Origin of the sequence: Streptomyces sp. NPDC059852 (assembly GCF_042731455.1) — a bacterium.
In the GTDB taxonomy this organism is placed as follows: domain Bacteria; phylum Actinomycetota; class Actinomycetes; order Streptomycetales; family Streptomycetaceae; genus Streptomyces.
The window spans coordinates 1-54802 of the sequence record NZ_JBHWJK010000034.1 but is presented as its reverse complement, the minus strand read 5'-3'; the positions used below and the strand labels follow the sequence as shown (position 1 = coordinate 54802).

Below are 54802 nucleotides of genomic sequence, written 5' to 3'. Positions count from 1 at the left end.
GGTCAACAACCCCCAGATGACCGAGCTGCAGAAGCTCGCGCCGCGCTTCACCCGGGAGACCGGCATCAAGGTCAACTTCACCGTGCTCCCCGAGAACGACGTCCGAGACAAGATCAGCCAGGACTTCGCCAACCAGGCCGGCCAGTACGACGTCGCCACGCTCTCCAACTACGAGATACCCATCTACGCCCGCAACGGCTGGCTGAAGGAGATGGACTCCTATGTCGCCGACGACCCCGGCTACGACGAGCAGGACGTCCTCAAGCCGATGCGCGAGTCCCTCACCGGCGACGACGGCAAGCTCTACGGCCAGCCCTTCTACGGCGAGTCGTCCTTCCTGATGTACCGCAAGGACGTCTTCGAGAAGGCCGGCCTGACGATGCCCGCGCACCCCACCTGGCAGCAGGTGGCCGAGTTCGCGGAGAGGACGGACGGCGCCGAACCGGGCATGAAGGGCATCTGCCTGCGCGGACTGCCGGGCTGGGGCGAGGTCATGGCCCCGCTCACGACCGTCGTCAACACCTTCGGCGGCACCTGGTTCGACAAGGACTGGAAGGCGCGGCTGGACTCCCCCGAGTGGAAGAAGGCGACGAAGTTCTATGTCGACCTGGTGCGTGAGCACGGCGAGTCCGGCGCCGCCCAGTCCGGCTTCGCCGAGTGCCTGAACAACATGACCCAGGGCAAGGTCGCCATGTGGTACGACGCCACCTCGGCGGCCGGATCCCTGGAGGCGGCGAAGTCCCCGGTCAAGGGCAAGGTCGGCTACGCCCCGGCGCCCGTCGAGAAGACCGAGTCCGCCGGCTGGCTCTACACCTGGGCGTGGGGCATCCAGGACGCCTCCCGCAACCCCGACAAAGCCTGGAAGTTCGTCTCCTGGGCGTCGGGCAAGCGCTACGAGCAGCTCGTCGGCGACGAGTTCGGCTGGTCCAACATCCCGGCCGGCAAGCGGGCCTCCACCTACGCCAACCCGGACTACCGCGCGGAGGCGGCCGCCTTCCAGGAGATGACCAAGGAGTCCATCGAGGGCGCCCGGCCGAAGGACCCCGGGGTGCAGCCGCGGCCCGCGCCCGGCATCCAGTTCGTCGGCATCCCCGAGTTCACCGACCTCGGCACCAAGGTCTCCCAGGAGATCAGCGCGGCCATCGCCGGACGCCAGTCCGTCGAGTCGGCCCTGAGGAAGTCCCAGCAGCTCGCCGAGAAGATCTCCGAGGAGTACGAGGGGCGATGACAGCGACCACCACGGCCCCCGTGGCCACGCCATCCGTACGCACCACCCGTCCGCCCTCCGCCCGCTTGCGCAACTGGGCGACCAGGGCACCCCTGCTGCCCGCGCTGATCTTCATGATCGTGGTGACCCAGCTGCCGTTCGTGGCGACGCTGGTCATCTCGTTCTTCGACTGGAACCCCCTCTACCCGGACGCCCGGCACTTCGCCGGCCTGGAGAACTACCAGGAGGTCCTCACCGACGCCGACCTGCGGCACTCGGTGTGGACGACCGTGCTGCTCACCGTCGCGGTGGTGCTGGCCAGCCTCGTCCTCGGCCTGCTGCTCGCCCTGCTGCTCGACCGCAGGTTCAAGGGCCGCGGCGTGGTCCGCACCCTGCTGATCGCCCCGTTCCTCGTGGTGCCCGTCGCCGCCGCGCTGCTCTGGAAGCATGTGCTCTACAACCCTGAATACGGTCTGTTCAATGGGCTGTTGCACTATGTGGGCGGCCCACAGCCGGACTGGATCTCCCACACGCCGCTGCTCGCGGTGGAGGCCTCGCTGGTCTGGCAGTGGACCCCGTTCATGATGCTGATCCTGCTGGCCGGCCTGCAGAGCCGCGACCACGAGCAGATCGAGGCGGCCCGCGTCGACGGGGCGAGCGACTGGCAGATCTTCCGCCACCTCACGCTGCCGCATCTGCGCCGCTACCTCGAACTCGGCGCCCTGCTCGGCTCGATCTACATCGTCCAGAACTTCGACGCGGTCTTCACGATCACGTCCGGCGGCCTGGGCACCGCCAACCTGCCCTACACCGTCTACCAGAGCTTCTACCAGGCCCACGAGAACGGCCTCGCCTCGGCCGCCGGCGTCCTGGTGGTCATCGGCTCGATCATCATCGCCACCTTCGCGCTGCGCGTGGTGTCGTCCCTGTTCCGCGAGGAGGTGTCGCGCGCATGAGCGCCGTGGCCGTACGACGTCGCAGCCGCAGCAAGGGAACGGGCCTCGGCCTGGTGGCCTGGCTGCTCGGGATCGCGTTCTTCCTGCCCATCGCCTGGATGGCGCTGACGTCCTTCCACTCCGAGCAGGACGCGGCGACCAACCCGCCGTCCTTCGCGGCGTCCCTGACCCTGGACGGCTACCGCGAGTTCTTCGGCGCGGGCGGCGGCGCCAGCCCCTGGCCGGCGCTGATCAACTCGGCGGTGGCGTCGCTCGTCTCGACCCTGTTCGTCCTCGCGCTCGCCCTCCCGGCGGCCTACGCCCTGTCGATCCGGCGGGTGCGGAAGTGGACGGACGTCCTGTTCTTCTTCCTGTCGACGAAGATGCTGCCGGCCGTGGCGGGCCTGCTGCCGCTGTACCTGTTCGCGAAGAACACCGGCATGCTCGACAACATCTGGCTGCTGGTCGTCCTCTACACCTCCATGAACCTGCCGATCGCGGTGTGGATGATGCAGTCCTTCCTCGCCGAGATCCCCGTCGCGGTGATCGAGGCGGCCCGCGTGGACGGGGCGCGACTGCCGACGGTCCTCACCCGCGTGGTGGCGCCGATCGCGCTGCCGGGCATCGCCGCGACGGCTCTGATCTGCTTCATCTTCAGCTGGAACGAGCTGCTGTTCGCCCGGGTGCTGACCGGCGTCGTCGCCGAGACCGCGCCCGTCTTCCTGACCGGCTTCATCACCAGCCAGGGCCTGTTCCTGGCCAAGGTGTGCGCCGCGTCGCTCGTCATCTCCCTGCCGGTGCTCGCCGCGGGGTTCGCCGCCCAGGACAAGCTGGTCCAGGGCCTGTCGTTGGGAGCCGTGAAATGAAGGCCGCCGTCATCGAGTCCGTGGGCAAGGCCGTCGTCGCCGAGGTCCCCGACCCGACGCCCGGCCCGCGCGAGGTCGTCGTCGAGGTCGCCGCGTGCGGCCTGTGCGGCACCGACCTGCACATCCTGCAGGGCGAGTTCGCGCCCAGGCTGCCGATCGTGCCGGGGCACGAGTTCGCGGGCGAGGTCGTCGGCGTCGGCACCGGGGTCACGGAGCTGTCCGTGGGCGACCGGGTGGCCGTCGACCCGTCCCTGTACTGCCACGAGTGCCGCTACTGCCGTACCGGGCACAACAACCTGTGCGAGCGGTGGGCGGCGATCGGCGTCACCACGGCCGGCGGGGCCGCGCAGTTCGCGGTGGCCCCGGTGGCGAACTGCGTGAAGCTGCCCGAGCACGTGCGCACGCAGGACGCGGCCCTCATCGAGCCGCTGTCCTGCGCGGTACGCGGCTACGACGTCCTGCAGTCCCGCCTCGGCGCCCATGTCCTGATCTACGGCTCCGGCACGATGGGCCTGATGATGCTGGAGCTGGCCAAGCGGACCGGTGCGGCGAGCGTCGACATGGTGGACCTCAACCCGACGCGCCTGGAGACCGCCCGCCGCCTCGGCGTCTCCGCGTCCGCGGCCACCCCCGACGAGCTGGACCGCCCGCAGGGCTGGGACCTGGTCATCGACGCGACGGGCAACGCGGCGGCGATCCAGGACGGCCTCGGCCGGGTCGCCAAGGCCGGCACCTTCCTCCAGTTCGGGGTCGCCGACTACGCGACCCGGGTGGAGATCGACCCGTACCGGATCTACAACCAGGAGATCACCATCACGGGCTCCATGGCGGTCCTGCACAGCTACGAACGCGCGGCGGAACTCTTCGCCAACGGTGTCCTGGACCCGGACGTCTTCATCAGCGACCGCCTCCCGCTGGACCGGTACCCGCAGGCGCTGGACCAGTTCGCCGCGGGGGTGGGCCGCAAGATCGTGGTGGTGCCGTAGCGGTTCTCGCCCCCGCCGCCCCTACCCGTCCCATCCTCCTGGGGCTCCGCCCCAGACCCCGCTCCTCGAACGCCGGAGGGGCTGATTTCAGCCCGTCCGGCGTTTGAGGACGAGGCCCGTCCAGGGCCGAAGCGGGGGGCCGGGGGCGGCAGTCCCCGGGGATGGGACGGGTAGGGGCGGCGGGGGCGAGAAAAATCAGCGGAGCCCACCGTTCGGCCCTGGGTAAGGGAACGGTAAAAGAGCTTCGCTCGTTGTCCCGGCATGACAGCTATGACCCCCGGCTCGAACATCCCTCTCCCCACCGCGCGCGTGACGGTGGACGTCGCCGCCCCGGTGCGGCTCGACGTATCGGGCCTGCTGCTCACCGCCGACGGCAAGGTGCGCTCCGACGACGACTTCATCTTCTACAACCAGCCGGCCGGCCCCGGCGTGACCTACCGCTCCGGCGGCGGCACGGCCCCGGACTCGATCACGGTCGACACCGCGGCCGTACCCCCCGGCATCGAGAAGATCGTCGTCACGGCCAGCCCGGACGCGGCCGGCCAGACCTTCCGGGGCATCGAGCCCACGGCCACCCTCCGCGGCGCCGACGACCAGGCCGTCCTCGCCACCTTCACTCCGCCGCAGCTCGGCGACGAGACCGCGCTGGTGGTCATGGAGATCTACCTGCGCAACGGGCAGTGGAAGGCCCGCGCGGTCGGCCAGGGCTACGCGAACGGCCTGGCGGGCATCGCCACCGACTTCGGCGTCACCGTGGAGGAACCGGCCCCGGCCGCCACCCCCGCCGCCCCGCCGCAGCCGGCCGCCCCGCAGCCCCCCGTCGCGCCGCCGGCCCCGCCCATGGCCGCCCCGTCCGCTCCCCCCGTCCCCCCGGCGCCGCCCGCCCCGCCCGCGCCCGGCAGTGGGAAGATCAACCTCGACAAGGGCCGCGTCAGCCTCCAGAAGAACCAGACCGTCTCCCTGATGAAGGGCGGTCAGCCCCTCCTGAGCCAGGTCAAGATGGGCCTCGGCTGGGAGCCGGCGTACCGCGGCAAGGACATCGACCTCGACGCCTCGGTGATCGCCTACGGCCCCCAGCGCAACCACGTCGACAGCTGCTACTTCGGCAAGCTCCAGATCGTGAACGGCGCGATCCGCCACTCCGGCGACAACCTCACGGGTGAGGGCGCCGGGGACGACGAGGTCATCACCGTCGACCTGGGGCGCCTCCCCATGGACGTCACCGGCCTGGTCTTCACGGTCAACTCCTTCTCCGGCCAGAAGTTCACCGAGGTCGCCAAGGCCTACTGCCGGCTGATCGACGCCCAGACCGGCGAGGAACTCGTCCGCTTCGACCTCACCTCCGCCGAGCCGCAGACCGGCGTGATGATGGCCAAGCTCATCCGCCAGTTCTCCGGCGAGTGGGAGATGACGGCCATGGGCGACTTCGTGAAGTCCCGCACGGTCCGCGGCATGGTCAAGCCCGCCGCCCAGGCGCTGTAGCGGGAGGCACGCCGGTGGGGCGCCCCCCGCGTCCGGGAGCGCCCCACCACCCAAACCCGTCTAGAACAGCGCGCTGTACGCGTTCAGCGCCGGCTGCCCGCCCAGGTGGGCGTACAGGACCGTGGAGTCCGGGCCGATCTCCCCGCGCCGGACGAGGTCGATCATGCCCGCCATCGACTTCCCCTCGTAGACCGGGTCGGTGACCATGCCCTCGGTGCGCGCGGCCAGCCGCATCGCGTCCAGGGTGGCGTCGTCCGGTACGCCGTACGTGCCCGCGTGGTACCGCTCGTCCAGCTCGACGTCCGCCTCGGTCAGTTCCCGTCCGACGCCGATGAGCCGCCCGGTGCGGTCCGCGATCCGGGCGATCTGCTCACGGGTCTCGGCGGGCTTCGCGGAGGCGTCGATGCCGATGACCCGGCGCGGACGGCCACCCGCCTCCTCCAGCGCCGCGAACCCGGCGACCATCCCGGCCTGCGTGGACCCGGTCACCGAGCAGACGACGACCGTGTCGAAGAAGACGCCCGCCTCCCGCTCCTGCTCGGCGACCTCGTACGCCCACCCGGCGAAGCCCAGCCCGCCGAGCGGATGGTCGGAGGCGCCGGCCGGGATGGCGTACGGCGTGCCGCCGGACTCCTCGACCTCCCGCAGGGCCTGCTCCCAGCTCTCCTTGAAACCGATGCCGAACCCGGCGCGCACCAGGCGTACGTCGGCCCCGGCGAGCCGGCTGAGGAGGATGTTGCCGACCTTGTCGTAGACGGCGTCGGGCCAGTCGACCCAGCTTTCCTGGACCAGCACGCACTTGAGTCCGGCGCGGGCGGCGACGGCCGCGACCTGCCGGGTGTGGTTGGACTGCACACCACCGATCGAGACGAGCGTGTCGCAGCCCCGCGCGAGCGCGTCGGCGACCAGGTACTCCAGCTTGCGGGTCTTGTTGCCGCCGAAGGCGATCCCGGAGTTGCAGTCCTCGCGCTTGGCCCACAGCGAGGCGCCGCCGAGGTGGGCGGTCAGCCGCTCCAGCGGATGCACGGGGGACGGCCCGAAGAGGAGGGGGTACCGCTCGTAGGAGGAGAGGGACGGGGACATGGGGCGCCTCCAGGGGAAGGGGTCGGTCGTCCTCGGTGTCAGCCGGAGCCGGGACCGGCCGGGGTCTTTGGGTCGGCCAGGTCCGCGAGGGTGCGCCAGATCTCCGCGGTGACGTGGACGGCGGTGTCCACGTCACCCGCGGCGCACGCCTCGATCAGCCGGTCGTGCAGCCCGGCCGAGCGGCAGGTGCCGCCCTCCCCGAAGCGTCGTCGCTCCAGGCGCCGGATGAGCGGGGTGTAGCGGGCGACGGTCGCCGCGGCCGCGCGGTTGCCGCTCACCCGGACCAGGACGTCGTGCAGGGCGTCGTCGGCCCGCAGGGCAAGGTCCACCTCGCCGTCCGCGACGGCGGCGGCGAACCGGGCGTTGGCGGCGCGCATGGCGTCCAGGTCCGCGCCGGTCAGCCGGGGCACGGCGACCCGGGTGACCAGTTCGTGCATCGCGCCGACGACGGAGGCCGCGTCCCGGACGTCGGAGGCCACGAGCGGGGTGACCCGGGTGTAGCTCTGCGGCTTGCTCTCCAGCAGCCCCTCGTCCACGAGCCGGGAGAACGCCTCGCGCACCGGTGCCCGGGACAGCCCGAGCCGCTCGGCGAGGTCGGCGTCGCGCACCACCGTGCCGGGCTCGATCTCCCCGGCCACGATGGCGTCCCGGATCGCCTCGTACGCCCGGTCCCGCAGCAGGGTCCGGCCGACGGGCCGTATGGCCTCCATGAACTGAAATGTTAGATGTCAGTCGCCCGCCCGGACAAGGGTGCGGCCCGCACCCCGTCAGGAGTGCGGGCCGTACCTCGGTGCTCAGGCGGGAACCCCGGTGCTCAGGCCGCCCAGGGCCAGTCCGCGTCCCGGGCGCTCTCCAGCAGCGGCACCATCCGGAACGCGGCGTCCGACAGGCCGCCGAACGTGTGCCGGTTCCCCGTGCCCGACGGGCCGTGGCCCGCCCGGTAGCCGGCGAGGTTCCAGGTGTAGACGGGCACCTCGGCGGGGATCTGCTCGGTCGGACCGCCGTGGCGGCTGGGGGCGTACTGCTCGTCGGTGACGATCAGGACCCGGTCGTGGTCGCGGTAGTGGGTGCGCACGGCCGCCGTGGTGTCGGTGCCACCCAGGTCGCCGAAGCGGCCGAGGATCCTCAGCACCGACTCGCCCGTGCGGAACGGCACCGGCGCGCTGGTGGAGCCGAACTCCACCAGGTCGGCCTTCCGGGCGCGCAGGGCCAGCGCGGTGCCGAAGATCGCCGCCGCGTCGGCCCGGTTGAGCTCCGAGCGGTCCGACAGCCGCGACCAGAACATCGAGCCCGAGCGGTCGACGAGGATCAGCGTCCGGCCCGGCAGGGCGGGCACGTTGGCCAGCGAGTGACCGAGCGCCTGCTCCAGCGGGTACGCCCAGCGCAGCGAGGGCGCGTGCCGGTACGCGGCGAGGTACCGGAACGGGAACTGCCGCGACCGCGCGACCTCCGCCGGGTCGCTGATCCGGGCGGCGACCCGGGCCGCCACCTCGTCGCTGACCCCGGCCTCGTCGAAGTTGCGCAGGTTGCGTACGAGCGCCATCACGCCCATGGACGGGATCACGGCCTCCCAGGCCGCCTTGTCCATGGGGCCCTGAAGCCATCCCGCGAGAGCCTCCCAGGTCATCCCGGCCGCAGCCAGCCGCTCCGCGCCGCCCTCGGAGGTGAGGACCGCCCGCCGCTCGCCGACCGGTACCGCCATGAGCGCGCGGTGCGCGGTGAGCACGGCGGCCGACGCGGGCGGCACGGCCGTCTCCGGGTGGTGCCGGCGGTCGAGCGCGTACCGGAACAGCTCGCCCTGCCACGGCTTGGCCGGGTCGGGCGCCGCGTGGGTCAGGTTGAGGATGTCGCCGAAGCGGTAGCCCTTGGCCGCCGTGTCGTACTTGAGCAGCGACTTCCCGCTGTACAGACGGCGTACGGCGTCGGCGATGCCGCGCTTGACCGGCTTCGGCACGCTCCGGCCGTACGTCGCCGTCCAGTAGGCGAGCAGCTCGCCGGGCTCGTCGGGGCGGCGCAGCACCGAGTCGACGACCTGCCGGTTCGCCGGGCCCTCGGCGGCGCCCGCGTCGAGCCGCGCCTTCACGTACTCGGCGGCGCCCACGAGGGCGGCCGTACGGAGGTTGCCCTCGGTGCGCAGCCAGCCGAGCAGGCCGGCCGTCCACTCCGGGTCGCTGACGGCGAGCTCGCGCACGAGCGCGGCGAACCGGTCGTCGCGGTCGGCGCCGCTCTCGTAGAAGGTCCGCTGCGAGACGAAGTTGCCGACGGCGAGCAGGAACAGCTCGGAGCGGGCGTCACGCTCGTGTCCGCGGCCGCCCTCGTAGGTGCGCAGCACGCGGCCGGTCGACGTCACGCGCGAGGTGGGCCGCGCCTTGGCCGCACGGGTGTTGAATCGTGCCATGATGGAATTCCCCCTTTTTCTCTGCTGCCTTCGCGAAGGAAGGCGCGGCAGAAGGAGGGTGCCCGAGGACGAATTCGGCTGCGGTTCTTTTCAACTGGCGCGTCTTCCGTTCCGCCACACCGGCCCTGAGCCGATGACGGGATTCGAACCCGCACGGGGGAGATCCCCCACCAGTTCCCCGAAGTATCCGCCGCCTGCGCACCGGGCACCCACCATGAGCTGCGCCTCCCGAGATCAAGTCGGCCGCGGTCGGGATTCTTTTTAGAGAAGAAGTAACCGTGGCCCGCGCACCGGGAGGTGCGTGAAGTTGTGGTGTCCAGAGATCGAAGCCGGCGGAACCGACAAGGTGCTCTCACCCCTGAGCTACACCGGCGCGTAGTGCCGGCGGCGGGACTCGAACCCGCGACCGCCCCATTATCAGTGGAAGTAGGTCCTGCCTTCGCACCTGGACGTTCATCACTGTAGGGAGTGCTCGCGGGAAGGGGCGAGTGAATTAATTCCGGCGGTCAGCCCTCATGTTGGGAGCGCGCCTTGAAGGCCGCCTTACGGGCCTCCTTCGCCACCTTCTTGTCCGGGTGCAGCCGGCCCATGGCCTCCAGCACGTCCGCCGTGGCCGGGTGCCCGACCCGCCACACCTTGTCGAAGAACCCGCTGTGCTGGGCGGCCAGGCCCTCCACCAGCGCCCGCAGCTCCTCCGAGTTCCCCTCGGCCGCCAGCTGCGCGGCGAGGGTGTCGATGGTCAGCCAGAACACCAGCTCCTGGGTGGGCGGCGGGACGTCGGTGAAGCCCGCCTCGGACAGCCACACCCGGGCCAGCCCGCCCAGTTCGGCGTCGTCGAGGACCTCCCGCAGCGCGGGCTCCGCCTCGGCGCCCACCAGCGACAGCGCCTGCTGGCAGCGCAGCCGGCGCAGCGGCGCGCCCTCGTCGAGGCCCTTGGCGGCGGACAGCAACTCCCGGGCCGCCGCGAGCGGTTCACGGCGGACCAGCCACTGCTCGGTCTCGGCGCGCGCGGCGGTCTGCGGATAGCGGGCGGTGCCGTCGAGGAGCGCCTCGGCGCCCTTGTCGGCGAGGTCCCCGACCGCGGGCGCGTCGAAGCCGGCCTCCAGGAACCGTGCGCGCAGCCCGTACAGCCCGAGCGGGGTGAGCCGGACCATGCCGTAGCGCGAGACGTCGGTGTCGTCGACGCCCGCGGCCGGTTCCTCGGCGCTGTCGGCGTCCGCGAGCAGGGCCTCGTCGACCGGCTGGTAGACGACGAGTCCGGCGGGCTCCAGCAGCCGGAACTGGTCGTCCAGGCGCATCATCGCGTCGGACACCTGCTCCAGTACGTCGTTGGTGGGTTCGCTCATGTCGCTGGGGACGATCACGGACGCGGCGAGCGCGGGCAGCGGCACGGGGCCGCCCTGGGGGCCGTCCTCGCTGACGGTGAGCAGGTACAGGTTGCCGAGGACCCCGTCGAGGAACTCGGCCTCCGCCTCCGGGTTCCAGTCGAGGGAGGACAGGTTGATCTCCCCGCCGGCGTCCATGGCGTCGACCAGGTCGTCCAGGTCGGGCACGCTCGCGTCGGCGAGGGCCGTCTCCAGCGCGGCGAGCCACACCGCGAGGACGTCCTGCGGGGTGCCGCGGGTCAGCAGGTCGAGGTCGGCGCCGGCGGCGACCGTGCCGGCCTCCTCGTCGACGACGTCGACCAGTCCGGTGTCGACGGCCACCCGCCAGGCCTCGCTCGCGTGGGCGGCGGCGTCGTCGCCGCTGAGGCCGAGCACCTCGGCGGCGGCGGGCAGTTGCTCGTCGACGAGGCCGCCGCCCGCGTCGACCCGGGTGTCGGGGCCGGCCCAGCGGGCCAGCCGGGCGGCGCGGGAGAGCAACGGCGTGGACAGCGCGTCCCGCGCCAGCTCCGCTTCGGGGTGCAGCCGTACCGGCGGCAGGGGGGAGCTGTCTGACATCGGCTGGTTCTCCTAGGACGTGCGCGGCCGTACCCGTCACGGCTTCAGCCGCTCAGCCTAGACGGATTTCGACCCATGCCGCCCGGTTCATCTCCCCGCCGGGCGCCGTACATGGCCGAAACCTTGACAAGTGACATGACCAGCAACGAGATTACGCGCGTAGAAACTTGGCGGACATCTGTTCACTGGATTTCTACGCGCGTCGCCGCACCGCCGGCCGCGCCTCACGCGTTGCCAGCACCACCCTCGTCCCGGCGCCCACGCACGTCCCCGGAGGGATCCCTTGCCGAGCAAGAAGTCCGCGCGCCTCGCCGCGCTCACCGTCGCCGCCGTCTGTTCCGCGGCCTCCACCGTCGCCCTCACCGCCCCCGCGCACGCGGACACCGTCGCCATCCACGACATCCAGGGCTCCACGCGCATATCGCCGTACGCCGGCAAGCAGGTCGCCGATGTGGCCGGAATCGTCACCGGCGTACGCGGCTACGGCTCCTCCAAGGGCTTCTGGATGCAGGACCCGCACCCGGACGCCGACCCGGCCACCAGCGAGGGCGTCTTCGTCTTCACCAGCTCCGCCCCGAAGGTCGCCGTCGGCGACGCGGTCCTGGTCGCGGGCACCGTCAGCGAGTTCGTCCCCGGCGGCGCCTCCTCCGGCAACCAGGCGGTCACCGAGATCACCCGCCCCACGGTGACCGTCGTCTCCAGCGGCAACGCGGTCCCGGCCCCCCGGGTCATCGACGCGAAGTCCGTGCCGGCCGCCTACAGCCCCGTCGGCGACACCGCCGCGTCGGGCTCGATCAACGGCCTGCCGCTGCGCCCGGCCACGTACGCCCTGGACTTCTACGAGTCCCTGGAGGGCGAGAACGTCCAGGTCGCCGACACCCGGGTGGTCGGCGCCACCGACCCGTACACCGAGCTGTGGGTGACGGTGAAGCCGAAGGAGAACGCCTCCCGGCGCGGCGCCACGGTCTACGGCTCCTACGACGCGCAGAACAGCGGCCGGCTGCAGATCCAGTCCCTGGGCGCGACGGCCGACTTCCCCGTCGCGAACGTCGGTGACGTCCTCGAGGGCACGACGTCCGGCCCGCTGGACTACAACCAGTACGGCGGCTACACCCTGGTCGCCAACCAGCTCGGCACCCTCAAGAGCGGCGGCACGGCCAAGGAGAGCACGCGCCGGCAGGCGCGCACCGAGCTGGCGGTCGCCACGTACAACGTGGAGAACCTCGACCCGTCCGACTCCACGTTCGCCGCGCACGCCTCCGCGATCGTGAACAACCTGCGCTCGCCCGACATCGTGTCGCTGGAGGAGATCCAGGACGACAACGGCGCGACGAACGACGGCACGGTCACCGCCGGCCAGACGCTGGCGAAGCTGGCCGACGCGATCGTCGCCGCGGGCGGCCCCCGCTACGACTGGCGCTCGATCGACCCGGTGGACGGCGCCGACGGCGGCGAGCCGGGCGGCAACATCCGCCAGGCGTTCCTGTTCAACCCGGAGCGGGTCTCCTTCACCGACCGCGCGGGCGGCGACGCGACCACCCCCGTCGGTGTCACGAAGGTGCGCGGCAAGGCGGCCCTGACGGTCTCCCCCGGCCGGATCGACCCGGCGAACGCGGCCTTCGCCAACAGCCGCAAGCCGCTGGCCGGCGAGTTCGTCTTCCGGGGCAAGACCGTCTTCGTGATCGCCAACCACCTCAACTCCAAGGGCGGCGACCAGGGTCTGACCTCGCAGTACCAGCCGCCGGCCCGCAGCTCCGAGGTCCAGCGTCACGCCCAGGCGACGGCCGTCCACGGCTTCGTCGAGGACGTCCTGCACACGCAGAAGAACGCGGCCGTGATCGCGCTCGGCGACATCAACGACTTCGAGTTCTCCGGCACCGCGAAGATCCTCGAGGGCGACGGCGAGCTGTGGTCGGCGATCAAGTCGCTGCCCAAGAGCGAGCGTTACTCGTACGTCTACCAGGGCAACGCCCAGACGCTGGACCAGATCCTGGTCAGCCCCTCGATCCGGCGCGGCTGCGACTTCGAGTACGACAGCGTGCACATCAACGCCGAGTTCAACGACCAGATCAGCGACCACGACCCGCAGGTGCTGCGGTTCCGTCCGTAACCCCGCGGTGGGTTCAGGGCTGGCTGAACACGCCGTTCAGCCAGCCCTTCCACGTCTCCTCGTCCGCGGCGGCGTCGGCGCCCGGCGCGAAGTCGTGCACGGACATGCCGACGACGTGACCCCAGTGGTTGCGGCCGAAGAAGCGCAGGAGCGCGTCCTCCGTACGCAGCCCGAGGAAGTAGGGATCGCGGTAGTCGACGACGGCGTCGATCTCCCGCCCGCCCGGACCGGCGACCCGCACGCGGGCGCCCTCGGCCGTGTCGTCGGCGAGACCCAGCGCACGGCCCACGGTGACGAGGGCGTCCGGCGCCTTGGCCGCCTCGGGCCCGTCGAACGTGGCGAAGGCGGTGATCGGGCGGCCGCGGAAGACCGTGAGGTACTGGCGCAGGGTGTGCAGATAGAAGTCGGTGTGGCGGCTCGCGCCGTCGTACTGGTTGTCCCAGTCGTCGACGAAGATCCCGCTGTGCACGTAGCGCACCCAGGCGCGGCGGCCCTCGTCGCGCGGCTCGACGGTGTAGTCGAGCTGGTTGAGGGTCTGCTCGGAGATGCCGTCGACATCCTCGACGCGGTTGGTGTAACGGTGCGGCGGGTCCCAGACGGTCACCTCGGAGCCGAAGGGCCCCTTGCCGCCCTGGCGGGGCTCGGGCGCCTCCATCGGCCACAGCCAGCCGCCGGTGCCGGCGGTCACGGCCTCCCACACCTCCTCGGGTGTGGCGTCGACCTCGAACTCCCGGGCGATCTCGAATTCCTTGGGCATGACGGTCTCCTGGGTCCTACGGGTTCGGTTCCGGGGCGGGGACGGGCCGGGGCACGTCCCCGCCGGTGGGCTTGAGCGTGGGGTGGACGGCGACCACGATCCGGTGATCGCGGCCGCCCTCGGCGCCGGGGGCGTCGTACTTGCGGATCAGCGCGCCCACCCCGGCGGCCAGCTCCTCGACGAACGCGGCCCGGTCGGCCGCCGAGGCGAAGCGGACCTCGCCGTCCAGCGCGAAGGTCGCCAGCCGCTTGCGGGCCTTGGCGGCCCCGGTGATCAGCGAGCCGACGTCCCGGACCAGCCGGGCGCCGAGCGCCAGCAGCCAGCGGGCGGAGAGCTGGTCGCGGAAGCGGTCCGGGTCGGGCTGCACGGACGCCAGCGCGAGCGGGGAGATCACGTACGACGCGGCGGTCGCGCGCATCAGCCGCTCGGTGACATTGCCCTTGCGGCGCTCCCCGGCCAGCTCCACCAGGCCGTGCCGCTCCAGTGCCTTGAGGTGGTAGTTCACCTTCTGGCGGGGCAGGCCGACCTTCCCGGCGAGCATGGCGGCCGAGGCGGGCCCGGCCGCCAGCTCGGCGAGCAGCCCGGCCCGGACGGGGTCCAGGGACACGGCTGCCGCCTCGGGGTCCTCGATCACGGTGACGTCCAGCATGCGTCCACCGTCTCACCGAAAACTTTTTTTGTCCAGGCGATCAGATTTTTCGGTGAGTCGCGTGGTGAGCCGGAATCGCCGGCCCCCGGCGACCTCAGTCGAGGTCGGGCACGAGGCCGAGCGCGTGGTCGTACCGGCTGACGGTGCTGCCCTTGAGCCCCGGCCAGGTCTGCACGCGCCGCCACCGCTCCGTCGCCGAGCCGATCCCGTCACCGGGCGCGGCGAGCGCGTCGATGTGCGCCTGGGCGGTCTCCCACTCGGCGTAGTTGAGGACCCGGGTGCCGTCGGTGGAGAGGTGGAAGTGGGCGGAGATGCCTCCGGGATGCGGACGCGGCTCGCTCTCCAGGGCGTCGGCCACGGCGTCCACCCAGGCACGCTGCCGGTCCGGGTCGGGCCCCTCGAACTCGATGTCGACGATCACGACACAGCCGGGCACCCGCGTCTCGTCCGGCCGGACCAGGCTGCGGTAGTGCCGGAACCGCCCGAGCCCGAGACGCTCGACGCCGGGTACGGCGGTGTCGATCTCATCCACCCGCTCCTGACGGTGGGCCTTGACGAACCCGTCGTAGTCCTGCGGGCTCCGCCACTGCGAGTAGTGCAGGAGGGTGGAGGCGTCGTGCCCGGTGTAGACGTGATACCCGAGCAGCCCTCCGGCGGGCCAGGGCCGCCGCTCCCACGCCCCGGCGATCGCCTCGACGGCTTCCTTCTGCCGCAGGGGCGTCCCCACGCGCCAGGTACTGAAGAGCGCGGCGCCGAGGTCGGGGCGAGTGAGGTCCGGGTGGGCGTCGGTGCGGTGGGTCATGAGTCCCTCCGAATCGGTCGTGAAGGCGGGCGGTCACCCGCAGGACCCACCTTTCGGCCTCAAGCGAAGTTGAGGTCAAGGGAGACCGGTTGACGACATCAGCCGCCACCACTGCTCAGCACTGCTTACCAATACCTCGTAGAAGATTTAAGTGGAGCTACACGATCGAGCGTGCCAAGACTGTCTCCATGACGCCTCCCGACCCCTCCGCCGTCACGCCTCCCCTCGGCCGGGCGCTGTGTGCCATGGTCACCCCGTTCACCGGGGACGGCGGGCTCGACCTGGACGGCGCGCAGCGTCTCGCCGACCACCTGGTGGACGAGGGCTGCGACGGCCTGGTCCTGTCCGGGACGACCGGCGAGTCGCCCACCACCACCGACGCAGAGAAGGCGGACCTGATCCGGGCGGTACGGCAGGCCGTGGGCGACCGGGCCTCGATCGTCGCGGGCGTCGGCACCGCCGACACCCGCCACACGGTCGAACTGGCCCTGGCCGCCGAGAAGGCGGGCGCCGACGCCCTGCTGGTGGTCGCCCCGTACTACAGCAGGCCCCCGCAGGACGCCGTGGAGGCGCACTTCCGGGAGGTCGCCGACTCGGCGGGGTTGCCGGTCGTCCTCTACGACATCCCCGGCCGGACCGGCACCCGTATCGAACCGGAGACGATGCTCCGCCTGGCCGGGCACCCGCGGATCGTGGCGGTGAAGGACTGCTCGTACGACTTCCTGGCCGCGCAGAAGGTGATGGGGCGCACGGACCTGGCGTACTACGCGGGGTGCGACGAGCACATCCTCGCCCTGCAGGCCGTGGGCGGCGCCGGCTACGTCAGTACGGTCGCCAACGTGATCCCGCGTCATCTCCGCTCGGTGCTGGACGCGTTCGAGGCGGGCGACACCCCCGTGTCCGCCCGCCTCCAGCGACGCGCCATCCCGCTCATCGAGGCGATGATGAGCGCCGGGCTGCCCGGAGCGGTGACCGCCAAGGCGCTGCTCGGCGCGCTCGGTCTCCCCGGCGGCCCGGTCCGAGCGCCACTGCGGCCCGCCGGCCGGGAGGCGACCGACGGACTGCTGGCGGCGTACGAGGAGTCGGTGGGCGGCAGTTGACCGGTCCTCGGCTCAGCGGCGGGCGAAGACCGGCTCCCAGTTCCGCCGGAGCGTGTCCTCGTCCGGCTCGCGGACCCCGCTGAGGGGGACGACCTTGTCGCTGCCGAGGGTGACCAGGACCAGCCGGGGCCGGTACGACTCGTCCAGTCCGGTCACTCGCTCCCACGCGATGAGCCGCTTGTCGTCGGCCCAGGCGAGCAGTTCGGCACCGCGCACCTTGGTGATCTCCTTGCCGGTGCGGGGGTCGAGGATCGAGGAGTAGCTCCGGCCCGGGGCACCGTCGACCTCCTTGGACAGCCCGAGGGCGGCGAGCCGTCCGTCCGGGGACAGTCGCGCGGGGACGTCGGAGCGCAGGTGCTTCTCGTCGGCCGGGGCGGCGGTCCTGGCACCGTCGAGGGAGTAGAACCGCTGGAGTCCGTCACGGCCGCCGATGTACTGCGCGTACACACGGTCGCCGGCCCGGCTGAACGCGAAGTCCTGGCGGGCGTTGATGGTGCGCTCGGGTGGGACGGCGCTCCAGGAGCCCGTGCCCCGCGCCACGTCGAGGACGTAGAAGCCGGACCGGCTCGACCGGCCGTACGCGGAGTTCCACTGCCACACCGGCCCGTCGGGGCCCTGCATCTTCTCCTTGGTCCGCAGGTCGGGGTCCTCCCCGTACGTCGTCGCCACGAGCCTGCCGCCGTCGTCGCTGAACGCGAGCCCGCCGACGCCGTGCTGGACGGGGATCCAGCGCTCGACGCGGCCCGACGCGAGGTCGAGCAGGCCGATCCGGTGGGCGGGCAGCCCGCGCTCCAGCACGGCGGCCGTCTTCACACCGGGCGCGACGGCGACGAACGACCAGCGGGTGTCCTTCTTGTACGTTCCGGTCTTCGTGTCGAGCAGCCAGTAGGTGCGTTCGACGCTGCCGCGCTTCTCGGACCGGACGCGCAGCTCGGAGGTGTAGTGGGCGGCCAGGACGGTACGGCCGGCGCCGATGACGTCCCGCGGCGGGGACTGGTCGGGATGGGCCAGGACACCGTCGGTGCGCAGGCCGACGGCGGGTCGGGCGTCGCCCTCGCCTCCGTCGAGCAACGGCACGGCGACGGCGATGCCGACGACGGCCGCGGTGGCCGCCGCGACGGAGGCGACGCGCCGAGTACGGCGGCGCCGGCGGACGGCGAGCACCCGGTCGGCGAACCCGGTGCCCACGGGGGGCGCTTCCTCGGCCTGCTCCCGCAGGGACCGGCGCACGAGTTCCTCGACGTTCACTTAACGGACCTCCATCGGGGAGAAGTCGCGGTCCGGCGCCGGCCGGGCGGTGTTCGCGCCGGGGGCGAGGGCGGCGAGCTCGGGGGCGAGGGCCCGCAGCCGGGCCAGCGAGCGGTGGGTGGTGGACCGTACGGTGCCGACCGAGCAGCCGAGGACACGGGCCACGTCCGCCTCGGGCAGGTCCTCGAAGTAACGCAGCACGAGGACGGTGCGCTGGCGCGGGGTGAGCCGGGCGAGGGCACCGCGCATGAGCAGCCGGAGGTCGGTACCGGCCGAGGCGTCCGGGGCGCCACCGGGCTCGGGGAGCTCAGCGACGCTCACCTCCCGGCGCCGCCACTTCAGCCGCCAGCGGCTGATCTGCTGCCGGTACAGGATCTGCCGTACGTACGCCTCGGGTTCGTCGATGCGCTGCCAGCGGTCGGCGGCCTTGATCAGGGCGTTCTGCAACAGGTCCTCGGCGGCGTGCCGGTCGCCACCGCTCAGCAGCACGGCGGTCTTGAGCAGCGCGGACGACCTGCTCTCCACGAACCCCCGAAAGCCGTCCTGAGCTTCCGCATCCATCGTCACCTTCTCTTCCCCCGGCCGGCCCGGACGCCCGGCTCTCCTGTTGGGGGTGACGCGTGCGGGGCGCTGCCGCTATGCCTGCGACGGGAAAGGGACGGAGGCGGGCGGCCCGAGGACCCGACGAGCCCCCGCCCCGGCTGCAGCTCAGCCCCAGCTGTACCCGTCCCCGACGAGCAGGAAGTGCTCCAGCACATCCTCCATCGGATCGTCGACCTGCCCCATGTTGACGAGCCCGATCCGGGGCCCGTTGTGCGCCCCGGTGTTGGTCTCGTCGGCGTGTGCGCTCCCGGCGGCCACGCAGCACACGACGCCCGCGACGAGCACCCCCGCCCCGAGGCGTGGCACCCTGCTCCTCCTCATCGCCCTCTCCCTCAACTCCCGGCCCTCATCTCATAGGTTCGACGTCTGATCGGACCCTGCGTCCACCCGTTCATCGACCCGCCCGACCCAAAGGTCACGCGAAGTAGCTCGTTCGTGCACGTCAGAGGGGTGGAGGGAGAGGAGGTACCGTCAGACCGGTCGGTCGGTCGCGCGGGTACCCGGCGCGACGAGCGCTCAACGGTTGTACTCTCTCCCAGCCACGCCGGTCGCTGGAGGGGATCATGACGAGTCCTGTCACGGACGCACCCGACTCATCGCCGAGACGCGCGCTCAGGTCCAAGCTGTTCCTGGGCGTGACGATCACGGCGATCCTTGCCGGCGGGGGAGGGTTCGCAGCGGGCCACGCCGCAGCGGGAAGGTCCACGACCGAGGACTGCGCGGCCGCGCGGACCGTCGAGAGCAGGACGGAGCGGAAGGCGGACCGGCTCGGCCACGAGAAGCTGAGCTTCGGTCAACAAGTCGACTTGCGGCGCCATAGGGACGAATGGGTCGCGAGCGTACGGACGCACGCCTACGTCATCACACAGAACCCCACCTGTTTCTCCGCCCAGCAACGCGCGAGGGCCCAGGCCACGCTGGACGAGTTCAAGCACCACGAGGGAAGCTGAAACGATCCGCGGAAGACCGCCGGGGCACACCGCTGAGCGCGAGCGCCCTCCCGGGCCGTCCTCGGGCCGGAAGGGCGCTCAGCCGTGACCGTGATCAGTTGTGGCTGTGCAGGACCTCGTTCAGCCCGCCCCACACCGCGTTGTTCGGGCGGGCCTCCACCGTGCCCGTCACCGAGTTGCGGCGGAAGAGGATGTTGGAGGCGCCGGAGAGTTCGCGGGCCTTGACGATCTGGCCGTCGGGCATCGTCACGCGCGTGCCCGCCGTGACGTACAGGCCGGCCTCCACCACGCACTCGTTGCCCAGCGCGATACCGACGCCCGCCTCGGCGCCGATCAGGCAGCGCTCGCCGATCGAGATGATGACGTTGCCGCCGCCTGACAGGGTGCCCATCGTGGAGGCGCCGCCGCCGATGTCCGAGCCGTCGCCCACGACGACGCCCGCGGAGATGCGGCCCTCGACCATCGACGTGCCGAGCGTGCCGGCGTTGAAGTTGACGAAGCCCTCGTGCATGACCGTGGTGCCCTCGGCGAGGTGCGCGCCGAGGCGGACGCGGTCGGCGTCGGCGATGCGCACGCCCTTGGGGGCCACGTAGTCCGTCATCCGCGGGAACTTGTCGATCGAGGTCACCTGGAGGTGCAGGCCCTCGGCGCGGGCGTTCAGGCGGACCTTCTCGACGTCGTCCACGGCGACCGGGCCGAGGGACGTCCACGCCACGTTGGCGAGGAAGCCGAACTGGCCGTCCAGGCTCAGGCCGTGCGGCTTGACCAGGCGGTGGGAGAGCAGGTGCAGACGCAGGTAGACGTCGTGCGCGTCGACGGGCTTCTCGTCGATCGAGGAGATGACCGTGCGGACCGCGACGACCTCGACCCCGCGCCGGGCGTCCGGGCCGATCGCCTTGGCGGCGCCCTCACCGAGCAGTTCCACGGCCTTCTCGGCGGACAGCCGCTCGCTGCCGGAGGGGCCGGGCTCGGCGACGAGCTCGGGCGCGGGGAACCAGGTGTCCAGAACGGTGCCGTCGGCGGCGATCGTGGCAAGGCCGGCGGCCACGGCGCCGGTGGTGCGGGGAGCAGTCGTGTCGGTCATGAGGGAAACCTAACCGGCGCGGGGCCGCCCGGGCCAACCGGCCTCCTGAGCGTCTCAGGGTACGGGCCGGCACCCCGGGCGAGGGCAGGCCCTCACCCCAGCACCCGCCCCAGCACCTCCCGCGCATACCCCTCGTCGTACGGCGCCTCCGTCAGCAGCACCTGCAGGCAGATGCCGTCCATCAGCGCCACCAGCGCCCGTGCCGTGACCGGGTCCGTGCGCCGGGTCAGCAGGTCGGCCAGGGCGTCGGCCCACTCGGCGGCGACCGGGCGCAGGGCCGGGCGGCGCAGTGCGGCGAGATAGAGCTCGTACTCCAGTTCCACGCCGGTGCGGTCGCCCGCCAGCCACTCCCCCATCCACCCGGCGAGCTCGGCGGCCAGGTCGGTGTCCGAGCCCTCCAGGCCGCCGCGCGAGGCGATCACCTTGGCGAAGCCCTCGTTGGCCTGGCGCAGCGCGGCCACGAGCAGGTCGTCGAGCGTCTTGAAGTGGTACGTCGTGGAGCCGAGCGGCACGTCCGCCTCCGCGGCGACCGTGCGGTGGCTCAGCCCCGCGATGCCGTGCGCGCCGACCACCCGGATCGCCGCGTCGATGATCCGCTGCCGTCGTTCGGGGTCGTAGCGCCGGGCCATCAGTGCGCACCGCCCAGGTTGAGCACGACCACGCCGAGGATGATCAGCGCGATGCCGGCGGCCTTGACGGCGGTCATCCCCTCCCCGAGGAAGAGGACGCCGATGGTGGCGATGGTGGCCGTGCCGACGCCGGCCCAGATCGCGTAGGCCGTGCCGACGGACACCGTCTTCAGGGTCTGGGCGAGCAGCGTGAAGGAGACGAGATAGCCGAGCGCGGTCAGCAGGGAGGGCAGCAGCCTGCTGAAGCCCTCGCTGTACTTCATGGCGGTCGTGGCGGCCACCTCGGCCGCGATGGCTCCGGCGAGCAGCAGGTATCCCATGTGTACGAGCGTACACAGCGTCGCCGGCGCACCTCGCGGAGCGTCTCAGCACGTCCGCCTGCGGTACCCCGAGTCCCCCCGCGGCACCACGTCCAGGTCCCGCAGGACCACGGAGACCCGGTCGCCCCAGTCCTCGCAGGCCGCGTCGAAGCCGTCCGTCCGGTACTCGATGTCGAAGACGCGGTCGTCGTAGGCGTCCGCGTACACGTCGCACTCGTCGTACTGCCCGCACTCCTCGGCGACGGCGAAGTCGAAGCCGATGCGGCGTCCCCGCCCGGCCAGTTCGGCGGCGTTCTTCTGGCCTATGGCGAGGCCCGCCGCGTGCGCCCGCGCGGTGATCAGCCTGCCGAAGGCGATGTTGTCGGCCGCGGTCAGCAGCCCCTCGGAGCGTTCGTGCGAGTCGAGGTTGTCCGCCTCCACGGCCTGGAAGCCGTCCTTCGCACAGCCGTCGATCCACTCGCCGACGATCCGTGCGAGGCGTTCACGCTTGCCCCGTGTGGAGATGTCCAGGACCCACTCGTCCCAGTCGTGGTCGACGACCGGGTCGCCGTCGGCGTCGCGCAGCACCAGGTCCGGGTGATGCTCCTGCCACCAGTCGCCGGCGTCCGGCTGGGCCTGGAAGGCGTTGACGTAGCAGATGTTGTAGACGCCCTTCGCCGGCTCCGACGTACGGTCGCGGGACACCGCCCGCACTCCGGCCGGGGGCCGGTACGCGCCGCCGATCTGGTAGTCGAAGGCGAGACCCGGTTCGGGTGCCCGCACCACCCGCGGCGACGCCCCGTCCGCCCCGCCACCGGAGCCGCCGGTGCCGCCCGGTCCGCCGGATCCGGTGCAGCCGGTCAGGGCCGTGCCGAACGCACCGCACAGGGCCGCGGCCGCGATCAGCCGGCGCAGGGCGCGGGGGACGCGCTGGAACATGGTCGGGGCACTCCTGTCGTCGGCGGGAGATGATCTCCCGCCATGATGCCGTGCGGGGGCGGCGGAAGGGCGACGGACCGGGGCCGAAGTCGTCCCGCTTACGCGTCAAGTCCTGTTTGCGGCAAGTGAGTTGCGTACGCCTGCGGAATGGATGCACAACCGGACACGGATCACTCCGGACAGTTACTCAACAGCCCCTGTGTCCACTAGTGTTTCACCGTTCACACACCTGTCCTGCACAGCCGCGGCCGTCGTCGAGGGCGCCGCCGGAGGAACACCCATGCCCGACAACGCATCCCGGCCCACGCCGGACCGGCCGGTCTGGGAGGACGGCTGGGCCCCGGACACCTCCCGGGCGCCGGGGACCCGCCGGCTGTGGCTGGCCGGCGGGCTGGCCGTGGCGACGATCGTCGCCTGTGCGACCGCACTGGCCGTGTCCGGTAAGGATTCTGACGCCCTGTCAGCCGCGCCGGCGCCCTCACGCGTCGATGTCACCGTCCCCGGTCTGATCTCGTTCGCCACGCCCTCGCAGACTCCCCCCGCCGGGCAGAGCGGCATGGCCCCGGGGCGGTCGGCGAGCCCGGCGGCCGAAGAGACAGGCACCTCTCCTTCGGCGTCCACGCCCAGCACGTCCCCGTCGGCCGAGCCCGGCCCGTCGTCGGCCCACCCCACGCACCGGCCGCCCGCCGACAGCACCTGGCGCTCCGTCCGCGCGGTCAACTACCCCGACCGGCAGTGGCATGTGACCGGCGATGCCGTACGGCTGGACCCGGTCGGCTCCGGGCAGCGCGCCGACGTCGCCTTCCGGCTGGTCGCGGGGCTCGCCGACGCGTCCTGCCACTCCTTCGCCACGGCCGACGGCCGCTATCTGCGCCACCGGGACTTCCTGCTGCGCGAGGACCGCTACGACGGCTCCGCGCTGTTCCGCCGGGACGCCACCTTCTGCCCCCGCTCCTCGCCGCACTCCGGTGCCGTCATGCTGGAGTCGGTGAACCATCCGGGCCGTTTTCTGCGGCACCGGGACTTCCGGCTGCGGCTCGATCCGTACCAGCGGGACGGGCTGTTCTTGGCCGACTCGGCGTTCCGGCTGGTCGACGCGCCCGGCGCGTGAGCCCGGACAGACCTGTGGCCCCCGGCAGGGACAGCCGGGGGCCACAGGTGTGTCGTGCAGCGAAGGGTCTCAGACGTTGAACCCGAGCGCGCGCAGCTGCTCACGCCCGTCGTCCGTGATCTTGTCCGGGCCCCACGGCGGCATCCAGACCCAGTTGATGCGCAGCTCGCTGACGAGGCCGTCCGTGGCGGACTTGGCCTGGTCCTCGATGACGTCGGTCAGCGGGCAGGCCGCCGAGGTCAGGGTCATGTCGACGGTCGCGATGTTCGACTCGTCGACGTGGATGCCGTAGATCAGGCCGAGGTTGACGACGTCGATGCCCAGCTCGGGGTCGACGACGTCCATCAGGGCCTCGCGAAGCTCCTCCTCCGAGGCCGGCTTCATCTCCACGGTGTCACTCATGCCGTCTTCCTTTCGGCGTCGGCTCCGCCCAGCACCTGGGCCGTCGCGTCCTTCCACGCCATCCAGCTGAGGAGGGCGCACTTGACCCGGGCCGGGTACTTGGAGACCCCGGCGAACGCGACCGCGTCCTCCAGGACCTCCTCCATGGCGTCGTCGGGCTCGATCTTCCCCTTGGACTGCATCAGCTCCAGGAAGGTCTCCTGGATCGTCCGCGCGTCGGAGAGGTCCTTGCCGACGAGGAGCTCGTTCAGTACGGACGCGCTCGCCTGGCTGATGGAGCAGCCCTGGCCCTCGTACGAGACGTCCTCGATCGTCGTGCCGTCGTACTTCACACGCAGGGTGATTTCGTCGCCGCACGTCGGGTTCACGTGGTGCACCTCGGCGTCGCCATCCCTCAGACCACGCCCGTGCGGGTTCTTGTAGTGGTCCAGGATGACTTCCTGGTACATCGAATCCAGCTTCATGCGATCGCTCGTCCCGTCCCGTCAGCCGAAGAAGTTCCGTACGTGCTCCAGGCCGTCCACCAGAGCGTCGATCTCGGCCGGCGTGGAGTACAGATAGAACGACGCTCGCGTGGTCGCAGGAATTCCGTAGCGCAGGCACACGGGGCGGGCGCAGTGGTGGCCGACCCGGACCGCGATGCCCTGCTCGTCGAGGACCTGGCCCACGTCGTGCGGGTGGATGTCGCCCAGCGTGAAGGAGATCGCGGCGCCCCGGTCCTCGGCCGTGGTGGGACCGATGATCCGCAGGTCGGGGACCTCCGTCAGACGCTTCACCGCGTACTCGGTGAGGGCCTGCTCATGGGCGAGGATCTTGTCCATGCCGATCGAGTTGAGGTAGTCGATCGCCGCGCCCAGACCGATGGCCTGGGAGATCGGCGGGGTGCCCGCCTCGAACTTGTGCGGGGCGGGGGCGTACGTCGACGAGTGCATCGAGACGGTCTCGATCATCTCGCCGCCGCCGAGGAACGGGGGCAGGTCCTCCAGCAGCTCCTGGCGGCCCCACAGGACGCCGATGCCGGTCGGGCCGCACATCTTGTGACCGGTGAAGGCCACGAAGTCGGCCTGGAGGGACTGCACGTCCAGCGGCATGTGCGGAGCGGCCTGCGAGGCGTCGATGCAGACCAGGGCACCGACCTCCTGCGCGCGGCGCACGATGGCCTCGACCGGGTTGTGGGTGCCGAGGATGTTCGACACCAGCACGAAGGAGACGATCTTCGTCTTCTCCGTGATCACCTGGTCGATGTTCGACAGGTCGAGACGGCCGTCGTCGGTGAGGCCGAACCACTTCAGCTTCGCGCCCGTGCGCTGCGCGAGCAGCTGCCACGGCACGATGTTGGAGTGATGCTCCATCTCCGTGATGACGATCTCCGTGTCGGCGTCCACGCGGTAGGGCTCGTCGGCCCAGCCCAGCATGTTCGCCACGAGGTTCAGCGATTCGGAGGCGTTCTTGGTGAAGATCACCTCGTCGCGCGAGGGCGCGTTGATGAACTCCGCGACCTTGTCCCGCGCGCCCTCGTACAGTGCCGTGGCCTCCTCGGCGAGGACGTGCACTCCACGGTGGACGTTGGCGTTGTGCTGCTCGTAGTACTCGGAGAGCACGTCGAGGACCTGGCGCGGCGTCTGCGAGGTCGCCGCGTTGTCCAGGTACACGAGCTTCCTGCCGTCGTGCAGGACGCGGTCCAGGATCGGGAAGTCCTTGCGCAGCGCCTCGGTGTCGAGGAGGCCCGGCAGCTGTGTCACGCGGATGCGCCACCCTTCACGTACTTGTCGTAGCCCTCGGCCTCCAGCTGGTCCGCGAGCTCGGCGCCGCCGGACTCGGCGATACGGCCGTTCGCGAACACGTGCACGTGGTCGGGCTTGATGTAGCGCAGGATGCGCGTGTAGTGGGTGATGAGGAGGGTGCCGACCTCACCGGTCTCGCGGACGCGGTTGACGCCCTCGGAGACGACGCGCAGGGCGTCGACGTCGAGGCCGGAGTCGGTCTCGTCGAGGATCGCGATCTTCGGCTTGAGCAGCTCCAGCTGAAGGATCTCGTGGCGCTTCTTCTCACCGCCGGAGAAGCCCTCGTTGACGTTGCGCTCGGCGAAGGCCGGGTCCATGTTGAGGCGCTCCATGGCCTCGCGGACCTCCTTCACCCAGGTGCGCAGCTTGGGGGCCTCGCCGCGGACGGCGGTGGCGGAGGTGCGCAGGAAGTTGGAGACGGAGACGCCGGGGACCTCGACCGGGTACTGCATGGCGAGGAACAGGCCGGCGCGGGCGCGCTCGTCGACGGACATCTCGAGGACGTCCTCGCCGTCGAGGGTGACGGAGCCGGACGTGATCGTGTACTTCGGGTGACCCGCGAGGGAGTAGGCGAGGGTCGACTTGCCCGAGCCGTTGGGGCCCATGATGGCGTGCGTCTCGCCCTGCTTCACGGTGAGGTCGACGCCCTTGAGGATCTCCTTCGTGGCGTTGTCGGCCTCGACGGTGACGTGCAGGTCTCGGATTTCAAGCGTTGCCATGGGTGCCTCAGGACTCCTGGGTGAGGGAGACGAGCACGTCGTCCCCTTCGATCTTTACGGGGTATACGGGGACGGGGCGCGTCGCGGGAAGGCCGGACGGCTTGCCGGTGCGGAGGTCGAACGCGGAGCCGTGCAGCCAGCACTCGATCTGGCAGTCCTCCACCTCGCCCTCGGAGAGCGAGACGTTCGCGTGGGAGCAGATGTCGTTGATCGCGAACACCTCTCCCTCGGTACGGACGACCGAGACCGGCGTGCCGTCGAGTTCCACCCGTTTGGGGGTGTCCTCTTCCAGCTCGCTCAGCCCACAGGCGCGTACGAAGGCCATCAGACCGACGCCTCCAGCTCTTCGTCGATCCTCTCCAGCAGCCGGGACTGGAGGTCCTCGACGCCGATCTGCTGGACCAGCTCGGCGAAGAAGCCGCGGACGACCAGACGGCGGGCCTCGTCGGCCGGGATGCCGCGGGCCATCAGGTAGAAGAGCTGCTCGTCGTCGAAGCGGCCGGTGGCGGAGGCGTGGCCGGCGCCGACGATCTCACCGGTCTCGATCTCCAGGTTCGGCACGGAGTCGACGCGGGCGCCGTCGGTCAGAACCAGGTTGCGGTTCATCTCGTAGGTGTCCGTGCCCTCGGCCTTGGCCTCGATGAGGACGTCGCCGATCCACACGGCGTGGGCGTCCTCGCCCTGCAGCGCGCCCTTGTAGACGACGTTGGACTTGCAGTGCGGAGTGTTGTGGGTGACCAGGAGGCGGTGCTCCTGGTGCTGCCCGGCGTCGGTGAAGTACAGGCCGAACAGCTCGGCCTCGCCGCCGGGGCCGGCGTACTCGACGCGCGGGTTCAGCCGGACGACGTCGCCGCCGAAGGTGACGACGACCGACTTGAAGGAGGCGTCGCGGCCCACGAGGGCGTTGTGCTGGGCGATGTGCACGGCCTTGTCGTCCCAGTCCTGGACGGAGACGACGGTCAGCTTGGCGCCGTCGCCCAGGACGTACTCGACGTTGGCGGCGAGCACGGCGTCACCGGTGTGGTCGATGACGACGACGGCCTCGGCGAAGGCGCCCAGTTCGATGACCTGGTGGCCGTAGCGGACCCCGCCCTCGCCGTGCACGGCGATGCGGATGGGCTCGGTGAGGACCGTCTCCTTGGGGACGGTGACCACGCCGGCCTGCTCGAAGGACGAGTACGCCTGGGCGGCGACGCGGTCCACGGGCGTGCCCGCCCTGCCGAGCCGGGCGTCGTCGCGGCCGACGGTCTCGACGACGACACCGTCGGGCGCCGACACGGTCACCTTGACGCCCTCGCCGGCCGCGACGGCGGTGCCGTCGTGCAGGCCGCGCAGGCGCTCCAGCGGGGTGAACCGCCACTCCTCCTCACGGCCGTGCGGGACGGGGAAGTCCGCCACGTCGAAGGACGGGGGCGCGCTCATGCGCGAGACGACGGTCGACTCCGCGGCCACCGCGATCGAGCCGGCGGTGGTCGAACCCACCGGTGGGGGTCCCCCCGCCCGAACGGAGTTGAGGGTGGGGGAGTTCTGGGCCTCAGCCATGGCTGTCGGTCTGCTCTCTTCCTACGTTTACGATCTTCGGCCCGCCGCTGGGGCGGGCCGCCTGCTGCCGGAGCGGAGGGCGGGGTGTCAGCCGACCGCGCCTTCCATCTGCAGCTCGATCAGCCGGTTGAGCTCGAGGGCGTACTCCATCGGCAGCTCCTTGGCGATCGGCTCGACGAAGCCGCGCACGATCATCGCCATCGCCTCGTCCTCGCTCAGACCGCGGCTCATCAGGTAGAAGAGCTGGTCCTCGGAGACCTTGGAGACGGTCGCCTCGTGGCCCATGGAGACGTCGTCCTCGCGGACGTCGACGTACGGGTAGGTGTCCGACCGCGAGATCGTGTCGACGAGCAGCGCGTCGCAGAGCACGTTCGACTTGGCGCCCGGGGCGCCCTCGCCGATCTCGATGAGACCGCGGTAGGAGGTACGGCCGCCGCCGCGCGCCACCGACTTGGAGACGATGTTGGAGGACGTGTTCGGGGCCATGTGGACCATCTTGGCGCCGGCGTCCTGGTGCTGGCCCTCGCCCGCGAAGGCGATGGACAGCGTCTCGCCCTTGGCGTGCTCGCCCATCAGGTAGACGGCCGGGTACTTCATCGTGACCTTGGAGCCGATGTTGCCGTCGATCCACTCCATGGTGGCGCCCTCGTAGGCGACGGCGCGCTTGGTCACCAGGTTGTAGACGTTGTTCGACCAGTTCTGGATGGTCGTGTAGCGGCAGCGGGCGTTCTTCTTGACGATGATCTCGACGACCGCGGAGTGCAGCGAGTCCGACTTGTAGATCGGGGCGGTGCAGCCCTCGACGTAGTGCACGTAGGCACCCTCGTCGACGATGATCAGGGTCCGCTCGAACTGGCCCATGTTCTCGGTGTTGATCCGGAAGTAGGCCTGGAGCGGGATCTCGACGTGCACGCCCTTCGGCACGTAGATGAAGGAGCCGCCGGACCACACCGCGGTGTTCAGCGCGGCGAACTTGTTGTCACCGGCCGGGATGACGGTGCCGAAGTACTCCTTGAAGAGCTCCGGGTGCTCCTTCAGCGCGGTGTCGGTGTCGAGGAAGATGACGCCCTGCTCCTCCAGGTCCTCACGGATCTGGTGGTAGACGACCTCCGACTCGTACTGGGCGGCGACACCGGCGACGAGGCGCTGCTTCTCGGCCTCCGGGATGCCCAGCTTGTCGTAGGTGTTCTTGATGTCCTCGGGGAGCTCCTCCCAGGACGCCGCCTGCTTCTCCGTGGAGCGCACGAAGTACTTGATGTTGTCGAAGTCGATGCCCGACAGGTCCGAGCCCCAGTTCGGCATGGGCTTCTTCTCGAAGAGCTTCAGACCCTTGAGACGCAGCTTCGTCATCCACTCCGGCTCCGACTTCTTGCCGGAGATGTCGCGGACGACGTCCTCGTTCAGGCCGCGCTTCGCCGCGGCACCGGCCTCGTCGGAGTCGGCCCAGCCGTATTCGTACTTGCCCAGGCCCTCGAGCTCAGGGTGGGCAGTCTCCGTGGGGAGAGTCATGCGGGGTTCCTCCCGGCCGTGCTAGCGGATGCGTGGTGAGTGGTGTGGGAAATCCTGGGGATGAACGTCGTGCAGACGCCGTCGCCGTGCGCGATGGTCGCCAGCCGCTGGACGTGGGTCCCGAGCAGCTCGGCGAAGATCTCCGTCTCCGCCTCGCACAGCTGCGGGAACTGCTCCGCGACATGGGCGACCGGGCAGTGGTGCTGGCAGAGCTGCTCGCCCTGCTGCGGGTGGGGCGCACTGCGCGCCGCCGCAGCGTACCCGTCGGCGCTGAGGGCCTTGGCCAGGGCCTCGGTGCGCTCGTCGGGTCCGGCCGCCTCGATCGCCTCGCGGTAGGCGCGCGCCTGGGCCTCGAGGCGGGCGCGGGCGAAGGCGGCGACCGCCTCGCTTCCGCCCTCGCGCTCGGCGATCCACTTCAGGGCGTCCGCCGCGAGCTTGTCGTAGGACTGGTCGAAGGCGTCGCGGCCGCAATCGGTGAGCGCGAAGACCTTGGCGGGCCTCCCGCGCGTGCGCGTGCCGTAGACCCGCTGTTCCCGGGCCTCCACGACGTCGTCGGCGACCAGTGCGTCGAGATGCCTGCGTACGGCGGCCTGGGTGAGGCCCAGCCGGCCGGCCAGCTCGGCGACGGTCGACGGCCCGTGGTCCAGGATGGACCGCGCGACCCGGTTGCGCGTGGAGCGCTCACCGGTCGCGAGTTCCTCCTGAGGGGCCCCCGTGGGGGTCTCCCGAGCCTCGCCGACGTTTTTCACAACGCCATTGTTGCGTAATTCCTCGAACCCAGGCAAGCCGCCCCCGTCCGCGACGACGGTGCCCTACGTCACTTAGGTATACCTAATGTGACCTGCGGAAACGATCTTTGATCGATCAAACCGGTGGCGCCGGGCGCGCCCGCCCGGAACACTCCCGGACCATGCCGACACCCCCTCCGACCGGCCCTCTTGTCACCCGCGACACCCTCGCGGCCCACCTGCGCGCCCTCGGCGTGCACCAGGGTGACACGCTCCTCGTGCACTCCTCGCTCAGCTCCCTCGGCTGGGTGTGCGGAGGTGCCGTCGCCGTCGTCCAGGGGCTGCTCGACGCCCTCGGCCCCGACGGCACCCTGGTGGTCCCCACCCAGACCGGCGACCTGTCCGACCCGGCCGTGTGGCACCACCCACCGGTGCCCGAGGAGTGGTGGTCGACCATCCGGGCGACCATGCCCGCCTACGACCCCCGGGTGACCCCCTCACGCGGCATGGGCGCCGTCCCCGAGACCGTGCGGACCTGGCCCGGCGCCACGCGCAGCGCCCACCCCCAGACGTCCTTCGCGGCCCTCGGCGCCCGGGCGCGGGAGATCACCGACGGGCACGCGACGGATTGCCGGCTCGGCGAGCGCAGCCCGCTGGCCCGGCTGGAGGCGCTGCACGCGCGCGTGCTGCTGCTCGGCGCCGGCTACGGCACCTGCACCGCCTTCCACCTGGCCGAATACCGGATCCCCTCGCCGCGGGTGCGCGTGGGACGGCCGGGGCCCGGGGGGTGGGAGGTGGTCACCGAGGTGTCCATCACCTCGGAACGCTTCGACGAGCTCGGGCACGACTTCGAACGGGACCGCCCGGTACTGCGCGGCCGGGTCGGCGCGGCCGAGGCACGCCTGTTCGCGCTGCCCGACGCCGTGGCCTACGCGGTGCGGTGGCTGGAGACGCACCGCCCCCGCGCCGAGGAGATATGAGGCCGTCGTACGGGGAGATGCGCACCCGGCCGTTCGGGGGACCCGCGGTCTCCCTAGACTCTTGAGCCATGCGAAACGAGCCCGTGGTCCAGGTCCACGCCCTGGTGAAGCGGTACGGCGGCAGAACCGCGGTGGACGGTCTCGACCTGGTGGCCCGGGCGGGCGTCACGGCCGTGCTCGGACCGAACGGCGCGGGCAAGACGACGACGGTGGAGACCTGCGAGGGCTACCGCAGACCGGACTCCGGCACCGTGCGTGTCCTCGGCCTGGACCCGGTGCGGCAGTCCGCCGCGCTGCGGCCCCGGATCGGGGTGATGCTCCAGTCCGGCGGTGTCTACTCCGGTGCGCGCGCGGACGAGATGCTGCGCCATGTCGCCAAGCTGCACGCCCACCCCCTGGACGTGGACGCGCTCATCGAGCGGCTCGGCCTCGGCGGCTGCGGCCGGACGACGTACCGCCGGCTCTCCGGCGGCCAGCAGCAGCGTCTCGCGCTCGCCATGGCCGTCGTCGGCCGGCCCGAACTGGTCTTCCTCGACGAGCCGACCGCCGGACTGGACCCGCAGGCCCGCCGGGCCACCTGGGACCTGGTCCGGGATCTGCGCGGCGACGGCGTCTCGGTGATCCTCACCACGCACTACATGGACGAGGCCGAACAGCTCGCCGACGACGTCGCCATCATCGACGCGGGCCGGGTCATCGCCCAGGGCTCCCCCGAGGAGCTGTGCCGCGGCGGCGCCGAGAACACCCTGCGCTTCAGCGGCCGCCCCGGCCTCGACGTGGGCTCCCTGCTCAAGGCGCTGCCCGCCGACTGCACGGCCGCCGAGCTGACGCCCGGCTCCTACCGGGTCGTCGGCAAGGTCGATCCGCAACTGCTCGCCACGGTGACGTCCTGGTGCGCGCAGCACGGGGTGATGCCGGACCGGATCTCGGTGGAGCGGCACACGCTGGAGGACGTCTTCCTGGAGCTGACCGGCAAGGAGCTGCGCTCATGACCACTGCGAGCACCGGGACGTACGTCCCGAAGCCGGGCGCGGCCCCGCTCCCCCGCATGATCGCCGCGCAGGCCGCGCTCGAGACGAAGATGCTGCTGCGCAACGGCGAGCAGCTGCTGCTGACCGTCGTGATCCCGACCCTGCTGCTCGTGCTCTTCAGCTCGGTCGACATCGTGGACACCGGCGCGGGCGAGGCGGTGGACTTCCTCGCCCCCGGCATCCTGGCGCTCGCCGTGATGTCGACGGCGTTCACCGGGCAGGCCATCGCCACGGGCTTCGAGCGCCGGTACGGCGTGCTGAAGCGGCTGGCGTCCTCACCGCTGCCACGCTGGGGCCTGATGGCGGCGAAGACGCTGTCGGTGCTGGTCACCGAGGTCCTGCAGATCGTCCTGCTGACGGTGATCGCCTTCGCGCTGGGCTGGTCGCCGCACGGCAACCCGGCGGCCGTGCTCCTGCTGCTGGTCCTCGGGACGGCCGCGTTCTCGGGGCTCGGGCTGCTGATGGCCGGGACGCTCAAGGCGGAGGCGACGCTGGCCGCCGCCAACCTGGTCTTCCTGCTGCTGCTCGTCGGCGGCGGGGTCGTCGTGCCGCTGGACAGGTTCCCGGAGGCCGCTCAGGACGTCCTCGGGCTGCTGCCCGTCTCGGCGCTCTCCGACGGGCTGCGGGATGTGCTCCAGCACGGTGCGAGCATGCCCTGGGGCGATGTGGCGATCCTCGCCGTATGGGCGGTCGTGGGCCTCGCGGCGGCCGGCCGGTTCTTCCGCTGGGAGTAGCGCGCCGCCCCGCGGGGCGCCCCCCTCGTGAAAGCGTGCACAAGCGGCGGCCTACGATGGTGCGCGTGCAGAACCTGACCCGCGCCGACGCCCAGGCCGCCGTGCGCAACCCGCTCGCCTTCATCGCCGCCCGCTGGACCCCGGACCCGAGGACCGTCCGGCGCGCGGCGCTCGCCGCGCTCGTGATGTCCGTGATCATCGTGGTCACGGGTGGGGCCGTGCGCCTCACCGGTTCCGGGCTCGGCTGCCCGACCTGGCCCAAGTGCACCGGCGACTCGCTCACCAGCACCCGCGAGATGGGCCTGCACGGCGCGATCGAGTTCGGCAACCGCATGCTGACGTACGTGCTGTGCGCGGCGGTCGGCTGGGCGATCATCGCCGCCCGCTCCACCGAGCCGTACCGGCGGGGTCTGACCCGGCTGGGCTGGGCGCAGTTCTGGATCGTGATGAGCAACGCCGTCCTCGGCGGCATCGTCGTCCTGGTCGGCCTGAACCCGTACACGGTCGCGGCCCACTTCGCGGTGTCGTCCGCGCTGATCGCGGTCGCCGTGGTGATGTGGCAGCGCACCCGTGAGGGGGACGCGGCGCCACGCCCGCTGGTCGGCAAGGCGGTCCAGCAGCTGGTGTGGTTCCTGGTCGCGGCCTCGGTGCTGCTGATCCTGGTGGGCACGGTCGTCACCGGTGCGGGACCGCACGCGGGCGACTCCAGCGAGGTCGAGCGGATGCCGGTCGACTGGGAGACCGTGACGAAGCTGCACGCCGTGCTGGCCTGGATCGTCGTGACGCTGACCTTCGCGCTCTGGTTCGTCCTCAAGGCGGTCGACGCCCCGAAGGGGCCGCTGGACCGCACCCGCGACCTGTTCCTGGTGCTGCTGGCGCAGGGCGTCATCGGCTACGTCCAGTACTTCACGGACCTCCCGGAGCTGCTGGTCGGCCTGCACATGCTGGGTTCGACCCTGGTGTGGATCGCGGTGATGCGCGTGTTCCTCGCGCTGCGCGAGCGGCCGGAGGCGTCCGTGCCGGATCTGCCCGCTCAGCCGCTGGACGCCACCAGCGCGTCGATCGCCGGCCCCAGGTAGGCACGCGTCAGCCGGGCCCGCCGCGCCGCCCAGGCGCCGGACGGCGGCTTCGGCCGGCCGTAGCGGCGGCCGTGGACGTCGGCGACGACCTCGGCGGGCGCCCCCAGCCCGGGCAGCAGCTCCAGCGCCTCCCGTTTGGAGATGAGCCGTCCCTCGCGCGCGGTGACGCTCGCCCGCGCGAACGTGATCAGCCCCAGGTCGACCCAGACGTCCCGGGTCCACAGCCGGGCGTCGGCCACGGCGGGCCGCCAGAAGTCCCGCTGGTCGCGCACGACGAACGCGGCCAGCTCGCGGTCCGGCACCGGCGGCAGCAGGGCGGCGGGGGCCTCGCCGTGCAGGACGCGCCCGAAGGTGTGCAGCTCCCGACGGGTCACGGGGGTGACGGGCCGCCGGAACAGCTCCTCGTGCGCCCAGGTGAGATGGCGCCGGGCGGGGTCCTCCAGGGTGTCCGGCGTGAGGTAGGAGCAGTGCAGCAGCGGCGCGAGCGGCGCGGTCCGCAGCCGGGCGTGCAGCGTGGCCAGCCGCCAGATCGTGCGGGGGGTGAGCGGGCCGTCCAGGACGGCGATCAGGTCCAGGTCGCTGCGGCCCTCCTGGTAGTCGCCGCCGGCGAGCGAGCCGTGCGCCCAGACGGCGACGGGCCTCAGCGGTCCCAGGGCGGTGAGGAAGCGGTCGAGCAGGGCGTCGGTCGGCATCCCGTCAGTCTGGCCGCGGGCGCCCGGGGCGTACACCCCTCACCGGAGGCCGTAGACCCGGCGGGCGTTCCCCGCCGACACCATCTCCGCCACCCGCTGGGCGTCCGCCGGTGACCAGGCGCCCTCGGCGACCCATGTGCCGAGCACCCGGGCGAGGGACTCGCGGAACAGCTGTGCGCCGACGACGTGCAGTTCGGGCAGGCCCTGGGCGCCGCTGGAGAAGAGGATCTTGCCGAAGGGGGCCAGCTCCAGGATCTCGGCGAGGATCGTGGCCGCGCGGGCTCCGGTGCGCACCAGGGCGGCGCCGGAGTCGGCGTAGACGTGCGGGAAGACACCGGCGAGATGGGCGGCGTGCCGGTGGTAGGGGTAGCCGTGCAGCAGGACCAGGTCGGTGCCGAGACCGGCGGTGGCGCGGACGAAGTCCGTGAGCAGGACCGGGTCGGTGCGGTCGATGCGCAGGCCCGGCTGGCCCAGCCCGGCGTGCAGCTGGAGCGGCAGCCCCGACGCCACCGCGATCCACAGCAGGTGCCTCAGCAGCACCGGGTCGGTCAGCTCACCGCCGACGTCACGGTCCGCGAGCCAGCGTCCGGCCGCGCCCCGCACCTCCCCCGGTCCGGGCGGCTCGGGCGCCAGCGCCAGGCCGTGCCGTACGCCGGCGACCGAGGTGAAGGCGACGGCGTGCGCGGCCGCGGCGTGCACGGACTCGGCGAGGTTGGCGAGGAAGGACTCGACGGTGCCGGAGGTGTCGGCGACCTGTTCGGCGAGGAGTTCGAGGCGGACGATCTCGTGGGCCTCGGCGGACGCGGCGGAGGCCATCTCCGGGGGGCCGGTCAGGTCGCCGGGCAGGCCGGTGTCGACCAGATAGGTCGTGATGCCGCTGCCCCGCAGCAGCCGCCGCCCGGCCTCCCAGACGCCGAGCTCACGGCGCCGGGCCAGATACCGGGCGGGCGGGCAGTGCGGCTCCAGACCGAGCAGCGGCGGGCACCAGCGCCGTACGGCGAAGCCTGTCTGGGTGTCGAAGAGCGTGGTGCCGGGCGCCGGGGGTCCCTCGGTGCGGGCCAGCTGGGCCTCGAAGGTGCCGAGGCCCAGTTCCGCTCTCAGTACGCCGTGGCAGTACTGGTCCACGAGAGACGGCGTGTCGATCATCCGGGCTCCCCGTGGGTGGACGTGGCGTGCTTACACGTCCTAACGGGTGAACCGGTGCCGAGGTGTTGGGGAGGCGGGCGGGCTCTCAGCCGCCGGAGCGGGCGGGGTGCTCAGCCGTCGGAGCGGGCGGGCTCAGCCACCGAGCTGGATGCCGGCCATCCGCTTCCACTCGTAGGGGCCCGTCGTCACCTTCGCCGCGAACTCGCCGTCGAAGGACTCGTGGCGGGTGATCCCGGCCTTCTCGACGGCCTTCTCGGCGGTCTCGAACGAGGGGGCCACCAGGTCGCCCCAGCCGCCGTCCTCGCCCACGAGGACGATGCGGGCGCCGCGCTCGCCGAGGTACGCGATCTGGGCCTCGGCACCGCCGTGGGACTTGGCGAAGGCGTTGATCCGGTGCGCGAGGCGGGTCACCTTGCGCTCGTCGACCTGCTGCGTGTCGTCTGCCATGGCCAGGATGCTACCGACCGGTAGATCGCTTGGCGACGGGAGGGGTGCGTGAACTGCACCTCAGCGCGATCAGCGCAGGAAGGGGTCCACGGCGACGGCCACGAAGAGCAGCGAGACATAGGTGATGGACCAGTGGAACAGGCGCATCTCCTTGAGCTTCGCGCCTGTCACCTCGGCCTTCGCACGGTTCTGCAGCGCGTGCGCCTCCCACAGCCACCAGCCGCCCGCGGCGAGCGCGACCGCGGTGTAGAACCAGCCCGTGTAGCCGAGGGGCGTCAGCAGCAGCGAGACCGCGACCATCACCCAGCTGTAGAGGACGATCTGCCTGGCGACGACCTTGTTGGAGGCGATGACGGGGAGCATCGGCACGCCCACGCGCGCGTAGTCCTCCTTCACCTTCATGGACAGCGGCCAGTAGTGCGGCGGCGTCCAGAAGAAGATGACCATGAAGAGGATCAGCGGGGCCCAGGACAGCGAGTTCGTGACCGCGGACCAGCCGATCAGCACCGGCATGCAGCCCGCGATGCCGCCCCACACGATGTTCTGCGAGGTACGGCGCTTGAGCAGCATCGTGTAGACGACGACGTAGAAGAGCAGCGCTCCGAGTGACAGCCAGGCCGACAGCCAGTTGACGGTGAGGCCGAACAGCAGCATCGAGACGACCGCCAGGGTGATGCCGAAGGCGAGGCACTCGCGCGGGCTGACCATCCCGGTGACCAGGGGGCGCTGGGAGGTGCGGTCCATCAGGGCGTCGATGTCGCGGTCGATGTACATGTTGAGCGCGTTTGCGCCGCCCGCGCTGAGGTAACCGCCCACACAGGTGAGGAGCACCAGACCGAGGTCGGGCACGCCGCGCTCGGCCAGGAACATCACCGGAACGGTGGTGATGAGCAGCAGCTCGATGATCCGCGGCTTGGTCAGCGCCACGAAAGCCGCGACCCGGGCCCCGATCGGCCGTCGGCTCGGGCTCTGGCTCGTCCCGACAATCCCCGCTGGACGGGATTCAACGGCCGTCACGCACACCCCTGACAGAGACATCCCAGCAAGCCCGACCGTGTGAAGTCCCGGTAAAGGCTCGCGCGTACCACGCCACTGTAGACGTTGCCCAGACCCGGACCATCGCGGGGGTCCGGTCGTGTTGGGGGTGTGGTCCGAAGGGCGCGCGCCGGCTCGATTGAGCGCTCGGATGACAGGGTGCGTATTCATGTGCCGAGCCCCGGAACGACGCGGTCGGCAGGCACATCCCGAAGAGTCCCGGCAGTCTGGGATGAGTCGAAAAAACGCACGTACTTCCGGGGGTAGGCTCGACAACGGCCGGCCGACGCCGAGTACGCCGGCAGCCGGTGGGCGCGTGCCCGTGACGCCGGCAACCGACATGTGGAGAGGAGCCCTGACCCAGGGTGAGCACCAAGCCGACCACCACAGACCTCGAGTGGACCGAGCTGGACCAGCGGGCGGTGGACACCGCCCGCGTCCTGGCCGCAGATGCCGTACAGAAGGTCGGTAACGGCCATCCTGGTACGGCGATGAGCCTGGCTCCCGCCGCGTACACCCTCTTCCAGAAGGTGATGCGGCACGACCCGGCGGACGCCGACTGGGTCGGGCGGGACCGCTTCGTGCTGTCCGCCGGCCACTCGTCCCTGACCCTCTACACCCAGCTCTACCTGGCCGGTTTCGGCCTGGAGCTGGACGACCTCAAGGCGTTCCGGACGTGGGGTTCGAAGACCCCCGGCCACCCGGAGTACGGCCACACCACGGGTGTGGAGACGACGACCGGTCCGCTGGGCCAGGGTGTCGCCAACGCCGTCGGCATGGCCATGGCCGCCCGCTACGAGCGCGGTCTGTTCGACCCGGAGGCCGCCGCGGGCACCTCCCCGTTCGACCACTTCATCTACTGCATCGCCGGTGACGGCTGCCTCCAGGAGGGCATCTCCGCCGAGGCGTCCTCGCTGGCCGGTCACCAGAAGCTGGGCAACCTGGTCCTGCTGTGGGACGACAACCACATCTCGATCGAGGGCGACACCGAGACGGCCGTCTCCGAGGACACGGTCAAGCGCTACGAGGCGTACGGCTGGCACGTGCAGCGCGTGGCCCCGAAGCCGGACGGCGACCTGGACCCCCACGCGATCTACGACGCGATCCAGGAGGCCAAGAAGGTCACCGACCGCCCGTCGTTCATCGCGATGCGCTCGATCATCGCCTGGCCGGCCCCCAACGCGCAGAACACCGAGGCCGCGCACGGCTCGGCGCTCGGTGACGACGAGGTCGCGGCCACCAAGCGGGTCCTCGGCTTCGACCCGGAGAAGACCTTCGAGGTCTCCGACGAGGTCCTCGCGCACACCCGGGGTGCCCTGGAGCGCGGGCAGGCGGCCCGTGCCGTGTGGGAGAAGTCCTTCCAGCAGTGGCGGGACAACAACCCCGAGCGCGCCGCCGAGTACGACCGCATCGCCAAGGGCGCGCTGCCCACCGGCTGGGAGGAGAAGATCCCGGTCTTCGAGCCCGGCAAGGGCCTCGCCACGCGTGCCGCCTCCGGCAAGGTGCTGCAGGCGCTCGGCGCGGTCATCCCGGAGCTGTGGGGCGGCTCGGCCGACCTCGCCGGCTCGAACAACACGACGATCGACAAGACGTCGTCGTTCCTGCCCGAGGGCAACCCGCTGCCGGAGGCCGGCCCGTACGGCCGCACGATCCACTTCGGCATCCGCGAGCACTCCATGGCCGCGGAGATGAACGGCATCACCCTGCACGGCAACACCCGCGTCTACGGCGGCACCTTCCTGGTGTTCTCCGACTACATGCGCAACGCGGTGCGGCTGTCGGCGCTCATGCACCTGCCGGTGACGTACGTGTGGACGCACGACTCCATCGGCCTCGGCGAGGACGGCCCGACCCACCAGCCGGTCGAGCACCTGGCGTCGCTGCGCGCCATCCCCGGCCTGAACGTCGTCCGCCCGGCCGACGCCAACGAGACGGCGATCGCCTGGCGCGAGATCCTGCGCCGCTGGACCAAGGAGTACGGCAAGGGCGCCCCGCACGGCCTGGCGCTGACCCGGCAGGGTGTGCCGACGTACGAGGCCAACGAGGACACCGCGCGCGGTGGCTACGTGATGTTCGAGGCCGAGGGCGGCAAGCCCGAGGTCGTCCTGATCGCCACCGGTTCCGAGGTGCATGTGGCGGTCGAGGCGCGCGAGCGGCTCCAGGCCGACGGGGTGCCCACGCGCGTGGTCTCCATGCCGTCCGTGGAGTGGTTCGAGGAGCAGGACCAGGGGTACCGGGACAGCGTCCTGCCGCCGTCCGTCAGGGCGCGCGTCGCCGTGGAGGCGGGGGTCGGTCTCACCTGGCACAAGTACGTCGGGGACGCGGGTCGCATCGTGTCGCTGGAGCACTTCGGTGCTTCGGCCGACGCCAAGGTCCTCTTCCGGGAGTACGGCTTCACCGCCGAGAACGTGGCGGCCGTCGCGCGGGAATCCCTCGCCGCGGCCCGGCGCTGACGCTCACATACGCAACGTAGGAGTTTGATTTTCCATGACAGACGCACTGAAGCGCCTCTCCGAGGAAGGCGTCGCGATCTGGCTGGACGACCTGTCACGCCAGCGCATCACGTCCGGCAACCTGGCCGAGCTGATCGACCAGCAGCACGTCGTCGGCGTCACCACCAACCCGACGATCTTCCAGAAGGCCATCAGCGAGGGCCACGGCTACGACCAGCAGCTCGCCGACCTCGCGGCCCGCAAGGTCACGGTCGAAGAGGCGATCCGCATGATCACCACGGCGGACGTCCGGGACGCCGCCGACATCCTGCGCCCGGTCTTCGACGCCACGGACGGCCAGGACGGCCGGGTCTCCATCGAGGTCGACCCGCGGCTCGCGCACGACAAGCACGCGACCGTCGCCGAGGCCAAGCAGCTGGCCTGGCTGGTGGACCGTCCGAACACGCTCATCAAGATCCCGGCCACCCGGGCCGGCATCCCGGCGATCACCGAGGTCATCGGGCTCGGCATCAGCGTCAACGTCACGCTGATCTTCTCGCTGGAGCGCTACCGCGAGGTCATGGACGCCTACCTCGCGGGTCTGGAGAAGGCGAAGGCCAAGGGCCTGGACCTGTCGCAGATCCGTTCGGTGGCGTCGTTCTTCGTGTCCCGGGTGGACTCCGAGATCGACAAGCGCATCGACGCGCTCGGCACCGACGAGGCCAAGGCCCTGCGCGGCAAGGCCGCCGTCGCCAACGCCCGGCTCGCCTACCAGGCGTACGAGGAGGTCTTCTCCTCCGACCGCTGGAGCGCGCTGGAGAAGGCGGGCGCCCGCAAGCAGCGTCCGCTGTGGGCGTCGACCGGGGTGAAGGACAAGGCGTACAAGCCGACCCTCTACGTCGACGACCTGGTGGCGCCGAACACCGTCAACACCATGCCCGAGGCCACCCTGCACGCGGTGGAGGAGAAGGGCGAGATCACCGGCAACACGATCGCCGGCACCTACGAGCAGGCCCGTGCCGACCTCGACGCGGTCGAGCGGCTCGGGATCTCGTACGACGAGGTCGTGCAGCTGCTGGAGGACGAGGGCGTCGAGAAGTTCGAGGCGTCCTGGAACGACCTGCTCAAGTCGACCGAGGCGGAGCTGGAGCGCCTCGCCCCCTCGGAGGGCTGATCCCTTTGCCACCCTTCAACGTCACTGAAGCGAACCCGCTTCGTGACGCCGCCGACCGACGGCTCCCGCGTATCGCGGGGCCGTCGGGCCTGGTGATTTTCGGCGTTACGGGCGATTTGTCACGTAAAAAGCTGATGCCCGCTGTGTACGACCTCGCGAACCGGGGACTGCTGCCGCCGGGCTTCTCGCTCGTCGGCTTCGCCCGCCGCGAGTGGGCGAACGAGGACTTCGCCCAGGAGGTCCACGACGCGGTCAAGGCCCATGCCCGCACCCCCTTCCGCGAGGAGGTCTGGCAGCAGCTCATCCAGGGCATGCGCTTCGTCCAGGGCACCTTCGACGACGACGACGCCTTCGAGCGGCTGCGCGCCACCATCGAGGAGCTGGACAAGGCCCAGGGCACGGGCGGCAACTTCGCCTTCTATCTGTCGGTGCCGCCGCGCTCCTTCCCGGTGGTCATCCAGCAGCTCAAGAAGCACGGGCTCGCCGACCAGACGGGCGGCTCCTGGCGCCGCGCGGTCATCGAGAAGCCGTTCGGGCACGACCTGGCCTCCGCCGAGGAGCTCAACAAGGTCGTGCACGAGGTCTTCGCCCCGGACCAGGTCTTCCGCATCGACCACTACCTGGGCAAGGAGACCGTCCAGAACATCCTGGCGCTCCGGTTCGCCAACACGATGTTCGAGCCGATCTGGAACCGGTCCTTCGTGGACCACGTGCAGATCACCATGGCCGAGGACATCGGCATCGGCGGCCGGGCCGGCTACTACGACGGCATCGGCGCCGCCCGCGACGTCATCCAGAACCACCTGCTGCAGCTGATGGCGCTCACCGCCATGGAGGAGCCCGCCTCCTTCGACGCGGACGCCCTCGCTGCCGAGAAGACCAAGGTGCTCGGCGCCGTCCGGCTGCCGAAGGACCTGGGCCGCGACACGGTGTTCGCGCAGTACGCGGAGGGCTGGCAGGGCGGCGAGAAGGCCGTCGGCTACCTCCAGGAGGAGGGCATCGACCCGAACTCGAAGACGGACACCTACGCCGCGGTCAAGCTGTCGGTCGACAACCGCCGCTGGGCGGGCGTCCCCTTCTACCTGCGCACCGGCAAGCGGCTCGGCCGGCGCGTCACGGAGATCGCGGTCGTCTTCCAGCGCGCCCCGCACTCCCCCTTCGACACGACGGCCACCGAGGAACTGGGCCAGAACGCGATCGTCATCCGCGTCCAGCCCGACGAGGGCGTCACCGTCCGCTTTGGGTCCAAGGTGCCCGGCACGTCGATGGAGATCCGGGACGTGTCGATGGACTTCGCGTACGGCGAGTCCTTCACCGAGTCCTCGCCCGAGGCGTACGAGCGGCTGATCCTCGACGTCCTGCTCGGCGACTCGAACCTCTTCCCGCGCACGGAGGAGGTCGAGCTGTCCTGGAAGATCCTCGATCCGATCGAGGAGTACTGGGACCGGCACGGCAGGCCCGCCCAGTACCCGGCGGGCACCTGGGGGCCCGTCGAGGCGGACGAAATGCTCGCACGAGAGGGACGGAGCTGGCGCCGGCCATGAAGATAGACCTCACGGACACCACGGCCAGCAAGATCAACAAGGCGCTGGTGAAGGCCCGGCGGGCCATCGGCACGCCGGCCGTCGGCATGGTGCTGACGCTGGTCATCGTCACGGACGAGGAGAACGCCTACGACGCCCTGAAGGCCGCCGGCGACGCCTCACGCGAGCACCCCTCGCGCACGCTGCTGGTGATCAAGCGTGTCTCGCGTTCGCCCCGGGACCGCACGCAGTCCCGGCTGGACGCCGAGGTGCGGGTGGGCGCCGACGCCGGGACCGGCGAGACGGTGGTGCTTCGCCTCTACGGCGAGGTGTCCGAGCACGCCCAGTCCGTCGTCCTGCCGCTGCTGCTGCCGGACGCCCCGGTGGTGGTGTGGTGGCCGGTGAACGCGCCGATCGACCCGGCGAACGACCCGCTGGGCGCGCTGGCCCAGCGCCGGGTGACCGACACGTACGCCTCGGAGCAGCCGGTGCGCGAGCTGTCGGCGCGCGCCGGGACGTACACGCCGGGCGACACCGACCTGTCCTGGACCCGGATCACGCCGTGGCGCTCGATGCTGGCGGCGGCCCTGGACCAGGTGGTCTGCCAGGTGAAGGCCGTCGAGGTGGAGGGCGAGGAGTTCAACCCGAGCTGTGAGCTGCTGGCGATGTGGCTCGCGGACCGGCTGGACGTCCCCGTGCAGCGGTCGCTGTCGTCGGGCCCCGGCCTGACGGCGGTGCGGCTGGACACCGACTGCGGCCCGATCGTCCTCGACCGGGCCGACGGCTCGCTGGCGACGCTGTCCATCGAGGGGCAGCCGGACCGGGCGGTGGCGCTGAAGCGGCGCGAGACGTCCGAGCTGATCGCGGAGGAGCTGCGCCGGCTCGACCCGGACGACACCTACGCGTCGGCGCTGCGCTTCGGCGTGGAGAAGCTGCACGCGTCCGCGGTCACCCGGCCCACCGGGACCGGGAAGGCGGCGCAGGACGGGCCGGCCAAAGGAGAAGCGGCCGCGACTCCTGTCGAAGACGCCGCCAAGGCCCCGGCGAAGGAAGCGACGGCGGGGGAACCGGTGAAGAAGGCGGCGGCCAAGTGAGCACCCACACCCCGCAGCTCGTCGTGCACCGCGACAAGGAGCTGATGGCCCAGGCCGCGGCGGCCCGGCTGATCACGAAGATCGTGGACGCGCAGGCCTCCCGGGGCTCGGCGTCCGTGGTCCTCACCGGTGGCCGCAACGGCAACGGCCTGCTGGCCGCGCTGGCGGCGGCCCCGGCCCGGGACGCCATCGACTGGGGCCGGCTGGACCTGTGGTGGGGCGACGAGCGGTTCCTGCCCGAGGGCGACCCGGAGCGCAATGTCACGCAGGCCCGCGAGGCCCTGCTGGACGCGGTGCCCCTGGACCCGAAGCGGGTGCACGCCATGCCCGCCTCGGACGGCCCGTTCGGCTCGGACGTGGAGGCGGCGGCCGCCGCCTACGCCGAGGAGCTGGCGCGGGCGGCGGGTCCCGAGAACCACGGGTCCGTGCCGACGTTCGACGTCCTGATGCTGGGTGTCGGTCCCGACACGCACGTCGCCTCGCTGTTCCCGGAACTGCCCGCGGTACGGGAGACCGAGCGCACGGTCGTCGGGGTGCACGGCGCCCCCAAGCCCCCGCCGACCCGTGTCACCCTCACGCTCCCCGCGATCCGCGCGGCGCGCGAGGTGTGGCTGCTGGCGGCCGGCGAGGACAAGGCGGAGGCCGCGGCGATCGCCCTGTCGGGCGCGGGCGAGATCCAGGCACCGGCGGCGGGCGCGCGGGGCCGCTCCCGCACCCTGTGGCTCCTGGACGCGGCGGCGGCGTCCCAGCTGCCGCGGTCGCTGTATCCGCCGGCCATCCCCTGACCGGCGTGTGAACACGGTTCGGGCCCCCGCCTCGTCCGAGGCGGGGCCCGAACTCGTCCCCCGGGCGGGCTACTTGACCGAGCCCGCCATCACGCCCTGCACGAAGTGCCGCTGGAAGGCGAAGAAGACCACCACCGGAACCACCAGGGACAGGAACGCCCCCGGCGCCAGGACGTCGATGTTGCTGCCGAACTGGCGGATCTGCGACTGCAGTTCCACGGTGAGCGGCTGCGAGGAGCTGTCCGCGAAGAGCAGGGCCACCAGCATGTCGTTCCAGACCCACAGGAACTGGAAGATGGCCAGGGAGGCGATCGCCGGGCGGCCGACCGGCAGGACCAGACGGGTGAAGATCCGCCACTCGGTGCCGCCGTCCATACGGGCGGCCTCCAGCATCTCCTTGGGCATCTCGGCGAAGTAGTTCCGCAGCAGGAACACCGCGAACGGCAGGCCGTAGGCGACGTGGAACAGGACGACGCCCGGGATCGTGCCGAACAGGCCGAGCTGGCCGAAGAGTTTGGCGACCGGGAGCAGGCCGATCTGCACGGGCACCACCAGCAGGGCCACCACGAGCAGGAAGACCGCCTCGCGGCCCGGGAAGTCCAGCCAGGCGAAGGCGTACCCGGCGAGGGCGGCGAGCACCACCACCAGGACGGTCGTCGGCACCGAGATCAGGACCGTGTTCCAGAAGGCCTGCGTGATCCCCGAGTTGCCGAGCAGGGCCGAGTAGTTGTCGAAGGACAGCTGCCCGGGGCTGGTGAAGACCGTCCACCAGCCGCCCTTCGCGGTGTCCTCGGCGGACCGCATCGACGACAGGAACAGTCCGGCCAGCGGGGTCAGCCAGACCAGGCCCACGACCACGAGGAAGGCCTGCACCAGTGAGTTGCCCAGGCCGCGCCTGACCGCGTTCATCGCTGACTCCTCTTGAAGCGGCGGACGTTGAAGACCATGGCGGGGATGACCAGCAGCAGGAGCAGGACGCCGAGGGCGCTGCCGAGGCCCTGGTTGTTGCCGCCGCCGAACGACACCAGCCACATCTGCGTCGCGAGCACGGTCGCGTCCTCCTGCACCGGTCCGGGCGCGATGATGTAGACGAGGTCGAATACCTTCATCACGTTGATGACGAGGGTGATGAAGACGACGGTGAGGACCGGCGCGAGCAGCGGCACGGTGATCCGGCGGAAGATCTGCCACTCGTTGGCGCCGTCCATCCGGGCCGCCTCCAGCGAGTCCCGGGGCAGGGCGGACAGGCCCGCGCCGATCAGGACCATCGCGAACCCGGTCCAGATCCACAGGTACGCCCCGATGATCGCCGGGGTCACGAGCGTGGGTCCGAGCCAGGAGATGCCCTCGTAGGGGGCGACGAAGTTCGAGGCGGGCAGCCGTACCGTGTACGCGCCGTCGTCCAGGTCGTCGAAGCGGAAGGAGCCGTCGGACGCCGTGGTCGTGGTGGCGGCGGTCTCCCCCGCGCGCACCGCCTCGACCCTCATCTCGGGCAGTCCGCTCTCCCGCCGGTCGACGGCACCCTGCTTCCCTCCCCCGCCGGGGGTGAAGTCCAGGTAGACGACGCCGGTCAGCTCACCGGCGCCGGCCGTGCGCCGGGCGGCCTCGTACGCCGGCCGGGCGCCGTCGGGCAGGTCGGCGGGCAGGACGCCGACCAGGCCCAGCGTGACGCTCTGGCCGGGCGACACGGTGCCGGTCGTGCGGTAGGCGCCGTCGGACGCCTTCGTCAGACCCTGCCCGTCGCGGGCGCGGGCCGTGGGGTAGGCCGAGGTGTCCTGGAACATGTCGTGCACGGAGACCGCGGCGGCGTTGAGCACGCCCTTGTCCGGGTCCTCGTCGTAGGCGAGCCGGAAGATGATGCCGGCGGCGAGGAAGGACACGGCCATCGGCATGAAAAGCAGCAGCTTGAACGCCGTCGCCCAGCGGACCTTCTCCACGAGCACGGCCAGGATGAGGCCGAGACCGGTGAGCAGGGCCGGGGCCACCACGACCCAGATCGTGGTGTTGCGGATGGCCTTGAGGGTGGCCGGGTCCCGGAACATCTCGGTGTAGTTGTCGCCGCCCACGAACCGGGTGCCGGAGGCGTCGAAGAAGCTGCGGCCGACGGAGAACAGCACCGGGTAGACGACCAGGGCGCCCAGCAGGAGCAGCGCGGGCAGGACGAAGAGCAGGGCGATGACGCGGGCGCGCCGCCGCGAGCGCCGGGCGCGGGTCGCGGCGGGGCTCGCGGCGGGCGGCCGGGGCCCCGCCTCGTTGACGAGGGTCGCGGTCATGACGGGTCAGCCCTGGCCCTCGTACGCCTTGGCGGCCGCGGCCTCCAGCTTGGCCGCGGTCCCCTTCGGGTCGGACGGGTCGCGCAGGAAGTCCTGGAGGAGCTTCCACTCGCCGGCGCCCTTGGTGCCGCCGAAGGCCGCCGGGGCCTGGTCGGACATGTCGAAGCGGACCGAGTCACCGGCGGCGACCAGCGACTTGGCGGTCTCACGGGTGACGTCGTCGCCGTACGAGGCGAGGTCGACGTTCTTGTTCGGGGACAGGAAGCCGCCGGCCTCCGCCCACACGGCCGCGGCCTCCGGGGTGGCCAGGTACTCCAGCAGGGCCATGCCGGCCTTCTGGCTCTTGCCGTCCTTCAGGACGACGGCCGCGTCGCCGCCGCTGACGACGGGCGGCTTGCCGGCGCCGACCGCCGGGAACGGGAAGAAGTTCGCGTCCTCGCCGATCTTCCTGCCGAACTGGTCCTTGGCGACGCCCGCGACGAAGTCGCCCTCGTAGACCATGCCGGCCTCGGGCTTCGGGCCGAACACCTTCTCCACCGAGCCCGGGAAGTCGGTGTTCAGGGCGCCCTTCTGGCCGCCCGCGATCAGCTGCTTGTCCTTGAACAGCTCGCCGAGGGTGGTCAGCGCCTTCACCACCGAGGCGTCGGTCCACTTGAGCTGGTGCGTGGCGAGCGCGTCGTACTTCTCGGGGCCGGCCTGGGAGAGGTAGACGTTCTCGAACCAGTCGGTCAGGGTCCAGCCGTCCTGGCCGGCGACGGAGAAGGCCGCGAGCCCGGAGTCGGAGACGGTCCGCCCGGCCTTGAGCAGGTCGTCGTACGACGTGGGCGGCTCGACGCCGGCCTGGGCGAGGGCGTCGGGGCTGTACCAGACGGTCGACTTGTGCGCGGCCTTGAAGTAGAGGCCGTAGAGGGTGTCGTCGACGCTGCCGTAGTTCTTCCAGACGGGCGCGAAGTTGGCGTCCACGGACTTTCGGGCGGTGGCCGACAGCGGCTTGAGCCAGCCCTTCTGCGCGAACTGCTTCAGGACGCCGACCTGCGGGACCATCACGACGTCGGGGGCGTTCCCGCCCTCGATCTTGCTGCCGACGACGGTGGAGACGTTGTCGCCGGTGGAGACGAACGTCGTCTTGGCGCCGGTCTTCTCGGTGAAGGCGTCCAGCACCTTCTGGAAGTTCTTCTGCTCGGTGCCGGTCCAGACACCGGCCACGGTGACCGTCTGACCGTCGAGTGCCTTGTCGCCACCGCCGGCCGAGACGGGGTCGCCGCCGCAGGCGGTCGCGCCGAGCGCCAGGACGAGGGCGGTACAGCCGGTGAGCAGGGTGGTACGGCGTCGCATCATCATCGATGTCCCTTCGGGGAATGGGAAGAACGGCCGGAGGTTCCGGAGATTCGTCAGGTGCGGGGTTCAGGGAGCAGGGGTTCAGGGAGCGGGGGACTCGGTCCCGTCGCTCATCCACCAGGCGGCCGTGGAGCCGGGCAGCACGCCGGCCGGGCAGGGGCCGCTCGACAGCAGCGGGGTGCCGGAGACCGGCGCGGAGGTCGGTGCCGTGCCGAAGTTGACGGCGCAGACCAGGCCGTCGCCACGGGCGAAGGCCAGGACGCCGGGCGGGCTGTCCAGCCAGCGCAGTGTGCCCTCGCCCAACTGGGGCAGTGCGGAGCGCAGTTGCAGACCGTCGCGGTACAGGTGCCAGAAGGAGCGGGTGTCGGCCAGCGCCCGGTCGGTGGCGTACTCGGCGAAGTACTCGGGCTGGGGCAGCCAGGGCTTGGCGCTCTCCACACCGGAGGTGAAGCCGAACGGTGACGCCTGTCCGGACCAGGGCAGCGGCACCCGGCAGCCGTCGCGGATACGGGCGCGGCTCCCGGTGCGGCGGAAGATGGGGTCGGTGAGGACGTCGTCGGGCAGGTCCACGACCTCGGGCAGGCCCAGTTCCTCGCCCTGGTAGATGTACGCGGCACCGGGCAGCGCCAGCATGAGCAGCGCGGCGGCGCGGGCACGGGCTGCGCCGAGGCCGCTGCCCTCGGGGGCGGGCTCCCCGTAGCGGGTGACGGTGCGGACCTGGTCGTGGTTGTTGAGCACCCAGGTGACCGTCGAGCCGGTGCCGGCGATGTCCTGCATGGCCTCGGAGATGACCTTGCGGAAGGCGTCGGCGTCCCAGGGGGCGCTGAGCAGGTCGAAGAAGAACGCCTGGTGGAGTTCGTCGGAGCGGACGTACAGGGCGTGTTCGCGGGCGGTCGGCACGGACACCTCGCCGACGAGGAGCCGTTCGCGGCCGTCCCGTTCGGTGTACTCCTCGCATATGGAGCGCCAGGAGCGCCACACCGCGTGCACCTCGGGCTGGTTCCAGGCGAGCGGGTTGACCGAGTCGCGGGTGCGGGCGTCGGCCTCCGGGTCGTCGGAGTCGGGGAGTTCCGGGTGCTTGAAGAGGCCGGCGGCGACGTCGATACGGAAGCCGTCGACGCCCCGGTCGAGCCAGAAGCGCAGGACCCGGTCGAACTCGGCGCCGACCTCGGGGTTGCGCCAGTTCCAGTCGGGCTGCTCGGGGGTGAACATGTGCAGGTACCACTGGCCGGGCCGTCCGTCCGCCTCGGTCACCCGGGTCCACGCCGGGCCGCCGAACATGGCGTGCCAGTTGTTGGGCGGCTCTGCGCCGTCCGGGCCGCGGCCGTCGGCGAAGTGGAAGCGGGCGCGGGCCGCGCTGCCGGGACCGGCGCTCAGCGCCTCCTGGAACCACCGGTGCTCGCTGGAGCAGTGGTTGGGGACGATGTCGAGCAGCACCTTGACGCCGAGCCGGCGGGCCGCCGTGACCAGCAGGTCGAACTCGGTGAGGTCCCCGAAGAGCGGGTCGACGTCGCAGTAGTCGGCGACGTCGTAGCCGTGGTCGTGCTGCGGCGAGGGGTAGAAGGGGCTCAGCCAGATCCCGTCGACCCCGAGCTTCTTGAGGTACGGCAGCCCCGCGCGGACCCCGGCGAGGTCGCCGACACCGTCGCCGGTGCTGTCGAGGAAGCTGCGGACGTAGACCTGGTAGATCACCGCGTCGCGCCACCAGTGGTACTTACTCAGCATGCATGCATGTTAGGTAGCCGTTAACGAGGGGTGTCAATGAAATGGCACAAGCTACCGAACAGTTGGCGCGGCGAATCCGGGCATATCCGGACGCGATGCGAGTGGATGAGACGCCGCCGTTACCTAACAAGTAAGTAGGCGAGGGTGCCGTGACGGCTCAGCGCGCGATGGCGTCGAGCTCGCGCGCCAGCCGGCGCACCGCGGCCTCGGACGTGTCGTGCCCGGCCATCGCGTCCCGCACGACCGCCTGCACCACGAGGCTCACCTGGCCGTACCGCGGGCTCTTGGGCCGGGGTGCGGCCGTCCGCACGCTCTCGCGCAGCGTCGGCAGATACGGGAATCTCCGGACCAGCTCCGGGTCCTCGTACAGGTCGGCCCGCACGGGCGGCAGGGCGCCGCGCGTGAGCACCTGCCGCTGGACGTGCTCGCTGGTCAGATACGCGAGCAGCCGGGCCGCCGAGTCCGGGTGCCGGGCGTGGGTGCTGACGGCGAGGTTGGAGCCGCCCAGCACGCTCGTGCCGGGGCCGTCGGGCCCGGGCAGCGGGACGGCGCCGATCTTCCCGGCGACCGGTGAGCCCTCGGCCGACGCGACGGCGTAGGCGTACGGCCAGTTGCGGAGGAACAGCAGGCGCCCGTCCTGGAAGGCCTGCTTGGACTCCTCCTCCTTGTACGTGAGCGCCTGTTTCGGGATCCAGCCCTCGCGCACCCCGCGGGCGAGGAAGTCGATGCCGTCGCGGGCGGCCTCGGAGTCGACGGTGACGCGTTCGCCCTCGTCCCCGAGGATGGAGCCGCCCGCCGAGTAGACCGCCTCGGCGGCGTTGACGGTGAGCCCCTCGTACGGCAGGAACTGGCCCGCGTACCCGTCGAGTCCGTACTTCGGCGCGATCGTCCGCGCCGCCCGTTCCAGTTCGCCCCAGGTGCGCGGCGGGTCGACGCCCTCCTTGGCGAGGATGTCCTTGCGGTACAGCAGCAGGCCGGCGTTGGTGACGTACGGGACCGCGTACAGCCGTCCGTCGTAGGTCGCCGTGCCCACGACCGGCTTCAGGAAGGTGTCGAGCGGGAAGCGGTCGCGCTCCAGGGGGCGGATCCAGCCCTGCGCGGCGAACTCCGAGGTCCAGCTGACGTCGATGTTGAGGATGTCGAAGCGGCTGCGGTCGCCGCCGCGCAGGTCGGTGGTCATCTGCGCGTGGGTCTCGTCGGCCGAGTCGGGCAGTTCGACGAGGGTGACCCGCTCGTCGGGGTGCGTGCGGTTCCAGCCGTCCAGGACGGAGCCGAGATACCCGGTGAGGTCGCCCGCGGTGGCCAGGGTCATCGGCCCGCGGCCCGCTCCGGGACCGTCGTCGGCACGGGCTCCGGAGGCGACGTACCCGGTCAGGATCACGACCAGGACGAGAAGGCCCCTACCGGCGGCGTGGATCCACCGCATAGGTTCCTCCCTGTACACCTGGCACCGGGCGTCGTCGCCCGGGACAGAGGCCATGTATACCCGTTAGGTATGCGCGATACTAGGGCCTGCGGCACATTGGCTTGGGACGGGAGGAGAGTCACGAGTGCGGCTGCCCCTCCTGGCCCTGCTGGCGCGCGGCCCGGCGCACGGATACGAGCTGAAGCAGGACCTTGAGCTACTGCTGGGCTCCGCGTACCCTCAGCCGAACGTCGGCCAGATCTACGTCACCCTCGGCCGTCTCGAGAAGTCGGGACTCATAGAGGGCGAGGACGTCGCGCAGTCGGGCCGGCCCAACAAGAAGGTCTACCACCTCACCGACGCCGGGCGCGAGGCGCTGCACGCCTGGTTCGAGGAGACCGAGGACGAGCCTCGGGTGCGGGACGAGTTCTTCATGAAACTGGCCCTCGCCCCGCAGACCGGCCTCGCCGACCAGATCGCCCTCATCAACCGACAGCGGCGCCAGTACCTGAACACCATGCGTCACCTGTCGAAGCTGGCCGCCGCCGAGAACCGGGACAACCGCGTCGCGCATCTGCTCATCGAGGGTGCGATGCTGCACCTCCAGGCGGACCTCGACTGGCTGGAACGGTGCCAGGAGGAGCTGGAGGAGCTGGAGTGAGCGACGACCCCACTCCTGTGCTGCGCGCCGAGGGCCTGGTCAAGACGCATCACGGCGAAGGCGCCCCGGCCCATGCCGTGCGGGGCGTGGACCTGCGTGTCCGGCGCGGCGAGTTCGTCGCCGTCACCGGCCCGTCGGGCGCCGGCAAGTCGACCCTGCTGCATCTGCTCGGCGGTCTGCAGCGCCCGGACAGCGGCAGCATCTGGCTGGACGGCGAGTGCGCGGACGGCTGGCGCGAGGCCCGCTGGGCGGTCGAGCGCCGCAAGCGCATCGGCATCGTGTTCCAGTTCTTCAACCTGGTCTCCGACCTGTCCGTCGCCGACAACGTGGAGCTGCCCGCCCTGCTGGCCGGCGTGCCGCCGAAGCGGGCCCGCGCCGAGCGCGCGGACCTGCTGGCCGAGCTGGGTCTGGAGGGCAAGGAGCGCAGCATGCCGGGCGAGCTGTCCGGCGGTGAGCAGCAGCGCGTCGCGCTCGCCCGGGCCCTGGTGAACCGTCCGCCGCTGCTGCTGGCCGACGAGCCGGCGGGCAGCCTGGACAGCAAGGGCACCCGTGAGGTGATGCGGCTGCTGACCCGGTTCCACCAGCGCGGCCAGACCATCGTCCTGGTCACCCACGACGCCCGGCTCGCGAGCGCCGCCGACCGTGTGATCAGCTTCTTCGACGGCCGGATAGCCGACGACGCGGCGCTCGACGGCGGCGCCCCGCCCCGCCGGGCCGGCGCCTCCGGTGTGCTGGAGCTCAGGGACTGACATGCCGGAGTACGACCGCCGCCCCGCGTCCGGGCCGAGGGGCTGAGGCCATGCGAGCCACCCTGCGCTGGGCGCACTCCGATCTGCGCACGCACCGCGGCGAGGCCCTGTTCCTGGTGCTGGCCACGGCCGGGATCGTCGTCTCGCTGCTGCTGGCCACCGCCCTGTTCGGCTACGCCACCAACCCGTGGCAGCGCGTCTTCACCCAGGCGCACGGCGCGCACGTGTGGCTGCACACCGCGCCGTCCGCCGACACCGGCAGGCTGACCGAGCTCGACGGGGTCGAGTCCGTCACCGGCCCCTACCCCACCGCCTCCGCCACCCTCGCCTCCCGGGGCGCCCGTGCCGCCGTCGAACTGCGCGGCACCCCCGAGGAGCCCTCCGTGGGCCGCCCCCTGCTGACGTCCGGCCACTGGCTGGACCCCTCGAACCCGGACGGGGTGGTCCTGGAGAGCCGCCTCGCCCGCGCCCTGCTCGCCGCGCCCGGCGACACCCTCGCCCTGCCCGGCACGGACCGCACGGTGACGGTCCTCGGCGTGGCGGACAGCGCGGAGAAGCGCTACCGGCCCGGTGAGCAGCCGGGACTGGTCTGGGCGCAGCCGTCCGCCGTGCGCGATCCGAGAGGCCAGGTGGTGGCGCTGCGCCTGGACGACCCCGAGGACACCGACTACGCCGTCCAGCGCGCCGTGACCGTGCTGGGCGCCGGCGCGGTCAGCGAGGTCTCCACCTGGAAGCAGGCCCGGGCCGAGGCGCAGGGCGACAACCGGCTGCTCGGGCAGGTGCTGGGGCTGTTCGGGCTGGGCGCCCTGGTGGCGGCGGGACTGGCCGTGCACGGTGCGATCGGCACCCGGATCCGCGGGCATCTGCGGGACATATCGGTGCTGAAGGCGATCGGGTTCACACCGGGCCAGGTCGTGCGGGTCTTCCTGCTCCAGCACCTCGCGTACGCGCTGCTGGGCGCGCTGGCCGCCGCGGCCGTCGTGCAGGGCCTGGGCAGCCGGATACCGGGGCGGCTCGGGGACGCGGTCGGGGTGTGGCACGGGCTGCCCGGGCACACGGTGGCGCTGCTCGTGGTGCCGGCGGCGGTGGTGCTCTTCATCGGCGCGACCACCGGGCTGGCCGCGTGGCGGGCGGGACGGGTACCTCCGGTGCCGGTGCCGCGGCGGGCGTCCGCGCCCGGTGGGCGGCTGTCGGGTACGGCCCGCAGCGCGCTGGGCCTGCGGTTGCCGCCGGCGCTGGTGCTGGGCTGGCACCGGGCGTTCAGCAGGCGCCTGCGGTCCCCGGCCACGGTCGCGCGGCTGGCGCTGCCGCTGCTGCTGATCGTGGTGGCGATGAGCGCCTGGACCACCATCGAGCGCTTCGACGGCCGGCCCGAGCAGGTCGGCCTGCCGACCTCGCTCACCGTCCACGCCGACGCCGGGCTGACCGGCCGGTCCGCCCGGACCCTGCTGGAGGGCGACCCGCAGGTGGCGGCCGCCTATCCGGGCGTCGAGGTGGCGGCGCTGGTCCCGGGGCAGACGGCCACGATCGCGCTGCGCGGGCTCGGCACCCGGCAGGACCCCTACCCGTACTCCCTGGCCGAGGGAAGGGCCGCGACGGGCCGCGACGAGGCCGTGGCCGGCCAGGGGTTGCTGGCGCTGCTGGACGCGCGGGTCGGCGACTGGGTCCGGATCACCGTGGGCGACCAGCCGCAGATCCTGCACATCGTGGGCCGCAGCATCGAGCCGGAGAACGCCGGGCGGGTCATCTCCACCTCCCTCGACACACTCCGCGAGAACGACCCCGGGCTCGGTCCCACCCTCTACGAGCTGCGGCTGCGTCCCGGCGCCGACCCCGGCACGGTCGCCGACCGGCTGACGGCCGCCGGGCAAGGGCACCTGGACGTGCACGCGGTGCCCAACCCGGCCGACGGGCTCTCGCCGCTGCGCGGCGTGATCGTGGGTCTGATCGTCGTCCTGGCCCTCATCGGGCTGATCGAGCTGCTGACGGCGATCGGTGGAACGGTGCGCGAGGGCGAGCGGGATCTGCTGGCCCTCAAGGCGATCGGTCTCTCGCCGCGGCAGATCACGGCGATCACCGTCGTGTCGACGGCGTGCACCGCCCTGGTCGCGGCGGTCGTCGCCACCGGGCTCGGGGTGCCGCTCGCGCGCTGGCTCATCGACGCGCAGGGAGCGTCGAGCGGGATCGGCTCCGGCATCGCCGCCGGACCGTCGGCCCCGCTTCTGCTGCTGCTCGGCGTGGCGGCGGTGACGGGGGCGGCGGCCCTGGCCGCGCTCCCGGCGTCCCGGGCGGCCCGCCGCCGCCTCGCGGACACGCTGAGCGCGGTGGCCTGACCCGTCCGCCGCCCGCGGAGGACGGCGGACGGGAGCGGACGGCAGGCGGGAGGCGGACGGCGGGCGGGTGGGAGGCGGACGGACAGCCACGCGCCGCCCGCCTCCCGCGCCCGTCGTCACGCCCGGCCGCGCAGCTCCCGGTACCGGCTGACGAGGGCCTTCGTCGACGGGTCGAGTCCCGGCACGTCGGCGCCCTCGGTCAGCGCGGGCTCGACACGCTTGGCGAGGACCTTGCCGAGCTCGACGCCCCACTGGTCGAAGGAGTCGATGTTCCACACGGCGCCCTGCACGAACACCTTGTGCT

The 54802-nt window shown here is 71.6% G+C and carries 52 protein-coding genes and 1 pseudogene (1 of these 53 cut by a window edge); 21 read left to right on the top strand and 32 right to left on the bottom strand.

The genetic code is table 11. From position 1 onward, the window contains the following. The 5 genes from ACFV46_RS30605 to ACFV46_RS30585 form a co-directional block, all read left to right on the top strand. A protein-coding gene (locus ACFV46_RS30605; RefSeq protein WP_385500604.1) for an ABC transporter substrate-binding protein crosses the window boundary here: on the top strand, positions 1 to 1228 show its 3' portion. It extends 143 nt beyond the left edge of the window; only the last 1228 of its 1371 coding nucleotides appear in the window; its start codon lies beyond the left edge, outside the window; it ends in the stop codon at positions 1226 to 1228. Further along, complete coding sequence (locus ACFV46_RS30600) at positions 1225 to 2163, top strand: carbohydrate ABC transporter permease (protein WP_385500603.1); 939 nt, start codon at positions 1225 to 1227, stop codon at positions 2161 to 2163. Before ACFV46_RS30605 ends, ACFV46_RS30600 begins: the two co-directional genes overlap by 4 nt. Continuing rightward, positions 2160 to 3008 carry a carbohydrate ABC transporter permease gene (locus ACFV46_RS30595; RefSeq protein WP_361931207.1) on the top strand — a complete coding sequence of 283 codons (849 nt, stop codon included), beginning with the start codon at positions 2160 to 2162 and terminating at the stop codon, positions 3006 to 3008. The genes ACFV46_RS30600 and ACFV46_RS30595 overlap by 4 nt, the downstream gene beginning before the upstream one ends. After that, positions 3005 to 3994 carry a zinc-dependent alcohol dehydrogenase family protein gene (locus ACFV46_RS30590; RefSeq protein WP_361931210.1) on the top strand — a complete coding sequence of 330 codons (990 nt, stop codon included), beginning with the start codon at positions 3005 to 3007 and terminating at the stop codon, positions 3992 to 3994. The genes ACFV46_RS30595 and ACFV46_RS30590 overlap by 4 nt, the downstream gene beginning before the upstream one ends. Before the next feature lie 270 nt (positions 3995 to 4264). Further along, positions 4265 to 5476, top strand: coding sequence for a TerD family protein (locus tag ACFV46_RS30585; protein ID WP_376728027.1), 1212 nt, complete (start codon positions 4265 to 4267; stop codon positions 5474 to 5476). A gap of 60 nt (positions 5477 to 5536) precedes the next feature. Here ACFV46_RS30585 and ACFV46_RS30580 read toward each other — a convergent pair whose 3' ends face one another. From ACFV46_RS30580 to ACFV46_RS30565, 4 genes are all read right to left on the bottom strand, one after another. Then, positions 5537 to 6559 (bottom strand): 1-aminocyclopropane-1-carboxylate deaminase, encoded by a 1023-nt coding sequence (locus ACFV46_RS30580; RefSeq protein ID WP_385500600.1) that lies wholly within the window; start codon positions 6557 to 6559, stop codon positions 5537 to 5539. Between the two features lie 38 nt (positions 6560 to 6597). Beyond that, positions 6598 to 7269: a GntR family transcriptional regulator gene (locus ACFV46_RS30575; RefSeq protein ID WP_385500599.1), complete on the bottom strand. Its 672-nt coding sequence runs from the start codon at positions 7267 to 7269 to the stop codon at positions 6598 to 6600. A gap of 104 nt (positions 7270 to 7373) precedes the next feature. Beyond that, entirely contained in the window at positions 7374 to 8957 is a 1584-nt protein-coding gene (locus ACFV46_RS30570; protein ID WP_385500598.1) for a TROVE domain-containing protein, read from the bottom strand. A gap of 506 nt (positions 8958 to 9463) precedes the next feature. Continuing rightward, complete coding sequence (locus ACFV46_RS30565; RefSeq protein ID WP_385500597.1) at positions 9464 to 10897, bottom strand: hypothetical protein; 1434 nt, start codon at positions 10895 to 10897, stop codon at positions 9464 to 9466. Positions 10898 to 11180: 283 nt separating this feature from the next. On the opposite strand from ACFV46_RS30565, the gene ACFV46_RS30560 reads away from it, so the two are divergent. Then, entirely contained in the window at positions 11181 to 13007 is a 1827-nt protein-coding gene (locus tag ACFV46_RS30560; protein WP_385500596.1) for an endonuclease/exonuclease/phosphatase family protein, read from the top strand. A gap of 13 nt (positions 13008 to 13020) precedes the next feature. Here ACFV46_RS30560 and ACFV46_RS30555 read toward each other — a convergent pair whose 3' ends face one another. From ACFV46_RS30555 to ACFV46_RS30545, 3 genes are all read right to left on the bottom strand, one after another. Continuing rightward, positions 13021 to 13764 (bottom strand): SRPBCC domain-containing protein, encoded by a 744-nt coding sequence (locus ACFV46_RS30555; protein WP_385500594.1) that lies wholly within the window; start codon positions 13762 to 13764, stop codon positions 13021 to 13023. A gap of 16 nt (positions 13765 to 13780) precedes the next feature. Further along, positions 13781 to 14413 carry an ArsR/SmtB family transcription factor gene (locus ACFV46_RS30550; RefSeq protein ID WP_376727945.1) on the bottom strand — a complete coding sequence of 211 codons (633 nt, stop codon included), beginning with the start codon at positions 14411 to 14413 and terminating at the stop codon, positions 13781 to 13783. Positions 14414 to 14507: 94 nt separating this feature from the next. Beyond that, positions 14508 to 15215 carry an antibiotic biosynthesis monooxygenase family protein gene (locus ACFV46_RS30545; RefSeq protein WP_376727946.1) on the bottom strand — a complete coding sequence of 236 codons (708 nt, stop codon included), beginning with the start codon at positions 15213 to 15215 and terminating at the stop codon, positions 14508 to 14510. Between the two features lie 188 nt (positions 15216 to 15403). On the opposite strand from ACFV46_RS30545, the gene dapA reads away from it, so the two are divergent. Beyond that, entirely contained in the window at positions 15404 to 16315 is a 912-nt protein-coding gene (gene dapA, locus ACFV46_RS30540; RefSeq protein ID WP_385500593.1) for a 4-hydroxy-tetrahydrodipicolinate synthase, read from the top strand. Positions 16316 to 16327: 12 nt separating this feature from the next. On the opposite strand, the gene ACFV46_RS30535 is transcribed toward dapA, so the two are convergent. The 3 genes from ACFV46_RS30535 to ACFV46_RS30525 all read right to left on the bottom strand — a co-directional run bounded on the left by ACFV46_RS30535 (position 16328) and on the right by ACFV46_RS30525 (position 18487). Then, positions 16328 to 17563 (bottom strand): WD40 repeat domain-containing protein, encoded by a 1236-nt coding sequence (locus ACFV46_RS30535; protein ID WP_385500592.1) that lies wholly within the window; start codon positions 17561 to 17563, stop codon positions 16328 to 16330. Then, positions 17564 to 18124: a SigE family RNA polymerase sigma factor gene (locus ACFV46_RS30530; protein ID WP_361931241.1), complete on the bottom strand. Its 561-nt coding sequence runs from the start codon at positions 18122 to 18124 to the stop codon at positions 17564 to 17566. Positions 18125 to 18271: 147 nt separating this feature from the next. Then, positions 18272 to 18487 (bottom strand): hypothetical protein, encoded by a 216-nt coding sequence (locus tag ACFV46_RS30525; protein ID WP_361931244.1) that lies wholly within the window; start codon positions 18485 to 18487, stop codon positions 18272 to 18274. Positions 18488 to 18729: 242 nt separating this feature from the next. Between ACFV46_RS30525 and ACFV46_RS30520 the strand changes: the two genes are divergently transcribed. Further along, entirely contained in the window at positions 18730 to 19116 is a 387-nt protein-coding gene (locus tag ACFV46_RS30520; protein ID WP_385500591.1) for a hypothetical protein, read from the top strand. 94 nt (positions 19117 to 19210) lie between these two features. Here the strand turns inward: ACFV46_RS30520 and dapD are convergent, their stop codons facing one another. The 4 genes from dapD to ACFV46_RS30500 form a co-directional block, all read right to left on the bottom strand. Continuing rightward, the gene (gene dapD, locus ACFV46_RS30515) at positions 19211 to 20200 is read right to left on the bottom strand and encodes a 2,3,4,5-tetrahydropyridine-2,6-dicarboxylate N-succinyltransferase (protein ID WP_385500590.1); all 990 of its coding nucleotides are present in this window, start codon (positions 20198 to 20200) and stop codon (positions 19211 to 19213) included. A gap of 92 nt (positions 20201 to 20292) precedes the next feature. Further along, a complete protein-coding gene (locus ACFV46_RS30510; protein ID WP_376727950.1) occupies positions 20293 to 20829 on the bottom strand; it encodes a TetR/AcrR family transcriptional regulator in 537 nt (178 codons plus the stop codon). Beyond that, the gene (locus ACFV46_RS30505; RefSeq protein WP_151783432.1) at positions 20829 to 21149 is read right to left on the bottom strand and encodes a multidrug efflux SMR transporter; all 321 of its coding nucleotides are present in this window, start codon (positions 21147 to 21149) and stop codon (positions 20829 to 20831) included. Before ACFV46_RS30505 ends, ACFV46_RS30510 begins: the two co-directional genes overlap by 1 nt. A 45-nt stretch (positions 21150 to 21194) precedes the next feature. After that, positions 21195 to 22067 (bottom strand): endo alpha-1,4 polygalactosaminidase, encoded by an 873-nt coding sequence (locus ACFV46_RS30500; RefSeq protein WP_385500588.1) that lies wholly within the window; start codon positions 22065 to 22067, stop codon positions 21195 to 21197. A 280-nt stretch (positions 22068 to 22347) separates the two neighbouring features. On the opposite strand from ACFV46_RS30500, the gene ACFV46_RS30495 reads away from it, so the two are divergent. Further along, positions 22348 to 23178, top strand: a complete 831-nt coding sequence (locus tag ACFV46_RS30495; protein ID WP_385500587.1) for an AbfB domain-containing protein — start codon at positions 22348 to 22350, stop codon at positions 23176 to 23178. A gap of 69 nt (positions 23179 to 23247) precedes the next feature. Here the strand turns inward: ACFV46_RS30495 and ACFV46_RS30490 are convergent, their stop codons facing one another. The 8 genes from ACFV46_RS30490 to ACFV46_RS30455 form a co-directional block, all read right to left on the bottom strand. Beyond that, positions 23248 to 23580 carry a metal-sulfur cluster assembly factor gene (locus ACFV46_RS30490; protein WP_151783435.1) on the bottom strand — a complete coding sequence of 111 codons (333 nt, stop codon included), beginning with the start codon at positions 23578 to 23580 and terminating at the stop codon, positions 23248 to 23250. Continuing rightward, positions 23577 to 24044 (bottom strand): Fe-S cluster assembly sulfur transfer protein SufU, encoded by a 468-nt coding sequence (gene sufU / locus ACFV46_RS30485; protein WP_361931262.1) that lies wholly within the window; start codon positions 24042 to 24044, stop codon positions 23577 to 23579. The genes ACFV46_RS30490 and sufU overlap by 4 nt, the downstream gene beginning before the upstream one ends. A 21-nt stretch (positions 24045 to 24065) precedes the next feature. Next, entirely contained in the window at positions 24066 to 25322 is a 1257-nt protein-coding gene (locus ACFV46_RS30480; protein WP_151783437.1) for a cysteine desulfurase, read from the bottom strand. Then, positions 25319 to 26083 (bottom strand): Fe-S cluster assembly ATPase SufC, encoded by a 765-nt coding sequence (gene sufC / locus ACFV46_RS30475; protein WP_361343205.1) that lies wholly within the window; start codon positions 26081 to 26083, stop codon positions 25319 to 25321. The genes ACFV46_RS30480 and sufC overlap by 4 nt, the downstream gene beginning before the upstream one ends. A 7-nt stretch (positions 26084 to 26090) precedes the next feature. Further along, a complete protein-coding gene (locus ACFV46_RS30470) occupies positions 26091 to 26408 on the bottom strand; it encodes a bifunctional 3-phenylpropionate/cinnamic acid dioxygenase ferredoxin subunit (protein WP_361931265.1) in 318 nt (105 codons plus the stop codon). Then, positions 26408 to 27625, bottom strand: coding sequence for a Fe-S cluster assembly protein SufD (sufD, locus tag ACFV46_RS30465; protein ID WP_361931269.1), 1218 nt, complete (start codon positions 27623 to 27625; stop codon positions 26408 to 26410). The genes ACFV46_RS30470 and sufD overlap by 1 nt, the downstream gene beginning before the upstream one ends. 87 nt (positions 27626 to 27712) lie before the next feature. After that, on the bottom strand, positions 27713 to 29134 hold the full coding sequence (gene sufB / locus ACFV46_RS30460) for a Fe-S cluster assembly protein SufB (protein WP_361931272.1): 1422 nt from the start codon (positions 29132 to 29134) through the stop codon (positions 27713 to 27715). After that, on the bottom strand, positions 29131 to 29883 hold the full coding sequence (locus ACFV46_RS30455) for a metalloregulator ArsR/SmtB family transcription factor (RefSeq protein WP_361931275.1): 753 nt from the start codon (positions 29881 to 29883) through the stop codon (positions 29131 to 29133). Before ACFV46_RS30455 ends, sufB begins: the two co-directional genes overlap by 4 nt. Before the next feature lie 161 nt (positions 29884 to 30044). On the opposite strand from ACFV46_RS30455, the gene ACFV46_RS30450 reads away from it, so the two are divergent. The 4 genes from ACFV46_RS30450 (at position 30045) to ACFV46_RS30435 (ending at position 33686) form a co-directional block, all read left to right on the top strand. Then, positions 30045 to 30842 carry an aminoglycoside N(3)-acetyltransferase gene (locus ACFV46_RS30450; RefSeq protein WP_385500585.1) on the top strand — a complete coding sequence of 266 codons (798 nt, stop codon included), beginning with the start codon at positions 30045 to 30047 and terminating at the stop codon, positions 30840 to 30842. Between the two features lie 68 nt (positions 30843 to 30910). Further along, positions 30911 to 31834 (top strand): ABC transporter ATP-binding protein, encoded by a 924-nt coding sequence (locus tag ACFV46_RS30445; RefSeq protein WP_361931281.1) that lies wholly within the window; start codon positions 30911 to 30913, stop codon positions 31832 to 31834. Continuing rightward, positions 31831 to 32607: an ABC transporter permease gene (locus ACFV46_RS30440; RefSeq protein ID WP_385500583.1), complete on the top strand. Its 777-nt coding sequence runs from the start codon at positions 31831 to 31833 to the stop codon at positions 32605 to 32607. The genes ACFV46_RS30445 and ACFV46_RS30440 overlap by 4 nt, the downstream gene beginning before the upstream one ends. 56 nt (positions 32608 to 32663) lie before the next feature. Continuing rightward, positions 32664 to 33686 (top strand): COX15/CtaA family protein, encoded by a 1023-nt coding sequence (locus tag ACFV46_RS30435; protein WP_361931287.1) that lies wholly within the window; start codon positions 32664 to 32666, stop codon positions 33684 to 33686. On the opposite strand, the gene ACFV46_RS30430 is transcribed toward ACFV46_RS30435, so the two are convergent. From ACFV46_RS30430 to ACFV46_RS30415, 4 genes are all read right to left on the bottom strand, one after another. Continuing rightward, positions 33641 to 34378, bottom strand: a complete 738-nt coding sequence (locus ACFV46_RS30430; RefSeq protein ID WP_361931290.1) for a nucleotidyltransferase domain-containing protein — start codon at positions 34376 to 34378, stop codon at positions 33641 to 33643. The genes ACFV46_RS30435 and ACFV46_RS30430 overlap by 46 nt on opposite strands. A 39-nt stretch (positions 34379 to 34417) precedes the next feature. Beyond that, a complete protein-coding gene (locus ACFV46_RS30425; RefSeq protein WP_361931293.1) occupies positions 34418 to 35524 on the bottom strand; it encodes an amidohydrolase family protein in 1107 nt (368 codons plus the stop codon). Between the two features lie 132 nt (positions 35525 to 35656). After that, positions 35657 to 35971 (bottom strand): hypothetical protein, encoded by a 315-nt coding sequence (locus ACFV46_RS30420; RefSeq protein WP_361931296.1) that lies wholly within the window; start codon positions 35969 to 35971, stop codon positions 35657 to 35659. Between the two features lie 69 nt (positions 35972 to 36040). After that, complete coding sequence (locus tag ACFV46_RS30415; protein WP_385500582.1) at positions 36041 to 37009, bottom strand: heme o synthase; 969 nt, start codon at positions 37007 to 37009, stop codon at positions 36041 to 36043. A 362-nt stretch (positions 37010 to 37371) separates the two neighbouring features. Between ACFV46_RS30415 and tkt the strand changes: the two genes are divergently transcribed. The 5 genes from tkt to pgl are packed head-to-tail and all read left to right on the top strand — an operon-like array spanning position 37372 to position 44014. After that, positions 37372 to 39459, top strand: coding sequence for a transketolase (tkt, locus tag ACFV46_RS30410; RefSeq protein WP_361931299.1), 2088 nt, complete (start codon positions 37372 to 37374; stop codon positions 39457 to 39459). A 34-nt stretch (positions 39460 to 39493) separates the two neighbouring features. Next, entirely contained in the window at positions 39494 to 40612 is a 1119-nt protein-coding gene (gene tal, locus ACFV46_RS30405; RefSeq protein WP_361931302.1) for a transaldolase, read from the top strand. Positions 40613 to 40617: 5 nt separating this feature from the next. After that, positions 40618 to 42156, top strand: a complete 1539-nt coding sequence (gene zwf / locus ACFV46_RS30400; protein ID WP_361931305.1) for a glucose-6-phosphate dehydrogenase — start codon at positions 40618 to 40620, stop codon at positions 42154 to 42156. After that, positions 42153 to 43229, top strand: coding sequence for a glucose-6-phosphate dehydrogenase assembly protein OpcA (opcA, locus tag ACFV46_RS30395; RefSeq protein WP_361931307.1), 1077 nt, complete (start codon positions 42153 to 42155; stop codon positions 43227 to 43229). Before zwf ends, opcA begins: the two co-directional genes overlap by 4 nt. Beyond that, a complete protein-coding gene (gene pgl, locus ACFV46_RS30390) occupies positions 43226 to 44014 on the top strand; it encodes a 6-phosphogluconolactonase (protein ID WP_376727958.1) in 789 nt (262 codons plus the stop codon). Before opcA ends, pgl begins: the two co-directional genes overlap by 4 nt. Before the next feature lie 69 nt (positions 44015 to 44083). On the opposite strand, the gene ACFV46_RS30385 is transcribed toward pgl, so the two are convergent. From ACFV46_RS30385 to ACFV46_RS30365, 5 genes are all read right to left on the bottom strand, one after another. Beyond that, positions 44084 to 44923 carry a carbohydrate ABC transporter permease gene (locus tag ACFV46_RS30385; protein ID WP_361931312.1) on the bottom strand — a complete coding sequence of 280 codons (840 nt, stop codon included), beginning with the start codon at positions 44921 to 44923 and terminating at the stop codon, positions 44084 to 44086. Further along, positions 44920 to 46287 carry a carbohydrate ABC transporter permease gene (locus tag ACFV46_RS30380; protein ID WP_385500581.1) on the bottom strand — a complete coding sequence of 456 codons (1368 nt, stop codon included), beginning with the start codon at positions 46285 to 46287 and terminating at the stop codon, positions 44920 to 44922. Before ACFV46_RS30380 ends, ACFV46_RS30385 begins: the two co-directional genes overlap by 4 nt. Positions 46288 to 46293: 6 nt before the next feature. Further along, positions 46294 to 47625: an ABC transporter substrate-binding protein gene (locus ACFV46_RS30375; protein ID WP_385500578.1), complete on the bottom strand. Its 1332-nt coding sequence runs from the start codon at positions 47623 to 47625 to the stop codon at positions 46294 to 46296. Positions 47626 to 47706: 81 nt separating this feature from the next. Beyond that, positions 47707 to 49350 carry a glycoside hydrolase family 13 protein gene (locus tag ACFV46_RS30370; RefSeq protein WP_385500577.1) on the bottom strand — a complete coding sequence of 548 codons (1644 nt, stop codon included), beginning with the start codon at positions 49348 to 49350 and terminating at the stop codon, positions 47707 to 47709. Between the two features lie 157 nt (positions 49351 to 49507). Further along, complete coding sequence (locus tag ACFV46_RS30365; RefSeq protein WP_361936920.1) at positions 49508 to 50776, bottom strand: ABC transporter substrate-binding protein; 1269 nt, start codon at positions 50774 to 50776, stop codon at positions 49508 to 49510. A gap of 124 nt (positions 50777 to 50900) precedes the next feature. On the opposite strand from ACFV46_RS30365, the gene ACFV46_RS30360 reads away from it, so the two are divergent. From ACFV46_RS30360 to ACFV46_RS30350, 3 genes are read left to right on the top strand one after another with little or no spacing between them, the layout of a single operon-like run. Continuing rightward, positions 50901 to 51416 (top strand): PadR family transcriptional regulator, encoded by a 516-nt coding sequence (locus tag ACFV46_RS30360; protein WP_361936922.1) that lies wholly within the window; start codon positions 50901 to 50903, stop codon positions 51414 to 51416. Next, a complete protein-coding gene (locus ACFV46_RS30355) occupies positions 51413 to 52165 on the top strand; it encodes an ABC transporter ATP-binding protein (protein WP_151783457.1) in 753 nt (250 codons plus the stop codon). The genes ACFV46_RS30360 and ACFV46_RS30355 overlap by 4 nt, the downstream gene beginning before the upstream one ends. A gap of 50 nt (positions 52166 to 52215) precedes the next feature. Next, complete coding sequence (locus tag ACFV46_RS30350) at positions 52216 to 54498, top strand: ABC transporter permease (RefSeq protein ID WP_376727962.1); 2283 nt, start codon at positions 52216 to 52218, stop codon at positions 54496 to 54498. A 116-nt stretch (positions 54499 to 54614) separates the two neighbouring features. Here the strand turns inward: ACFV46_RS30350 and ACFV46_RS30345 are convergent. Next, positions 54615 to 54802 (bottom strand): annotated as a pseudogene (locus tag ACFV46_RS30345) (glucose-6-phosphate isomerase); the annotation flags it as partial.

Excerpts from the sequence above, each read along its gene's own strand:
- sufD (WP_361931269.1), bottom strand. The coding sequence starts at position 27,625 with ATGGCTGAGGCCCAGAACTCCCCCACCCTCAACTCCGTTCGGGCGGGG.
- ACFV46_RS30370 (WP_385500577.1), bottom strand. The coding sequence starts at position 49,350 with ATGCTGAGTAAGTACCACTGGTGGCGCGACGCGGTGATCTACCAGGTC.
- ACFV46_RS30570 (WP_385500598.1), bottom strand. The coding sequence starts at position 8,957 with ATGGCACGATTCAACACCCGTGCGGCCAAGGCGCGGCCCACCTCGCGC.
- sufU (WP_361931262.1), bottom strand. The coding sequence starts at position 24,044 with ATGAAGCTGGATTCGATGTACCAGGAAGTCATCCTGGACCACTACAAG.
- ACFV46_RS30520 (WP_385500591.1), top strand. The coding sequence starts at position 18,730 with ATGACGAGTCCTGTCACGGACGCACCCGACTCATCGCCGAGACGCGCG.
- ACFV46_RS30425 (WP_361931293.1), bottom strand. The coding sequence starts at position 35,524 with ATGATCGACACGCCGTCTCTCGTGGACCAGTACTGCCACGGCGTACTG.
- ACFV46_RS30440 (WP_385500583.1), top strand. The coding sequence starts at position 31,831 with ATGACCACTGCGAGCACCGGGACGTACGTCCCGAAGCCGGGCGCGGCC.
- ACFV46_RS30495 (WP_385500587.1), top strand. The coding sequence starts at position 22,348 with ATGCCCGACAACGCATCCCGGCCCACGCCGGACCGGCCGGTCTGGGAG.
- ACFV46_RS30350 (WP_376727962.1), top strand. The coding sequence starts at position 52,216 with ATGCGAGCCACCCTGCGCTGGGCGCACTCCGATCTGCGCACGCACCGC.
- ACFV46_RS30575 (WP_385500599.1), bottom strand. The coding sequence starts at position 7,269 with ATGGAGGCCATACGGCCCGTCGGCCGGACCCTGCTGCGGGACCGGGCG.
- ACFV46_RS30375 (WP_385500578.1), bottom strand. The coding sequence starts at position 47,625 with ATGATGCGACGCCGTACCACCCTGCTCACCGGCTGTACCGCCCTCGTC.
- opcA (WP_361931307.1), top strand. The coding sequence starts at position 42,153 with ATGAAGATAGACCTCACGGACACCACGGCCAGCAAGATCAACAAGGCG.
- ACFV46_RS30445 (WP_361931281.1), top strand. The coding sequence starts at position 30,911 with ATGCGAAACGAGCCCGTGGTCCAGGTCCACGCCCTGGTGAAGCGGTAC.
- ACFV46_RS30585 (WP_376728027.1), top strand. The coding sequence starts at position 4,265 with ATGACCCCCGGCTCGAACATCCCTCTCCCCACCGCGCGCGTGACGGTG.
- ACFV46_RS30510 (WP_376727950.1), bottom strand. The coding sequence starts at position 20,829 with ATGGCCCGGCGCTACGACCCCGAACGACGGCAGCGGATCATCGACGCG.
- ACFV46_RS30380 (WP_385500581.1), bottom strand. The coding sequence starts at position 46,287 with ATGACCGCGACCCTCGTCAACGAGGCGGGGCCCCGGCCGCCCGCCGCG.
- ACFV46_RS30565 (WP_385500597.1), bottom strand. The coding sequence starts at position 10,897 with ATGTCAGACAGCTCCCCCCTGCCGCCGGTACGGCTGCACCCCGAAGCG.
- ACFV46_RS30590 (WP_361931210.1), top strand. The coding sequence starts at position 3,005 with ATGAAGGCCGCCGTCATCGAGTCCGTGGGCAAGGCCGTCGTCGCCGAG.
- ACFV46_RS30545 (WP_376727946.1), bottom strand. The coding sequence starts at position 15,215 with ATGACCCACCGCACCGACGCCCACCCGGACCTCACTCGCCCCGACCTC.
- ACFV46_RS30415 (WP_385500582.1), bottom strand. The coding sequence starts at position 37,009 with ATGTCTCTGTCAGGGGTGTGCGTGACGGCCGTTGAATCCCGTCCAGCG.
- ACFV46_RS30525 (WP_361931244.1), bottom strand. The coding sequence starts at position 18,487 with ATGAGGAGGAGCAGGGTGCCACGCCTCGGGGCGGGGGTGCTCGTCGCG.
- sufC (WP_361343205.1), bottom strand. The coding sequence starts at position 26,083 with ATGGCAACGCTTGAAATCCGAGACCTGCACGTCACCGTCGAGGCCGAC.
- ACFV46_RS30490 (WP_151783435.1), bottom strand. The coding sequence starts at position 23,580 with ATGAGTGACACCGTGGAGATGAAGCCGGCCTCGGAGGAGGAGCTTCGC.
- sufB (WP_361931272.1), bottom strand. The coding sequence starts at position 29,134 with ATGACTCTCCCCACGGAGACTGCCCACCCTGAGCTCGAGGGCCTGGGC.
- ACFV46_RS30595 (WP_361931207.1), top strand. The coding sequence starts at position 2,160 with ATGAGCGCCGTGGCCGTACGACGTCGCAGCCGCAGCAAGGGAACGGGC.
- ACFV46_RS30430 (WP_361931290.1), bottom strand. The coding sequence starts at position 34,378 with ATGCCGACCGACGCCCTGCTCGACCGCTTCCTCACCGCCCTGGGACCG.
- ACFV46_RS30420 (WP_361931296.1), bottom strand. The coding sequence starts at position 35,971 with ATGGCAGACGACACGCAGCAGGTCGACGAGCGCAAGGTGACCCGCCTC.
- ACFV46_RS30470 (WP_361931265.1), bottom strand. The coding sequence starts at position 26,408 with ATGGCCTTCGTACGCGCCTGTGGGCTGAGCGAGCTGGAAGAGGACACC.
- dapD (WP_385500590.1), bottom strand. The coding sequence starts at position 20,200 with ATGACCGACACGACTGCTCCCCGCACCACCGGCGCCGTGGCCGCCGGC.
- ACFV46_RS30450 (WP_385500585.1), top strand. The coding sequence starts at position 30,045 with ATGCCGACACCCCCTCCGACCGGCCCTCTTGTCACCCGCGACACCCTC.
- tal (WP_361931302.1), top strand. The coding sequence starts at position 39,494 with ATGACAGACGCACTGAAGCGCCTCTCCGAGGAAGGCGTCGCGATCTGG.
- ACFV46_RS30530 (WP_361931241.1), bottom strand. The coding sequence starts at position 18,124 with ATGGATGCGGAAGCTCAGGACGGCTTTCGGGGGTTCGTGGAGAGCAGG.
- ACFV46_RS30505 (WP_151783432.1), bottom strand. The coding sequence starts at position 21,149 with ATGGGATACCTGCTGCTCGCCGGAGCCATCGCGGCCGAGGTGGCCGCC.
- ACFV46_RS30365 (WP_361936920.1), bottom strand. The coding sequence starts at position 50,776 with ATGCGGTGGATCCACGCCGCCGGTAGGGGCCTTCTCGTCCTGGTCGTG.
- ACFV46_RS30555 (WP_385500594.1), bottom strand. The coding sequence starts at position 13,764 with ATGCCCAAGGAATTCGAGATCGCCCGGGAGTTCGAGGTCGACGCCACA.
- ACFV46_RS30580 (WP_385500600.1), bottom strand. The coding sequence starts at position 6,559 with ATGTCCCCGTCCCTCTCCTCCTACGAGCGGTACCCCCTCCTCTTCGGG.
- ACFV46_RS30600 (WP_385500603.1), top strand. The coding sequence starts at position 1,225 with ATGACAGCGACCACCACGGCCCCCGTGGCCACGCCATCCGTACGCACC.
- ACFV46_RS30500 (WP_385500588.1), bottom strand. The coding sequence starts at position 22,067 with ATGTTCCAGCGCGTCCCCCGCGCCCTGCGCCGGCTGATCGCGGCCGCG.
- ACFV46_RS30385 (WP_361931312.1), bottom strand. The coding sequence starts at position 44,923 with ATGAACGCGGTCAGGCGCGGCCTGGGCAACTCACTGGTGCAGGCCTTC.
- dapA (WP_385500593.1), top strand. The coding sequence starts at position 15,404 with ATGACGCCTCCCGACCCCTCCGCCGTCACGCCTCCCCTCGGCCGGGCG.
- ACFV46_RS30550 (WP_376727945.1), bottom strand. The coding sequence starts at position 14,413 with ATGCTGGACGTCACCGTGATCGAGGACCCCGAGGCGGCAGCCGTGTCC.
- ACFV46_RS30435 (WP_361931287.1), top strand. The coding sequence starts at position 32,664 with ATGGTGCGCGTGCAGAACCTGACCCGCGCCGACGCCCAGGCCGCCGTG.